The following is a 57,671-nucleotide window of genomic DNA, read 5'->3' on the forward strand; positions in this document are numbered from 1 at the left end:
GCCAGTGGGAGAGGGCCAGGGTGGCGGAGTAGCCGGACAGGACGATCACGTGGAACAGGTAGAGCCAGAGGAGTACTGCCACCCCCGCGCCGATCTCGTCGAAGCCGCCGAACGGCACCCCCAGGTCCAGCGGGAGCGAGGCGAAGAGGACGAAGCCGTGCATGAAGCCGGAGAGGTTCGCCGCCGTGAACGACCCGATCCCGAGGGTGGAGAGCCAGTCGGGTGAGGCCGGCCCGACGACCCGGAACACCCACACCAGCACCGGTGTGAGCACCAGCCAGACTCCCAGGAACGACAGCACCACGCCGAGCGCGCCGAGCCAACCGCCCTGGCGTACGAGGCGGGTGGTGAGCGGGAGCGCCAGCAGGATCGACAGCAGCAGCGCGGGGGCCGGCGCGAGCAGTGGCAGCAGCAGGAGGCGGCCCCGCCAACCGACCAGGTGCTCGTCGGAGCGGGGCGCGGCCACCGAGACGAACGCCCGGCGCAGGCCCTCGCCGTACAGGGAGGCGGGCAACAGGGAGGCCAGCGCGAGCAGCGGGGTCAACTCCACCCCGGCGTTGACGAGCGCGTCCACCGCCCGGGGCGCGCCGATCGCGGTGGGCAGGGCCTCCACGGCGTACGAGGTGAGCCGGCGTACCCGGTCGGCCCCGGCCACCAGCGAGGTGAGCCAGATCGCCAGCAGGGCGACCGGCACCACGGCGATCGCCCCGTAGAAGGTGATCGCGGCGGCGTGCAGCGACAGGTCCCGTCCGCGCACCGGACGGAACGCGGCACTGGTGATCCGTTTCGTGCGCTGCCATCCGTTGCCCATCGGGTCCTCCTTCCCCGTCGTCGGGGGCGTCACTCCTTAAGATCGCCGGTCATGACTGTTCTCACCACCGAACGCCTGATCCTGCGTGACTGGACCGACGATCCGGCCGATCTGGCCCGGATCTACGACATCTACTCCCGCCCGGAGATCACCCGCTGGTTGGCGGTGTCACCGGGCCTGCCGATGACCGACCCGGCCCAGGCCGTCGAGCGGCTGCGCATCTGGCAGGACCGGCACGCGGCCGACGGAGGTCGGTACGGCACCTGGGCGGTCGAGGTACGTGGGACCGGCACGGTGGTGGGCACGGCGCTGCTCAAGCCGATACCGGGGCGGGACGAGGCGGTGCTGACCGACGACATCGAGACGGGCTGGCACCTGCACCCGGACTCGTGGGGTCACGGGTACGCCACCGAGGCCGCTCGTGCGCTCCTGGCCCGGGAGTTCGCCGCCGGCACCCGGGAGATCCACGCGCTCGTGTCGCCGGGCAACGAGCCGTCGATGGCGGTCGCTCGGCGGCTGGGCATGGCGCACGTCGGTCAGCGCACCGACTGGTACGGCGGAGAGCTGTTGGAGACGTTCGTCCTGACGGCACCAGATGACTGATCGTTCCCGTACGACCTGACGCAAGATCCGTGCAGCTTCGGGGAAGGTATGGCCTCCAGTCGTCGGGAGGTCGCACCTTCCCCGAAATCGTGGGCAGACCGGCAGTGACGGCGGCCGTCAGGCCAGGCAAGTCCGTCAATAATCACGGGCGTCGAAGTGTTGACGCTCCCGTAGCGCGTCAGTAATCTTTGGGCCAAAGTAGCGCAAGATTTCGACAAAGACGTGCACGGTTCTGCGCACAGCCTCGGAAGATTCAACGGGCCTCCTCGGGGGCCCGTTGATGGTCGTACCCGTCTGGTGTTTCCAGCACGAGCGGCGCCCCCGCGCCGCCCGTGCCATCCCGTCTCTCTCGACACCGGCCCACCCGCGTCGGCCGGCGCTGCACCGCCGCACCCCCACCCCGTGGTCACGCCACCGCGGCAACCGTCCCCCCGACGACAGGACAGTCATGAGACGAACGAATCTGTTCAGGATGGTGGCGGCCACGGCCGCCGCCGCGCTGATCGCCACGGCCGGGGCGACCGCCGTCGCGACCCCGGCCGCCGCCCGCCCCGCCGACACCGCGGCCGCAGCGGCCAGCGGCTTCGCCCCGGCGGCCACCAACCTCGCGCAGGGCCGTCCCACCCAGGAGAGCGGCCACGCCGACGTCTACGACTCGTCGAAGGTCGTCGACGGCAACGCGGGCAGCTACTGGGAGAGCGTCAACAACGCGTTCCCGCAGTGGGTGCAGGTCGATCTCGGCTCGTCGCAGAGCGTCAACCAGGTGGTGCTGAAACTGCCGACCTCCGGTTGGGGGACCCGGACACAGACGCTGAGCGTGCGAGGCAGCGCCGACGGCTCGTCCTTCACCGACCTGGTGGGGTCGCAGACGTACACCTTCAACCCGGCGAGCGGCAGCACCGTCACCATCAACGTCAGCCCGGTCTCCACCCGCTACGTCCGGATCGTCATCACCGCCAACAGCGGCTGGCCCGCCGGGCAGCTCTCCGAGCTGGAGGTGTACGGCAGCGGCGGCACCACCCCGGACACCACAGCGCCGAGCGTTCCGGGGACGTTGTCGCAGAGCACGTCGGGCAGCACGATCACGCTGAACTGGGGTGCCTCCACCGACTCCGGTGGCAGCGGGCTCGCCGGCTACAACGTCTACCGGGGCGGCAGCCTGATCGCGACGCTGGGCACCGTCCTGACCTATCAGGACACGCAACCGGCCACCGCGACCGTGTCCTACTACGTGCGGGCGCGCGACGGCGCCGGCAACCTGTCCGACAACAGCAACACCGTCACCCGGACCGGCAGCAATCCGCCCGCCTGCACCAACGTGGCGCAGGGCAAGAGCATGACGGCGAGCGGCTCCACCTTCACCTTCACCCCGGACAAGGCGAACGACGGGCAGCTCAGCACCTACTGGGAGGGTGCGGCGAGTTACCCGCAGAACCTGACAGTGGCGCTGGGCGCGAACCACGCCATCTCCGGTGTCACCGTGAAGCTCAACCCCGACCCGGCCTGGGGCACCCGTACCCAGACCATCCAGGTCCTCGGTCGCGACCAGGCGGCGTCGTCGTACACCAGCCTGGTGTCGGCGGCGGCCTACCAGTTCGTCCAGGGCACCAACGTGGTGACCATCCCGGTCACCGCCACCACCGCCGACGTGCAGTTGCGGTTCACCGGCAACACCGGTGCCCCGTCCGGCCAGGTCGCCGAACTTGAGGTGTGCGGCACCCCGGCGCCCAACCCGGACCTGGTGGTCAGCTCGGTGACCTGGTCGCCGGCGTCGCCCAGCGAGGTCTCGCCGGTCACGCTCTCGGCCGTGGTGCAGAACATCGGGTCTGCGTCCGCCGGCGCGACCAGTGTGAACTTCAGCCTGGCCGGCGCCGTCGTCGGCAGCGCCTCGGTGGGCACCCTCGCCGCGGGCGCCTCGACCACCGTGACGTTCAACGCCGGTACCCGGCCGATGGGCAGCTACGCCGTCTCGGCGGTGGTCGACCCGGCGAACACGATCGTCGAGCAGAACAACGGCAACAACAGCCTCACCGCCGCGTCGCCGCTGGTCGTGGCGCAGGCCCCGGGCCCCGACCTCCAGGTGCTCAGCATCGCCTCCAACCCGCCGAACCCGGCCGTCGGGGCGTCCGTCAGCTTCACCGTGGCGGTCCGCAACCGGGGCACCACAGCGACCGGCGCGACCACCGTCACCCGGCTGGTGGTGGGCGGCACCACGCTCAACACCACCACCGCCTCGATCGCCGCCGGCGCGACGGCCACCGTGGCCGTCACCGGCAGCTGGACCGCCACCAGCGGCGGCGCCACCATCACCGCCACCGCCGACGCCACGAACGTGGTCACCGAGACCAACGAGACGAACAACTCGTTCAGCCAGTCGATAGTGGTCGGGCGCGGGGCCGCCGTCCCGTACGTCTCGTACGAGGCGGAGGCCGGTCGTTACCAGGGCGCGCTGCTGGAGGCCGACCCGCTGCGGACGTTCGGGCACACCAACTTCGCCAGCGAGTCCTCGGGCCGCAAGTCGGTGCGGCTCACCGGCACCGGCCAGTTCGTCGAGTTCACCTCGGCGAACCAGGCCAACTCCATCGTGGTGCGCAACTCCATCCCGGACGCCCCCGGTGGCGGCGGTATCGAGGCGACCATCAGCCTCTACGTCAACGACGTCTTCTCCCGGAAGCTGACCCTGTCGTCGAAGCACAGCTGGCTCTACGGCAACACCGACGGGCCGGAGGCGCTCACCAACACCCCGCAGGCCGACGCCCGACGGCTCTTCGACGAGTCGAGCGCGCTGCTGGCGCAGTCGTACCCGGCCGGCACCCGGTTCAAGTTGCAGCGCGACTCGGGTGACACCGCCGCCTTCTACGTCATCGACATGATCGACCTGGAGCAGGTGGCACCGGCGGCGAGCCAGCCGGCCGGCTGCACCTCGATCACGCAGTACGGCGCGGTCCCGAACGACGGGCTCGACGACACCGCCGCCATCCAGCGGGCGGTGACCGACGACCAGAACGGCGTCATCAGCTGCGTCTGGATCCCCGCCGGGCAGTGGCGGCAGGAGCAGAAGATCCTGACCGACGACCCACTGAACCGGGGTACGCACAACCAGGTCGGCATCAGCAACGTCACCATCCGGGGCGCCGGCATGTGGCACTCGCAGCTCTACACGCTCACCGAGCCGCAGAACGCCGGTGGCATCAACCACCCGCACGAGGGCAACTTCGGCTTCGACATCGACAAGAACACCCAGATCTCCGACATCGCCATCTTCGGCTCCGGCCGGATCCGCGGCGGCGACGGCAACGCCGAGGGCGGCGTGGGTCTGAACGGTCGCTTCGGCACCGGCACGAAGATCAGCAACGTCTGGATCGAGCACGCCAACGTGGGTGTCTGGGTCGGCCGCGACTACGACAACATCCCCGACCTGTGGGGGCCGGCCGACGGGCTGGAGTTCACCGGCATGCGGATCCGCAACACGTACGCCGACGGCATCAACTTCAGCAACGGCACGCGCAACTCGCGGGTGTTCAACTCGTCGTTCCGCACCACCGGCGACGACGCCCTGGCCGTCTGGGCCAACCCGTACGTCAAGGACCGCAACGTCGACATCGCCCACGACAACCACTTCGTCAACAACACCATCCAGTTGCCCTGGCGGGCCAACGGCATCGCCATCTACGGCGGCTACGACAACTCGATCGAGAACAACCTGATCTACGACACCGCCAACTACCCGGGCATCATGCTGGCGACCGACCACGACCCGCTGCCGTTCTCCGGGACGACGTTGATCGCCAACAACGGGCTCTACCGCACCGGCGGGGCCTTCTGGAACGAGGACCAGGAGTTCGGTGCGATCACCCTGTTCCCCGCCACCCGGGACATCGTCGGGGTCACCATCCGCGACACCGACATCATCGATTCGACGTACGACGGCATCCAGTTCAAGAACGGCGGCGGCAACATGCCGAACGTCGCCATCACCAACGTGCGGATCGACAAGTCGAACAACGGTGCCGGCATCCTCGCGATGGGCGGCGCGCGCGGAAACGCCAACCTCACCAACGTGACGATCACCAACTCGGCCGACGGCAACATCGTCATCCAGCCGGGCTCCCAGTTCGTCATCAACGGCGGCTAGTCCGCCGGCTTGATCAACACGGTTTCAGTGAAGTCGGGGTGTCCTGCTGCTGCGGACACCCCGACTTCCGTAAAGCCGAGTCGATCATTGCAAGGCGTCGCAGCGCAGGGTCCGTCGTGGGCGTCGCGGCGCTGGCAGCGCCCGGCGCCGTCGAGCCTGGCGTCACAGAACACTCGGGTACGCAGAAACTGTGCGTCCTCCTCGCTGAGCGTGGTCTCGCCGAAGTCGACGACGGCGAGGTGACCGAGCGAGTCGCGTAGCGCCACGGCCAGGGCGGTGACCTCGTTGAGGCTGGTCAGCGTGGTCGGCAGGTGGATGATCCACCGCGGCGCGGCCCGTTCCGCTGGTGATGGTGGGTGGCTGCCCTGGTTCGTTAGTAGTGCGGGCCCGGCCGCTCGGCCTGCTGGCGGTGGGCGGTTGCCCGTCGCGGAATGCGCTCGTAGTGCGGGCCCGGACACCTGCGGTGGTAGGTGATCCTCCGTCGGGTAGCTCATCGCAGGGCCACCGTTCCTCCGCTGAGTAGCGTCTGGATCTGTCCGTCGGTCAGTCCGCGCTTTGCCAGGACGCGACGGCCCCAGCGGTGCAGCCGGCACGGGCTGTACGTCGGTCTGGAAGCCGCCGCCACCTGCATCCGTCACTACGAGGCGAATCTCGTTCCCGGCCTGTTGCAGACGGTCGAGTACATGACCGAGCTGATCCTCACCGATCAACCACAGATGGGTGAGCAGCAGCGACAGGCGAAGGTCGACGTGCGGCTTCGCCGCCAACGCCTGCTCGCTCGGGCGATACCGCGCGCGCCGCGCCTCGACGTCATCCTGAGCGAGGCGGTGCTGCGCCGGCCGCTGCGTGATCGGGCGGCGATGGCCCGACAACTGGAGTCGCTGCTGGTCTCATCGCGGCAGCACAACATCGGCATCCGGGTGCTGCCGCTCGACGCCGGCCTGGTCCGCTGGGCGCAGGCCGGCACCTTCACCATGCTCGACTTTCCGTCCGAGGTGCGCGAGCCGGAGCCGACGACGATCTACATGGACGGGCCGTGCGGCGCGGTCTACCTTGACAAGACCCACGAGATCGAGATCTACGAAGACGCGTGGCGCTCCCTCGGTGAGCGGGCGCTCAGCGCCGACGAGTCCCGAGAGCTGATCGCGGCCCTAGCGAAGGAGATGACCGATGGTGCGTGACGGAGTCTGGCGCAAGTCGATCCGGTCCGGCAGTGAGGGCAACTGCGTCGAGGTGGCGGGCTTCGCCGAGACGGTCGGCGTACGCGACAGCAAGGACCGGCGCGGACCCGTGCTGACCTTCACCACCTCGGCCTGGACGGCCTTCGTGGCGTTCACGACGGTGAGCCGGCCCGTGCGATGATCAAGGCTGGCTCGCTGGCGAGAGGCTGACAAATCCGGATGGGTGTCATCACGACAGGGCTCTGCCTCGCCGTACCCGCTCTGGTCGTGCTCTGGCTGTGGGGCCGACCTCTGCTCGCCGGCCGGTGGAAGACTCCGGGCTGGTTCGCCGCGACGGCCGGGCTGTCGATCGTCGCCACCGCCCTCACCTGGTTCGTCGGGGCGTTCGCGGGTTCCTCCATGAGCTCGGAGGAGTCCTGCCGACAGGCCGGCGTCACCTACGACAGTGCCTACCGCGCAATCCACTGGCGTGAGTCGTCGCGATGGTTCCCTCTCCACGATCGATGCAACGCCACCTATGACCTGGTGCCCGCCTGGATCAACCCGGCCCTGGTGCTGCTGTCCCTGCTGGCCGTCCTCTGCCTCGGAGCAGCGGTCTGGCTGGCCGTCGTGCGGCAATCCGAACCACGAGCAGTGGCGATGTCGCGCGTAATGTTCGATCGAGATGGCGTAGGGGCGGCGAATCCCTGTGACTAGCGAACCGGCGCGCCACGAGACCCTCCCTGTTGTGTTGAATGGGAAGTTCCGGCCGTGGCGATACAGTGTCAGCCATTCTGAGTTGGAGATCAGAGGCAGTGCTGGCGGGGGTGCGGTAACGCGGGTGCTCTTCTTCGGCGTTCTCGGGATGAAGCTGAAGTCCGTCTACTCTTCCTTGACCCTCAGTTCGGCGAGCGAGATCGAGCGGCGCAGAATCCTGCGCTTTTCGGGCGTCGATGAGCGCGCAGGCAGGGTTCGCACAATCCTTCTGTCGGCCGATCCTGAAGAGGGCTTCGTTGCCTGCCTCTCATTTGTCGTCAGGACGCATCACGGGGGTGAACCTGCCGATCCGTGGGGGATCCCGAACAGCACCTGACACGTGCCGGAGGCGGACCCGGTGTGCGATGACGCGCTTCTGGGGCTGCGGTGGCTAGGCTGACCTGAGCAGGATGGTCCGCTGAGGGGGTGAGCCCGGATGGCCCAGGCCGCGTACGCGCCAGAGCCGGCGCCGCAGCACACCGAGCCGTCGTTCGACGTGCTGCGGTGGCACGACGAGCCGTGGACCGCGCAGCTCGCCCTCGACCTGTTGCCGGAGACCAACGGCCCCAAGGTTGAGGTCCTGAGCGGAAGCGTGATCGTGACACCACATGCAGGGTATGACCATCAGGACGCGGAGCTGGGTCTCGCCTATCTCCTGAAGCAGGCGGCCCGTCGGGCGAAGCTGTGGCTCTACCTTGAAACGAACATCGTCTCGGGCCAGGATCTCTTCATTCCGGACATCGTCATTCTCGACGCTCCCGGTGGCGGTCGAACGACGATGGACATCGGGCATGCCGTGCTTCTCGGGGAGATCGTCTCGCCCGGAAACCGGCGCAAGGACATCATCGACCGTCCGCGCGAGTACGCTGCCGCCGGCGTGCCCTTCTTCCTCCGGGTCGACCTGCGTAATCGGGTGCCCACCATCGCGTTGTACGAGCTGACCGAAGGGGAGTACCGGCCGCTGGCTGCCGCTGCGGCCGGGACACGCTTCGTGATGCGAGAGCCGTTCGAGTTTTCCATCGACCCGGACGACCTGCTCGGCGAGGAGGCGGCGCCGGACCCGGCCACCACCGAGTCGGCTGACAACCAGGCTTGATCGACACGGGTTTCAGGAAATCGGGGTGTCCGGTTGCCGGGGTTGCCCCGACTTCCTGAAACCCGAGTCGATCAAGGGCGGGAACGGCCATGGGCGGGGAACGGCCATAGGTGGGGAACGGCGGGCTGGTGCCGGGGGTTGGCTGGCGACGGCCCGCGGACGGTGAGGGCTGAGGCTCCCAGCGGGCGTGCAGCCCGGGTGGGGAACAATGGCCGGGTGACTTCCCCCCGCGACCTCGTTCTGCTCGGGTCCACCGGCTCGATCGGCACCCAGGCCATCGACATCGTCCGGCGCAACCCGGACCGGTTCCGGGTGGTCGCCGTCGGTGCCGGCGGCGGCAACGTCGAACTGCTCGCCACACAGGCCCTCGAACTGGGCGTCGAGGCGGTCGGGGTGGCCAAGGCGTCCGCCGCCCAGGACCTGCAACTCGCGTTCTACGCCGAGGCGAGCCGGCGCGGCTGGGCCACCGGTGACTTCAAGCTTCCCAAGATCGTGGCCGGCCCGGACGCGATGACCGAGCTGGCCCAGTGGCCGTGCGACATCGTGCTCAACGGGGTGGTCGGCTCGCTGGGCCTCGCTCCTACGCTGGCCGCGCTGCGCGGTGGTCGTACCCTCGCGCTCGCCAACAAGGAGTCGTTGGTGGCCGGCGGCCCGTTGGTCAAGGCCGCGGTGACGCGGCCGGGGCAGATCGTGCCGGTCGACTCGGAGCACTCGGCGCTGGCCCAGTGCCTGCGCTCCGGGTCGCGGGGTGAGGTGCGGCGGCTGATCGTCACGGCCAGCGGCGGCCCGTTCCGGGGTCGGCGGCGCGCCGAGTTGACGCAGGTCACACCCGAGCAGGCGCTCGCGCACCCGACCTGGAACATGGGGCCGGTCGTCACGATCAACTCCGCCACCATGGTCAACAAGGCGCTGGAGGTGATCGAGGCGCACGAGCTGTTCGACGTGCCCTACGCCGACATCACCGTGATGGTGCACCCGCAGTCGGTGATCCACTCGATGGTCGAGTTCGTCGACGGCTCGACGATCGCCCAGGCCAGCCCACCGGACATGCGGCTGCCGATCGCGCTCGGCATCGGCTGGCCGGACCGGGTTCCCGAGGCCGCCACCGCCGTCGACTGGACGACCGCGCACACCTGGGAGTTCGCGCCGCTCGACGCCGAGGCGTTCCCGGCCGTCGCCCTGGCCAAGGCCGCCGGGGAGGCCGGGCGCTGCCGCCCGGCGATCTACAACGCGGCGAACGAGGAGTGCGTGGCCGCGTTCGTGGCGGGCCGGCTGCCGTTCCTCGGCATCGTCGACACCCTCGAACGCGTGTTGGAGGAGGCTCCGGACTTCGACGAACCAGGTACCGTCGAGGACGTGCTCGCGGCCGAGTCGTGGGCACGCGCGCACGCGCAGGAGATCATCGCGGGTTCGGTGGAAGGAGCTTGATGTCGTACCTGCTCGGGGTGGTCCTCTTCGCCCTGGCCATCCTCATCTCGGTGAGCCTGCACGAGGCCGGTCACCTGCTGACCGCCAAGGCGTTCGGGATGAAGGTCACCAAGTACTTCGTCGGTTTCGGCCCCACCATCTGGTCGTTCCGTCGGGGTGAGACGGAGTACGGCCTCAAGGGCATCCCGCTCGGCGGCTTCTGCAAGATCGTCGGGATGACGCCGCAGGACGACGACGTCGAGCCGGGCGACGAGTCGCGGGTGATGTGGCGCTACCCGGTCTGGAAACGGACGATCGTGATGGCCGCCGGGTCGATCACGCACTTCGCGCTCGCCCTGGTCACCATCTGGATCCTCGCCGTCTCCGCCGGCCTGCCCAACCCCGACTTCCCGACCACCGACGCGCAGGCCCGCCAGGAGCCCGCCGTCATCCAGCTCAGCGAGTGCGTGGTCCCGGAGAACGCGGTGCGGGCGTGCACCCCCGCCGACGCGGCCAGCCCGGCCGCCCAGGGGCAGTTGAAGAACGGTGACCGGATCACAGCGGTCAACGGCACCCCGATCGGCAACTACGGCGATCTGCTCACCACGCTGCGCAGCCTCAAGCCGGGCGACACCGCGCAGATCGCGTACGTCCGCGACGGGCAGCCCGCCACCACCAGCACGGTGCTCGCGCAGACCCAGCGCCCGCCGCTGGACGACCCCAACGGCACCGCCGCGCCGGTGGCCGCGCTCGGCGTCGGGCTCGTTCCCAGCACGCCCACCCGCGTGACGTACGGCCCGGTCGGCGCCTTCGGCGCCACCGCCGACTTCACCGGTGACCTGGCCGTCGGCACCGCCCAGGCGCTCCAGCGCCTCCCGCAGAAGGTCCCCGCCCTGTGGACCGCCCTCACCGGCGGCGAACGGGACGTCGACACCCCGATCAGCGTGGTCGGCGCCAGCCGGCTCGGCGGCGAGGCCGTGGAGAACAACGCCTGGCTGGTCTTCTTCATGCTCTTCGTGTCGCTGAACTTCTTCATCGGCGTGTTCAACCTGCTGCCGCTGCTCCCGGTGGACGGCGGCCACATCGCCATCGCCTGGTTCGAACGGGCCCGCTCCTGGGTCTACGCGCGGATCGGTCGGGCCGACCCCGGCCGGGTGGACTACCTCAAACTGATGCCCTTCACGTACGTGGTGATCCTGATCGGTGGCGCGTTCACGCTGCTGACCATCGCCGCGGACGTCGTCAACCCGATCACGCTCTTCTCAAGGTGAGTGCCTGAAGTGACAGCTATCAGTCTCGGTATGCCCGCCGTGCCGCCTCCACCGCTCGCTCCCCGTCGGGCCAGCCGCCAGATCATGGTCGGTTCGGTTCCGGTCGGTGGTGGTGCGCCGGTGTCGGTGCAGTCGATGACCACGACCCTCACCTCCGACGTCAACGCGACCCTTCAGCAGATCGCCGAGCTGACCGCGTCCGGCTGCCAGATCGTCCGGGTGGCGGTGCCGTCCCAGGACGACGTGGAGGCGCTGCCCGCGATCGCCAAGAAGTCGCAGATCCCGGTGATCGCCGACATCCACTTCCAGCCCAAGTACGTGTTCGCCGCGATCGACGCCGGCTGCGCGGCCGTCCGGGTGAACCCGGGCAACATCCGCCAGTTCGACGACAAGGTCAAGGAGATCGCCCGGGCCGCCGGGGACGCGGGGGTGCCGATCCGGATCGGCGTCAACGCCGGGTCGCTGGACAAGCGCCTGCTGAGCAAGTACGGCAAGGCCACCGCCGAGGCGCTCGTCGAGTCGGCGCTGTGGGAGTGCTCGCTCTTCGAGGAGCACGGCTTTCGCGACATCAAGATCTCGGTGAAGCACAACGACCCGGTCGTGATGATCCGGGCGTACCGGCAGCTCGCCGAGCAGTGCGACTACCCGCTGCACCTCGGTGTCACCGAGGCCGGGCCGGCGTTCCAGGGCACCATCAAGTCGGCGGTCGCCTTCGGCGCGCTGCTGGCCGAGGGGATCGGCGACACGATCCGGGTGTCGCTGTCCGCCCCGCCGGTGGAGGAGATCAAGGTCGGCAACCAGATCCTGGAGTCCCTCGGCCTGCGCGAGCGCGGCCTGGAGATCGTCTCGTGCCCGTCCTGCGGGCGGGCCCAGGTGGACGTCTACAAGCTCGCCGAGGAGGTCACCGCCGGTCTGGAAGGGCTGCCGGTGCCGCTGCGGGTCGCCGTCATGGGCTGCGTGGTCAACGGTCCGGGTGAGGCCCGGGAAGCCGACCTCGGCGTCGCCTCCGGCAACGGCAAGGGTCAGATCTTCGTCAAGGGGCAGGTCGTCAAGACGGTGCCTGAGGCGCAGATCGTCGAGACGCTGATCGAGGAGGCGCTGCGGATCGCCGACGAGATGGGCGCCGAACTCCCCGAGGAGCTGCGCGGGCTGGTCACCGGCCCGACCGTCACCGTGCACTGATTTTCCATCTGGAAGAAGCGGCCGTTCCCCATCGGGGGAACGGCCGCTTCGCGTCAGTGCTGCTGTGGTGTCCGTGCGTTGTGGCGCTCGTGCTCGTGGTGGTGTTCGTGTCTCGTGGTGCGTTCGTGCGTTGTGGCGCTCGGGTGTCGTGGCGCGGTGCTGGCGTCACTCGGATTCGGCGAGGATCGCGTACAGCTTGCGCCGGGTCTCGTCGAGCACCTGAGCGGCCCGCTCGCGCTGGTCGTCGGTGCCGTGCATCATCACCTGGCGCAGGGCGTTCATCGCCTGTGCGCCGGAGTCGCGGATGTCGTGCCAACTGCTCACCGTGCCCTGGGCGACGTCCGCCCACGGCGGGGTCTGCGCGGCCTCGGTGGCCTCGGCCTGACCGGCCTCGCTGACGGTGAACCGCTTCCGCCCACCACCGGACTCTTCGGCGCTGGCGACGATGACGCCCTCGTCCTCCAGCAGTTGGAGGGTGGGGTAGATCGAGCCCGGGCTCGGCCGCCACGCACCGCCGGTGCGGGAGTCGATCTCCTGGATCATCTCGTAGCCGTGCATCGGCCGCTCGGTGAGCAGTGCCAGGACGGAGGCGCGGACGTTGGGGCGTCGGCCCCGACCCCGTCCACGGCCCCGGCCGCCCCAGGGGCCGCCGCCGGGTCCGTGCTCGTGGCCATGACCGTGCGGACCGGGCGGGACCGGCGGGAAGCCGAAACCCCGCAGCCGGGCTTCGTGCATCGGGTGGTGCTGTCGGTGGAACCTCATCGGGCTCTTCCCTTCGTAGGACTATCGCTGATGCATCAACGATATATCGGCAATGCATCGTCGACAACCAGTGGTTCCCAAACCGTACGTACGTCTTGCTAAAGTCTCGGTCATGCGCCTGCTACCCCCGCCGGGTCCGTCCCGAGTCCTCACCCTCGGCACCCTGGTCAAGACCGTCGGGCGGGGCCTCTGGCTCGTCGCCAGCGCGCTCTTCCTCACTCGGTCGGTCGGCCTCTCGGCGACCCAGGTGGGCATCGGGCTGACCATCTCGGCTCTGGTCGGTGTGCTGGCCAGCACACCGAGCGGCTACCTGGCCGACCGCGTCGGCCCACGTGGGGTGCAGGTCGGTGCGCTGTTCGCCGCCGGCACCCTCACCATCGGCCTGATCGCCGTCCGGTCGCTGCCCACGCTCGTGCTGGTGGGAGCCGCCACCGCGCTCGCCGACGCGATCGAGCGCGGCGCTCGCGGCGCGCTGATCGCCGGAGCGATCCCGGCCGGCGAGCGGGTCCGCACCCGCGCCTACCTGCGAGCCACCACCAACGTCGGGATCTCCGTCGGTGCCGTCCTCGGCGGCTTCGCCATCGCCGCCGACACCCGCACCGCTTACGTGGCGCTGATCCTGGCCTCGGCGGCGACGTCACTGGCCGCAGCGGTGATCTTCCTCCGACTGCCGACCGTCGCCCCGGTCGCCGCCCCGGCGCACGGCCCTCGGCTGGTCGCCCTACGCGATCGCCCGTTCCTCGCCTTCACACTGGTCGACGGGCTGATGTCGATGCACTTCAGCCTGCTCACCATCGCCCTGCCGCTGTGGATCGCCGGCCACACCCGGGCCCCCGCCTGGATGATCTCCGCGTTGACGCTTGTCAACACCGTGCTGGTGGTGCTCCTTCAGGTCCGCGCCGCGCGTACGGCGGCGACAGTGCCCGGAGCCGCCCGCGCCGCCCGTCGCTCCGGCGTCGCCATCGCCCTGGCCTGCGTACTCTTCGCCGCCAGCGGCGCGCTGCCCACGGCCGGCGCGGTGAGCCTGCTCGGCCTCGGGGCGGTCGCCCACGTCACCGGTGAGCTGTGGCACTCCGCCGCCGGCTGGGGCATCTCCTTTGGGCTCGCACCGGCGGACGCCCAGGGGCAGTACCAGGGGGCGTACGGCATGGGCTACGAACTGGGCAAGATGCTCGCGCCGGTGGTGGTGACCTCCCTTGCGCTCGGCTGGGGCGTACCCGGCTGGCTTGTGCTCGGTGCCCTGTTCCTCCTGCTCGGAGCCCTGGTGCCCCCGGTCGTCCGATGGGCCGGGCGGACGCCGCCCCGTGAAGCCGGTGCCGGCCTCGTCACTCGACCGGCGGAGCGGGGGGTCAATCTGGCAGGCTGATAGTCGTGCTGACGGTGCCGGTACGCCAACTGGGGGAATCGGAGCGGCGCGCGGTCGAGCGACTGCTCGACCATGACCCGTTCGCGGGCGCGCAGGTCGCCGAGCGGATCGCCGCGCGCGGGCTCTCCTGGTGGCGGGCCGAAGGCAGAATCCTGGGGTACGGAGCCCGCCGCAACCTCGAATCACTCTGCTGGCTCGGCGGCAACCTGACCCCGGTGCTGGCCAGCGACGCCGCGGTGGGTGCCTTCGCCGACCTGCTCGTTGGCGAGGAGCGGCTCTGCTCCTCCATCGTCGGCCGGGCCGACGCCGTCCTCGGGCTGTGGGACCGCCTCTCCGACACCTGGGGGCCAGCGCGAGACGTCCGCCCCAATCAGCCGCTGCTGGTCACCGACACGCTGCCACCCGTACCGGCCGACCCGGAGGTACGCCAGGTCCGCTCCGGCGAGGTCGACCGGCTCTTCCCGGCGGCGGTGGCCATGTACACCGAAGAGGTCGGCGTCTCGCCACTGGCCGAGGACGGCGGACGCAGCTACCGGCGGCGGGTCAACGACCTGGTCCGGACCGGTCGCGCGTACGCCCGCATCGTCGACGGCAAAGTCGTGTTCAAGGCAGAACTCGCCGTTGTCACCAAGCGGACGGCGCAGATCCAGGGCGTCTGGGTGGCACCGGAGTGGCGGGGCCGGGGGATCGCCACCGCCGCCATGGCCGCGGTGGTCCGCGACGCGCTGCTGCGGGTCGCCCCCACCGTCAGCCTGTACGTCAACGACTTCAACCTCCCGGCCCGCCGCGTCTACGAGCGTTGCGGCTTCCAGCCGATCGGCACCCTGGCCACCGTCCTCTTCTGACCGCTGCGGGTTGGCTGCGGTGGGGTATCCATCGCGGGCGATGCCTTTCCCGTAGATCTTGGACAGTTTCCATCCGGGGCGGCCGAACCGAAAGTGTCCAAGATCTGTAAACGAACGCCGCCCGATGAGGCCATCCGAGCCGCCCGGTGACCCCCTGCATGGCCCACCCCCCCACCATCACGGCCGGCGTCCCGGCGTCCCGGCGTCCCGGCGTCCGGTGGTCCGGCGTTCCGGTGGTCCGGTGTCCGGCAACCCCGTGTTGGTGAGCTGGGTGCTCCGGCTCAGCAACGCCGACACGCCGACACGCCGTCCGGGTCCCGGTGGTCTGGTGTCTGGCGTCAGTTGGTCAATGGTTCGGGTGCCGGGCGGTCGATGGCAACGCGAAGGCCGCTGGCCGGCACCCCGGGTTGCGGGTGCCGGCCAGCGGTCGGTGTTCTTGGGTCTTACCGTGCGGTGCTGATGGTGGTGCGGTGGTGCGGTGGTGCTGGTGGTCAGCTGTTCCAGTGCTGGGCGACGAGGTCGGTGGCCTGCTGCTCCCACTGGGCGTAGGCGTCCGGGTAGGCCGAGACCTGCACGGTCTGCGCGGCGTCGGTCAGGGGCATGTCCTGCCACCCGTCGACCTGCTTGAGGCCCTTCAGGAACGCAGTCGTCGAGTACTCGGGGTCGGTGATCTGCTCCGGCGTGCCCCAACCCGAGCTCGGGCGCTGCTGGAACAGGCCCAGCGAGTCATGGTCGTTCATATCGCCGAGGTGGCCGAGGTTCTCCAGCTTGGACTCCTGCAGGCTCGTCGCGATGGAGATGACCGCGGCGCGCTCGGGCAGGCCGGCCTTCTTCGTGGCGGCGATGATCGCCTTGACGTTGGCGGTCTGCTCGTTGTTCAGGGTGATCCGGGACTGGTCGCCCTGCGGCTTCGCCGTCTGCACGGCCACGGCGGTGGGCTTGGCGTCCACGGCCGGGTTGGCGTGGGCGGCGATCGGGCCGGCGAACACACCACCGGCGAACGCGAGACCAGCAACGGACAGCATGCTCTTACGGATGATCGTGTTCATGGGGGTAGCTCCTTCGGGGGTAGGAACACCCGCACCGCCAAGGGGGAACGGCGGCAAGGGGTGTGAGCACCTCGTCCGGCGCTGCACTTGCAGGGGAAAGTTTGGGGGGTGACGCCTAGGGCGTCGGTCGGCGACTTCACGGGCGGGGGCTCGTGGCGCCGGGGTCCAGGTGTAACGACCGGGGGGCCGGGGTCATTCCCCGGTGGCCCAGTCCGTCGGCACTCACCCGGAGGCGGTGCCTGCGGTCGTTTCGTGGGGATCACAACGACCCGGGGGCCGGGGTCATTCCGGGCTGGCCCAACCTGTCGACACCCTCATCGCGGCGGTGCCTGCGGTCGGTCGTGGGGGTCATAACGACCGGGTGGCGGCGGGCATTCCAACCTGCGCGACCAATCCAAACCTGCGCGACCGACCGTCGCGGCCAGGGGCGCGGGCCGGTGGTGCTGCGATCGTCAGGGTGTGTAACGACCCCGGCCCGGCCACGATTCCCGCCTGCGGGTGCGCCCGGCCACTACCCACAAACACCCCACAACCCGACACACCACCCACACAACCACGAACCCACGGCACCAAACCGGCACCGCACACCCATGATCCACTCGGGTTTCAGGAAGTCGGGGCATCCCGGACGGCCGGACACCCCGACTTCCTGAAACCCGAGTCGATCAAGAACCACCCCGTCGGGCATTCGGCCGGGCGTACGGGTCGTCCGGGCCGTGCCGCGCGGTAGGTGCGGACCCGGGACAGGTGGTCGACGGGACCCGGGACAGGTGGTCGACGGGATTCGGGACAGGTGGTCGACGCCCGGGACAGGTGGTCGGCGGGATTCGGGACAGGTGGTCGACGGCGGCCGGGGCCGACGGGTCGACGGTGGACGAGGGCTGACGGGTCGACGACGGCGGATGGGGGCCTGGGTCGGTCCGCCGCTGCTCCTGGCTGAAACCGGCGGATGCCCTGCTCAGGACCGGAAAATCGGTTGAGTTGACGGGTTGGCGCCGGCAGGCTGAGGTCTCCGCCACCCACGTCCCGGAGGACTTCCATGCGCCTGCTCCGTGATCTGTGGGGCACCTCGACCCGCCGTATGACGATAGTGGCCGTTCTGATCGTGGTGGGCGCCGCTGGGCAGGCGGGCGCGTCGGCGCTGGCCGGCGCGGTGCTGGTGCATCGTTCGGCTGGCTTCTTCGCAGTGCTGGCCGCGGCTCTGGTCGCTGTGGTCCTCAGCGACCTCGCGGTGAGCCTGTTGATGGCCGGCCTGACCGCCGACTGGTCCGCCGACGTGCGTCGCCGGCTCTGTCGCGTCGCGCTCGGGCAGGACCTGCCCACCCTGGAGACCACCCCGGTGGGTGAGCTGCTGGACCGCATCGACGGGGATGTCTATCAGGTGGCGTCGGCGGTTCGTAACCAGGGCACCCGGCTGGCCCAGGGCCTCTGCGTCGGTCTGTTGTCGATGGTGGTCGCGCTTGTCGTGTGGTGGCCGGCCGGGATCGCGATGCTGCTGCTCACGGTGGTGCTCGCAGTCGGACTGCGTCGGCCCACGGCACGGATCGGCCCGGCCCGGATGGCCGAGGAGGAGGCGTGGTCCGACCTGGCCGCCGTGATGGAGGAGGCGGTGCACGGCCAGGACGACGTACGCACCAGTTTGGCGCGGCCGTACGTGCTGCGGTTGTACGCCCGGCGGGCCGCCGCCGTGCTGTCGCGGGGCGGTGTGGTCTGGGTGTTGTCCGCCCGGGTGGCGACGGTGGCCACCGCGACGATCCGGGCTGGCATCGGCGCGGTGGTGCTCGGCGGTGCGTGGGCGTTGGCCACCGACCGGATCGACGCCGCCCGGCTCACCGCCATCTGGCTGCTCGCCCTGGCGTTCGGGGCCACCGCGGAGCATGTCAGCCGGATGGTGCCGGAGATCCAGGAGGCTCTCGGCGCGTGGGCGCGGGTGCAGTTGCTCTACAAGGCCCGGCAGGAACCGGTCGGCGGGGCCAGCCCGAGCGAGGGCGACCTGCGCATTCGGGACCTGACGTTCGGGTACGGGGAGAGTGACCGGGGGGCCGCGCTACGCGGGCTCAGCCTCACCTTCGCCCGTGGCCGGTCGTACGCGCTGATCGGACGGACCGGTTCGGGCAAGTCGACGCTGGCGAAGGTGCTCACCCGGGCGGTCGACGTGCCGCCGGGCACTGTCTTCCTCGGCGGCACCGACCTGTGTGACCTCGACGTCGAGCAGCTGCGCCGCTGGGTGGCGCTGGTGCCGCAGCGCACCGAGATCCTGGCCGGCACGCTCGCCGAGAACGTCGCGCTCTTCGACCCGGAGTTGCTCGACGCGGCGGCTCGGGCGCTCGACGAGTTGGGCCTGGCCGGTTGGATCGCCGAGCTGCCGGACGGGTTGGCGACCCGGCTGGGCGAGGGCGGGCACGTGCTCTCCGCCGGTCAGGAGCAGTTGGTGGCGTTCGCCCGGATCCTGGTGCGGGAGCCGCACGTGGTGATCCTCGACGAGGCCACCGCGCGCCTGGACCCGGTCACCGAGGCGCGGGTGCAGCGCGCCACCGAACGGCTGCTGCGCGACCGGATCGGCATCGTCATCGCGCACCGGCTCTCCTCGGTACGCCGCTGTGACGAGGTGGTCGTCCTGGCCGACGGCGCGGTGGTCGAGGCCGGTCCGCTGGAGACGTCGACCCGTTTCGCCGAACTGTTGGCGACCAGCCACGCCGCGGCGTACGCCACGGTGACGCCGTCGGGTCGCACCGGCGCCGGCACCGACCTGCTGGTCGGCCCCGGACCGGCCAACGCCTGGCCGAGCGAGCCGGTCGCGCCGGTGCCCGCTCGGGTCGAGCCGGTCGCGCCGACCGAGCCGGTCGCGCCCACCCGGGCCGATCCGCCGCCACTGCCGCCCGTGCCGCCGGCCCGGACGCTGCGGGAGATCTTCCGGCTGTGCACCAACGATCCCCGGTACGGTGCGGCGGCGATCGTGCTGTTCCTCGGCCTGAGCCTGCTCGGGCTGGACGGCCCGGTGCTGCCCTGGCTCTGGGCGGACCTGGTCGACGGGACGGGCAGCCCGTACCTGCCGGCGGTGGGGATCGTCGCCGGGCTGTTGATCACCCTGCCGCTGCCGTTCTACACCCATGTCTGGTTCCCGCAGTGGTGGGTGCGGCAGATGCTGCGCATCGGTCTTCGCCTGGTGCACGGCCAGACCGGGCCGCGTCGGGTCAGCTCACACACCCCGGCCGAGGTGGTGGCGCAGGGTGGGGACACCGAGCGGGTGGTCCAGCTCGCCGACAACGTGCTGGACCAGACCGTCGCGCTGGTGCTCGTGGTCGCCATGACGGCCGTCACCGGCAGTGTCGTACCCGGGCTGTTCTTCCTCGGCACGATGGTCGTCTCCGGGCTGGCCGCGACGTTGTTCGGGCCGAAACTGGAGCGCGCGGCCCGGGCGACGGTGGCGGCGCGGGCCGCGTTCGCCACCGCGCTGGTCTCCGCGCTCTCCGCGGCGCGGACGGTGAAGCTCGCCGGCGCGACCACTGCGGTGCTGCGTCACCTGGCGGGCCTGGACGTGCTGCGCAGCGACCGGCAGCGGCGGGAGATCGCGGTGCAGGTGTGGGCGCGTTCCACCCCGTCGATGGCCAGTGGGCTGCTGCCGATCGGCGCCTGGGCGTTGTACCTGAACGGTTCGCTCTCCGCCGGGGCGGTGCTGGTGGCCGTCTCCACGCTGGGCGCGGCCCGCTGGTTCGCCTGGACCACGGCGTCGTTGATCTCGCAGCTGCCCTCGGCGCGGGTCTGGACCCGGCGAACCGCGGCGATGACCGGGGTGAGCGCGTACTCGGCGGGGGTGCCGGAGGTCGACCTGACCGCCGGGACGGCGCCCGCGCCGACCATGCCGCCCCGCCACCCGCTGCGCCGGCTGGAGTTGCGCGGCTTCGGGGTGGTGCACTCCGACGGTACGGTGGCCGTCCGCGACGTGGACCTGACCGTGCAGCGGGGCCAGTTGGTCCTGGTCGTCGGGCCGGTGGGGTCGGGCAAGTCGTCGTTGCTGCGCGGGCTGGCCGGGATCGTGCACCACACCGGCGAGCTGGCCTGGAACGGTGACCCGGTCACCGAGCCGGAGCTGTTCCTGCGTCCCAACCAGGTCGGCTACGTCGCCCAGCTGCCCCGGGTGCTGTCCGGCACGGTGGCCGACAACATCGCCCTCGGGCACCAGGTGGACGCGGCCGGGGCGGTCAGCACCGCCCAGCTCGACCATGACCTGGCCGCCGCCGGTGGGGGGCTGGGCCTGCTCATCGGCCACAAGGGCACCCGGCTCTCCGGCGGGCAGTTGCAGCGGTTGGCGCTGGCCCGGGCGCTGGCCCCGCGTACCGAACTGCTGGTCGCCGACGATGTGTCGTCGGCGCTGGACGTCACCACCGAGCTGGCGCTGTGGGAGGCGTTGCGCGGCCATGGCGTGACGGTTGTCGGCTCGACGGCGAAGCGGGCCGCGTTGGTCCGGGCCGACCACGTGGTGGTGCTGCTCGGCGGCACGGTGGCGGCCCAGGGCACCTGGCAGGACCTGGAAGGCGACTGGTCGCACCTGGCCGGTTGACCGACGGCCGGGCGGCCGCCCACACGGCGGCCGCCCGGTCGGTCGGGGTTCAGGCGGCGCGGGCGTACTGGGCGGGCCCGGAGTAGGCGACGCCGAGCTTCGCGGCGGCCCGGCGCGGCCAGTACGGGTCGCGCAGCAACTCCCGGCCCAGCAGCACCAGGTCGGCCTCGCCGCCGGCGACGATCTGCTCGGCGTGCTCAGGCTCCACGATGAGGCCCACCGCGCCGGTCGGTACGCCGGCCTCGCGGCGGATCTGGGCGGCCAGCGGCACCTGGTAGCCGGGGCCGAGCGGGACGCGCTGGTCCACGCTGACCCCGCCGGAGGACGCGTCGACCAGGTCGACGCCGACGCCGGCCAGCTCACCGGCGAGCACCACGCTGTCGTCGATCGTCCAGCCGCCCTCGACCCAGTCGGTGGCGGAGATCCGGGTCAGCACCGGCACGTCCTCGCCGACCGCGGCGCGCACCGCGCGGGCCACCTCCAGGGTCAGTCGCATCCGGGCGGCCCGGTCGCCGCCGTAGGAGTCGGTGCGGTGGTTGGTCAACGGCGAGAGGAACTCGTTGAGCAGGTAGCCGTGCGCGGCGTGGATCTCCACGGCGGCGAAGCCGGCGTCCACTGCGCGAACGGCTCCGGCCGCGAACGCCTCGACCACACCGGCGATGCCGGCCTCGTCCAGGCTGGTCGGCGTCCGGTAGCCGGCGGTGAACGGCTCCGAACCGGGGGCGACGGGCGTCCAGCCGCCCTCGGCGTCCGGCACGCCGCCGCGCTCCGGCGCCCACGGCCGGTAGGTGGAGGCCTTGAAGCCGGCGTGGGCGAGCTGTACGGCCGGCACCGCGCCGTGGGCGGCGACGAACGCGGTCACCGGCCGCCAGGCGTCGACGTGCGCACCTGACCAGAGGCCGGTGTCCTGCGGGCTGATCCGGCCCTCGGGAAGCACGGCGGTCGCCTCGGTCAGGATCAGGCCGGCGCCGCCGACAGCGCGACTGCCGAGGTGGATCAGGTGCCAGTCGGTGGGCAGACCGTCGGGGCCGGCGGAGTACTGGCACATGGGTGCCATGGCGATCCGGTTGGGCAGTGTGACAGCGCGCAGGGCCAGGGGAGTGAACAGGGAACTCATGGGGTCATCCTCTCCGACACGACGACGGGCCCCCGGGGAGAGGGGCCCGTCGTCGTCTGGGTGAACCGATCAGGCAGGAACGGGGCTGAGCTCGGGTCGGGTGTCGGCTGCCGACTCCGGCTCGGTCAGATCCCGCCGGCCGGCGGACTCGTACGCGGCGCGGTCGAGGGTGCCCTCGCGGGCGGCGACCACCGTCGGCACCAGTGCCTGCCCCGCGACGTTGGTGGCGGTGCGGATCATGTCCAGGATCGGGTCGATGGCCAGCAGCAGGCCGGCGCCGGCCAGCGGCAGGCCCAGCGTGCTGAGGGTGAGGGTGAGCATCACGATCGCGCCGGTCAGGCCGGCGGTGGCCGCCGAGCCGACCACCGAGACGAAGGCGATCAGCAGGTAGTCGGTCAGGCCGAGCTGGACGCCGAACACCTGGGCCACGAAGATCGCGGCGAGGGCCGGGTAGATGGCGGCGCAGCCGTCCATCTTCGTGGTGGCGCCGAAGGGCACCGCGAACGAGGCGTACTCGCGGGGCACACCGAGCCGCTCGACGGAGCGCTGGGTGACCGGCATGGTGCCGACCGAGGAGCGGGACACGAAGGCCAGCTCGATCGCCGGCCAGGCACCGGCGAAGAAGCGCAGCGGGTTGAGCCGGCCGGCGAGGATCAGGACCAGCGGGTAGACCACGAACAGCACGATGGCGCAGCCGACGTAGACGGCGGTGGTGAACTTCGCGAGGGGCGCCAGCAGGTCCCAACCGTACGAGGCGACGGCGTTGCCGATCAGGCCGAGGGTGCCGATCGGGGCGAGCCGGATGACCCACCAGAGCGCCTTCTGGACGATCTCCAGCAGGGAGCGGTTCAGCGCCACGAACGGTTCGGCGGCCTCGCCGACCAGCAGGGCGGCGGCACCGATGACGACGGCCAGGAAGACGATCTGCAGGACGTTGCCCTCGACGAACGCGCCGACCGGGTTGGTGGGCACGATGCCGGTGAGGAAGTCGGTCCACGAACCGGTCTTCTTCGGCGCCGTGGCGCCACCCAGGTCGAGGGTCACCCCCCTGCCGGGGTTGGTGAGCAGGCCGAGGCCGATGCCGATGCTCACCGCGATCAGCGCGGTGATGCCGAACCACATCAGGGTCTTGAGGGCGAGCCGGGCGGCGTTGGCGACGCCACGCAGGCTGACCACGCTGACCACGATGGCGGTGAAGACCAGCGGCGGCACGGCCAGCTTGAGCAGCTGGACGAAGAGGTTGCCGACGGTGTGCAGGGTGCTGGTCAGCCAGCTCAGGTCGTTGGTGCGGGCCAGGAAGCCCAGCGCGACGCCGAGGACGAGGCCGAGCAGGATCTGCACGGAGAAGGGAATTTTGCGCAGGCTGAAGGGCATGAAGATCTATCCAATTGTCCGGTCCGATCGGGGCAGGCGTAGAAACGCGGCTAGCCCGGACAGATGCCACTGGCCTGCAGTCGGAGATCGACATACAGGCGGACAGTAAGGCCCCAGACATTGGTCATCGCCCGCCGACGATACGCCGATTCCCGCCTATTGGAAGGACCGGTCGGGGTGAGGCTCCTTACAGAGGGCCAGCGCGGTGGCGGTGCACAGGCCCCACAGCACCGCGAGGGCGAGGATCAGCCGTTCCAGTACCCCCACCAGTGTGCCCCGGCCGATGACGAGCATCGCCAACCCCACCGCGGCGCAGAGCGGCAGGGCCAGCGCGGCGGCCCCGCCCGCCAGCCGGCGCACCACGCTGCCGACCGACCCGGAGACGGCAAGCGTGATCATGGCGAAGACCACCGCGGCGGTCGCCGCGATGCTCGCGCCGCCGTGCACCAGGTCCGCCGTCGTCGCCCGTTCGAACGGTGGCAGCGGGCACCCGCCGGAGCAGGTCACCGCCCCGGACACGGCGGTGAACACGGCGCCGGTGGCGAGCAGCGCCGGGGCCGCCGCCCACACCCCCGGTGGCAGCGCCGCGCCGATCAGCAGCAACGCGGCGGCAAGGGCCAGGATCCCGATCCGGTACGTCGCGGCGTGGGTGCTGCCGGCGATGCCCGCCTCGCTGACGTACCCCGTGAGCCCTGGACCGGGACCGGCGACCACGGCGAGCGTCACCGCCACCGCGCCGGCCAGGGTGCAGCCGGCCGCGGCGGACCCGGCGGCCCGGCGGGCGATGTCCCCGCCCGCCGCCGGCGCGCTCGGGGCGGCGGACCGACCCGGCTCAGCCACGCCCGTGCGGCGTGCGCCAGCCGGACTCGTCCGGCCCGAGTGGCACGATCCCGCTGGGATTGATCTCCCGGTGCGTGCCGTAGTAGTGCCGCTTGATGTGGTCGAAGTCCACCGTCTCGCCGAAACCCGGCGTCTGGAACAGGTCCCGGGCGTACGCCCAGAGCACCGGCATCTCGGTCAGCTTGTCGCGGTTGCACTTGAAATGCCCGTGGTACGCCGCGTCGAAGCGGACCAGCGTGGTGAACAGCCGCACGTCCGCCTCGGTGATCGCGTCGCCCATCAGGTAACGCTGCCCGGCCAGCCGTTCGGAGAGCGCGTCCAACCGGGCGAAGAGCGCCCGGAACGCCTCGTCGTACGCCTCCTGCGAGGTGGCGAACCCGCACCGGTAGACGCCGTTGTTGACGTCGGCGTGGATCTCGGCCATCAGCGCGTCCATCTCGGGACGCAGGTCGACCGGGTACAGATCCGGTGCGTCGGGCCGGTGCAGCCGCCGCCACTCGGTGGAGAAGTCGAGTGTGAGCTGCGGGTAGTCGTTGGTGACCACCCGGCCGGTCAGGGTGTCCACCAGCGCCGGCACCGTCACCCGGCCGGTGTAGTCGGGGTCGGTGGCCAGGTACGCCTCGGAGAGGAAGCTCACCCCGAGGACCGGGTCGAAACCGTCCGGGTCGAGGGCGAACGCCCAGCCCCGCTCGTCCCGGATCGGGTCGACGGTGCCCAACGAGATCGCGTCGTCCAGCCCGAGCAGGCCGCGCACGATCCTCGCCCGGTGTGCCCAGGGGCAGGCACGGCACCAGATCAGCCGGTAGCGGCCGGCCTCCAGTGGCCAACGGTCCTGCTCGTCCGGGCCGCCGCCCGGTGGGGACGTCGAGTCGGCGGTGACCCGACCGGTGAACCGGTTCGGCTGGCGGACGAACGCGCCACCGCCGCTGGTCTCTGCGCTGAACTGGGCCCGGGCCATGCCGTCAACCTATCCGCTGCCGGCGCGGATATCCTGGCGGCCGGCAGCCCCCGCGACCCGGTGGGCGTGCCCCACCCCCGCCGTCTGCACCCCCTAAGGACTCGCGATGACCGTGGCATACCTGGTGGCCGGTGTCCGCACCCCGATCGGCCGGTACGCGGGCGCGCTGGCCGGCGTCCGCCCCGACGACCTGGCCGCGCACGTGATCCGTGAGCTGGTCGCCCGCCACCCCTCGGTCGACTGGGCGCGGGTCGACGACGTCGTGCTCGGCTGCGCCAACCAGGCCGGCGAGGACAACCGCAACGTGGCCCGGATGGCGGCGCTGCTGGCCGGCCTGCCCGAGGAGGTGCCGGGCGGCACCGTCAACCGGCTCTGCGGCTCGGGGCTGGACGCGCTCGCCACCGCCGCCCGATCCATCGTCGCCGGGGACGCGGAGTTGGTGATCGCCGGCGGGGTGGAGAGCATGAGCCGGGCGCCGTTCGTCATGCCGAAGGCGACCTCGGCGTACTCCCGCTCGGCCGAGGTGTACGACACCACGCTGGGCTGGCGGTTGGTCAACCCGTTGATGCGTGACGGCTGGGGGGTCGACTCGATGCCGGAGACGGCGGAGAACGTGGCCGCCGAGTACGGCGTCAGCCGGGCCGAGCAGGACGCCTTCGCGTACCGCTCGCAGCAGCGCGCGGCCAAGGCGCAGGCCGACGGCCGCTTCGCCGAGGAGATCGTGGCGGTGTCCGTGCCGGCCGGTCGTCGGGAGACCCGGCTGGTCGAGGTCGACGAGCACCCCCGGGAGACCACGCTCGCGAAGTTGGCCGCGCTGCCCACCCCCTTCCGCGACGGTGGCACGGTCACCGCCGGCAACTCCTCGGGTGTCAACGACGGCGCTGTCGCGCTGCTGGTGGCCAGCGAGGCGGCGGTTTCCCGGTACGGCCTGACCCCGCTGGCCCGGATCGTCGGCGCCGCGGTGGCCGGTGTGCCGCCGCGGATCATGGGGATCGGCCCGGTGCCGGCCACCCGCAAGCTGCTCGATCGCGTCGGCGTCGGGTTGGACGCCGTGGACGTGGTGGAGCTGAACGAGGCGTTCGCCGCGCAGTCCGTCGCCGTGCTGCGTGAACTGGGGCTGCCGGTGGACGCCGACCACGTCAACCCGAACGGTGGGGCCATCGCGCTGGGGCACCCGCTCGGTGCCAGCGGGGCCCGGCTGGCGCTGACCGCCGCCCTGGAGCTGCGCCGTCGCGGCGGCCGACGGGCGTTGGCCACCATGTGCATCGGCGTTGGTCAAGGCATCTCGCTGTTGCTGGAGTCAGCCGCCTAGAGTGGTCCACACCACACGACCCGCGGGTCGGCCGGCGCTCGCGCGTGCCCGTGGCACGCCCGTCCGCCGGTGCCGTCCCGCGCCGCGGCGATGAACTGGGGAGCACACTGATGCCGGACGGACTGCCGACCGAGATCGATCTGACCAGGCCGAGCGCGGCCCGGGTGTATGACTACTTTCTGGGTGGGGCGCACAACTTCGAGATCGATCGGCAGCTGGCCGAACAGATCGCCAGCATGACCCCGAATCTCGCCGCCACCATGCGGTCCGGTCGGGAGTTCCTCCGCCGGGCCGTCCGGGTGCTGCTCGACGCCGGCATCGACCAGTTTCTCGACATCGGCTCCGGGATCCCCACCGTGGGCAACGTGCACGAGGTGGCGCAGGGAGTGAACCCCAAGGCCCGCGTGGTGTACGTCGACATCGACCCGGTGGCCGTGGCGCACAGCCGGGAGCTGCTCGCCGGCAACGAGCTGACCGGGGTGATCCACGCCGACCTGCGGGAGCCGGAGCGGATCCTCGCCGAGACCCGCCAGCTCGGGCTGATCGACTTCAGCCGACCGGTGGGCATCCTGCTGGCCGGGGTGGTGCACTTCATCCCGGACACCGACCGTCCCGAGGCGATCCTGGCCACCCTGCGGGAGGCCGCCGCGCCGGGCAGCTTCCTGGTCATCTCGCACTCCACATTCGAGGACCAGCCGCAGGAGATGCTGGACGCCCAGCGGCTCTCCGCCCGTACCGCCACCGAGATCACCCTGCGCTCCCGGGCACAGGTCACCGGTTTCTTGGGCGACTGGACCGTCCTGGAACCAGGTGTCGTGCACATGCCGCTCTGGCGTCCCGACTCACCGTCCGACGTGGACGAGAACCCGGAGCGGTTCGGCGCCTTCGGCGGCGTCGCCCGGTACGACCAGCCCGCCGGCTGACCCCGTGGCCGCCGTCCCGGACCCCGCCGGGGTCGATGCCGGCCGGGACCCCGCCGGGGTCGATGCCGGCCGGGACCCCGCCGGGGTCGATGCCGGCCGGGCCGATGCCGTGGGGTACGCCGTCGACTGGGCCCGCGCGGTACGCCGTCTCGGTTTCGTGCCACTGAGCCTGGCCGAGACCGAGCGGCTGCTGCTGGCGCACACGGTCCGGCTGGCCCAGGCGATACGGGCGGAGCCGTTCAGCGTCGGCCCCGCCGAGGAGGTCGGGCGGGCCCTGGTGGAGGCGCACCTCACCGAGCCGCAGGCGCTGGAGTGGACGCTGCACGCGCTCGGTGCGACCTTCGGGCGGCGGGTTCTCAGCGACGGTGACCGGCCGGCCGACCTCGCCGACCGGATCGCCGCGATGCAGGGCGGCCTGGCCGCCGGGTTCGCCCGCGCGCTGCGCGACCGCACCTTCAGCCAGCAGGAGCGCATCGCCCGGTCGGCCTGGCAGGCGCGTGACGAGGTGGAGCAGGCGCTGCGCGCGAGTGAGGCGCGGTTCCGGGCGGTGTTCACCGGAGCCGCGATCGGGATCGGCATCGCCGGCGTGGACGGCCGGATCATCGACGTCAATCAGGCGTTCGCCGACATGCTCGGCTACTCGATCGAGGAGTTGCGCAAGATCAACGTGGCGGCGCTGTTCCACGCCGACGACGCCGCCGGGATGTGGGAGCTCTACCAGGAGCTGATCGAGGGCAAGCACGACGCGGTCCGGGTGGAGAAGCGCTACTACCGCAAGGACGGCAGCGTGGTCTGGACGGATCTGGCCGTCTCGCTGATCCGACACGAGGGACGGCCACGATTCACCGTTGCGATGATCGAGGACATCACCGAGCGGTACCAACTCCAGCAGCGCCTGCGTTTCCAGGCGCTGCACGACCCGCTGACCGGGCTGCCCAACCGGACGTTGTTCTTCGAGACGTTGGGACGGGTGCTGGACACCGCGGGTGTCGGGCAGCGGGTCGGGGTGTGCTTCCTCGACCTGGACGGCTTCAAGGCGATCAACGACAGTCTCGGCCACGACCTCGGTGACCGGCTGCTGGTGATGATCGCTCGCAGGCTGGCCGCGTGCGTGGCCGACCACGGCCACCTGGTCGCCCGGATGGGGGGCGACGAGTTCGTGATCCTCGTCGCGGGCGGCGACGACGCCGACGACCCGGTCGCCGTCGCCGAGGCCGCGCTGGCCGCCGTCGCGGCCCCGGTCCACGTCGGTGAGCACCAGTTGGCCGTCTCGGCCAGTGTGGGCATCGTGCAGTGCCCCGCCTCGGAAACCACCGCGTCGGAGCTGATGAAGGCCGCGGACACCACGCTCTACTGGGCCAAGGCGGCGGGCCGGGGCCGGTGGGCGGTCTACGACCCCGAGCGCGGCGCCCGGGACATCGCCCGGTCGGCGCTGGTCGCCGGTTTGCCCGCCGCACTCGACCGGGGCGAGTTCGTGTTGCACTACCAGCCGATCGTGTCGCTGCTGGAGGGCACCATGCTGGCGGTGGAGGCGCTGGTCCGTTGGGAGCACCCGGAGTTGGGCCTGATCGGGCCGGACCGGTTCATCGGGCTGGCCGAGGAGACCGGCCTGATCGTCCGGCTCGGCGAGTGGGTGCTGCGGCGGGCCTGCGCGGACGCCGAGCGGTGGTGGCGGGAGTTCCCGGACGCCCGGCTGGTGGTCAGCGTCAACCTCGCCGCGCGGCAGGCCGACGAACCGGCCATCGTGGACACCGTGGCCGACGCGTTGCGGACCAGTGGTCTTCCCGCGGAGCTGCTCCAGCTGGAGCTGACCGAGAGCGCCGTGATGGGCAGCGCCGGTGAACCGCTGCGCAGCCTGCACCGGCTCGCCGCGCTCGGCGTCCGGCTGGCAGTGGACGACTTCGGCACCGGTTACTCCAACCTGGCGTACCTGCGCCGGTTGCCGATCCACTGCCTGAAGCTCGCCGGCCCGTTCGTCGAGGGTATCCGCGCGGACCGGACCGACGAGGCCGCCGACCACCGCGACGAACGGATCGTCGACGCGTTGGTCCGGCTGGCGCACGCCCTGGAGCTGTGGGTCACGGCCGAGGCGGTGGAAACCGGCGTGCAGGCGGAACGGCTGCGGGCGCTGCGCTGCGACACCGGGCAGGGCCGCTTCTTCGGTGCCCCGGCCCCGGCCGACGCGATCACCGCCCGGCTGCGCGGCGACGGAGCACTGCCGTGAGCGGGAGACCGGTGCGTTCTGGGCGGCGACGCAGCACTGCCGTGCGCGGGGGACCGTTGCGGTCCGGGCGGCGGCGACGGAGGGTGGCGACGTGGACCTGACGGACTCGCAGACGGTGGTGACCGTGGTGGCCGGGCTGGCCATCCTGGCCGGGTTGGCCGGCGTGGTGGTGCCCGGTCTGCCGGCGCTGCCGCTGTGCTGGGGTGGCGTGCTGGTCTGGGCCGTGTTCGGCGGTGCCGGCCTGGCCGGCTGGGCGGTGTTCGCCGCCGTCACCCTGGTCGCCGCGAGCGGCGCCGTGATCAAGTACGCGTGGCCCGGCCGGAACCTGAAGCGTACCGGTGTGCCGACGTCCACGCTGCTCGCCGGCGGGGTGCTCGGCATCATCGGGTTCTTCGTGGTGCCGTTCGTCGGGTTGGTGCTCGGCTTCGTGGCGGGGGTGTGGGCAGCGGAGCGGCTGCGGCTGGGCAGCAACCAGCTCGCCTGGCCGTCCACCGTGCAGGCCCTCAAGGCCGCCGGCCTGTCGATCCTCGTGGAGTTCCTGGCCGGCATGATCATTGCGGCCCTCTGGGTAGCCGGCCTCCTCCTGACCTGACCCCCCACCGCCCGGCGTGATCAAGAGGTTTGCGTCAGGAATCGGGCCCCGTTTGACGCAAACCTCTTGATCACGCGGGGAAAGGGGGCGCGGGGCACTTTTGGGTACGGGCGGCGTGCCCGTGCGTGAGAGAGAGGCGTGCCCCGCGCCACCGGTGTCGGGCGGTCCGAGCGCCCGGGGTGGGGCCCTGATCGGGCCTGGTCACTGGTCCAGGATGCGGGCCGGGGTGGCCGGACGGCAACGCAATTAGCCCGCCGGCGGTGAGATTCCCACCGCCTACGTATTGACCACCTTGATCGGCCGGGTCGACACTTTGCCCACTCGCACGCGGAACCACCTCAGGGAGGTGTGCAGTGGCCACGACGCCCGTGCCGACCGCCGAGCAACCGATGGACGACGACGCCCGACGGCTCGCTGAACTCGGCTACAAACAGGAACTACGCCGCAAGTGGAGTGGCTTCTCCAACTTCGCCATCTCCTTCTCGATCATCTCGATCCTGGCCGGTTGCTTCACCACCTTCGGTCAGGCGTGGAACAACGGCGGGCCGGTCGCCGTCTCCTGGGGCTGGCCGCTGATCTCACTGTTCATCCTGATCATCGGCTTCTGCATGGCGGAGCTGGTGTCGGCGTACCCGACAGCGGGCGGGATCTACTGGTGGGCGGCCACCATGGGTCGCCCCGTGCACGGCTGGTTCACCGGCTGGTTGAACCTGATCGGTCTGGTGGCGGTCACCGCCTCGGTCGACTACGGCTGCGCGACGTTCCTCAACCTCACCCTGTCGGCGCTCTTCGACGGCTGGGCCGGGACGCTGCGGCAGGCGTTCATGCTCTTCGTGATCATCCTGGTGCTGCACGGGTTGATCAACATCTTCGGGCACCGGATCATCGACGTACTCCAGAACGTCTCGGTCTGGTGGCACGTGGCCGGCGCGGCCGTCGTGGTGGCCATCCTGGTCTTCGTTCCCGACAACCACCAGAGCTTCCAGTTCGTGTTCACCGAGCGGTTCAACAACTCCGGCTTCGGCGACGGCGACATCGGTGGGCTGACGTTCTGGTTCTACGTGCTGCCGCTGGGTTTCCTGCTCACCCAGTACACGATCACCGGCTTCGACGCCTGCGCGCACGTCTCCGAGGAGACCCGGGGCGCGTCGCAGGCCGCGGCCCGTGGCCTCTGGCAGTCGATCTTCTACTCGGCGGTCGGTGGCTGGATCCTGCTGCTGGCGTTCCTCTTCGCGGCCACCGACGTCGAGGCGGTCAACGCTGCCGGCGGCTTCTCCGGCGCCATCTTCGAGTCCGCGCTGACCCCGGTCTTCTTCAAGATCGTCATCATCATCTCCACCATCGGCCAGTTCTTCTGCGGCATGAGCTGTGTGACCTCGATGAGCCGCATGGCGTACGCGTTCAGTAGGGACCGGGCGGTGCCCGGATGGCGGCTCTGGTCGACCGTCGACCGCAACGGCACCCCGGTCAACGCCATCATCGGCGCCACGGTGGCCGGTCTGGTGCTGACCCTGCCGGCGCTCTACGAGAGCTCCGCCGGCATCCCGATCGCCTTCTACGCGGTGGTCTCCGTCGCGGTGCTCGGGCTCTACCTGTCGTTCCTCATCCCGATCGCGCTGCGGCTGCGGATGGGCGACCGGTTCGTGCCCGGCCCGTGGACGCTCGGCCGCAGGTACAAACTGCTCGGCTGGATCGCGGTGATCGAGATCGCGATCATCGCCGTGTACTTCGTGCTGCCGATCGTGCCCGCCGGCGTACCCGGTAACGACGGGTTCACCTGGTCGGCGGTGAACTACGCGCCGTTGGCCGTGGGCGGGGTGCTGCTGGTCGTCGCCGTCTGGTGGTACGCCTCGGCCCGCAAGTGGTTCACCGGCCCGGTCCGTACCGTCGAGCAACCCACGCCAGCGGTCGACCCGACGCCGGCCGACGGCCCGGCCTGATCAGCGCCCGGCGGGACGGGCGGTGCGGCCGTCCCGCCGGGTTTGCCGCCCGTGCCGCCGGGGGCATTGACGGTGATCCGGTTTGCCAGTAGACCTTGGTGATGGAGGCCCGCGAATGAGGAAAGCACCGCTCACGCTGGAACAACTGCGGGTCGCCGTCGCCGAGGGTGAGATCGACACCGTGGTGCTGGCCCTCGTCGACATGCAGGGTCGTCTCCAGGGCAAACGGTTCCACGCGCCGTTCTTCCTCGACCAGGTGGTCGCGAACGGCAGCGAGGGGTGCAACTACCTGCTCGCCGTCGACGTGGACATGAACACCGTCGACGGGTACGCGATGTCGAGCTGGGAGCGCGGCTACGGCGACTTCGCGATGGTGCCCGACTTCGCCACCCTGCGCCGCATGCCCTGGCAGCCCGGGTCCGCCCTGCTGCTGGCCGACCTGACCTGGCTGGACGGCTCGGGAGACGTGGTCGCCTCGCCCCGGCAGATCCTGCGCCGGCAACTGGACCGGCTGGCCGAGCACGGGCTGACCGCGTACGCCGGCACCGAGCTGGAGTTCGTGCTGTTCCGCGACTCGTACGAGGACGCCTGGCGGCGCGGCTACCGCGACCTCACCCCAGCCAATCAGTACAACGTGGACTACTCGCTGCTCGGCACCGCCCGGGTGGAGCCGCTGCTGCGCCGCATCCGCACCGAGATGGCCGGCGCCGGGCTCACCCCGGAGAGCGCCAAGGGCGAGTGCAACCTCGGCCAGCACGAGATCGCCTTCCGGTACGACGAGGCGGTGGCCTGCGCCGACCACCACGTCATCTACAAGAACGGGGCCAAGGAGATCGCCGCCCAGGAGGGCATGGCGATCACCTTCATGGCCAAGCCGAACGAGCGGGAGGGCAACTCCTGCCACATCCACTTCTCGCTGCGGGACTCGTCGGGCTCGTCGGCGATGCTCGGCGACGGGCCGGCGCACCTGAGCGAGACCGGGCAGCGGGTGCTCGCCGGGTTGTTGGCCACCATGCGGGAGTTCAGCCTGCTCTTCGCCCCGAACATCAACTCCTACAAGCGGTACCAGCCGGGCTCGTTCGCCCCGACGGCGCTGCGCTGGGGCGTCGACAACCGCACCTGCGCGCTGCGGGTGGTCGGGCACGGGCAGGGCATGCGGGTGGAGAACCGGGTGCCCGGCGCCGACGTCAACCCGTACCTGGCGATCGCCGGGCTGGTCGCCGGCGCGTTGCACGGCATCGACGGTGGGTTGGAGTTGGGGCAGGAGTGCACCGGCAACGCGTACGACGACCCGGAGGCCGAGCGCGTCCCCACCACGTTGCGCGACGCCCTGGCCCTGTGGGAGGGCTCGACGGTGGCCCGCGAGGCGTTCGGCGACGAGGTGGTCGCCCACTACGCCAACCAGGCGAGGGTCGAGCTGGCGGCCTTCGACGCGGCGGTGACGGACTGGGAGCTGACCCGTGGCTTCGAACGCCTCTGACCGCGCCGTCCGGGCCTCCGCTGGGTCTCGGGGCCGCCACTGGAGTCGATCATGAAGTTGTGGTGGGCGGTAGGTCGGTTGAGGCGTGCTTTGTCCGGCACCACAACTTCATGATCGACGAGGGAAGGGGTGGGTGGGGGCGTGACAGTTGTTGTTGACCCGGCCTCCGGGCAGGGGTTCCGGGAGGTTCCTGGGGCCTCGGTGGGGGACGTCGACGCCGCTGTCGCGCGGGCGGCGGCCGCGTTCGAGGCGTGGCGGGAGGTCGGGCCGGGGGACCGGGCGCGGTTGCTGCGGCGGTTCGCCGCCGTTGTCGACGCGCACGTGGACGAGCTGGCCGGGCTGGAGGTGCGCAACTCCGGGCACACCATCGGCAACGCCCGCTGGGAGGCCGGCAACGTCCGGGACGTGCTCGACTACTACGCCGGTGCCCCGGAGCGGCTGACCGGCCGGCAGATCCCCGTGCCCGGTGGGCTGGACGTCACCTTCCACGAGCCACTCGGTGTGGTCGGCGTGATCGTGCCCTGGAACTTCCCGATGCCGATCGCCGCCTGGGGGTTCGCCCCGGCGCTCGCCGCCGGCAACACGGTGGTGCTCAAACCCGCCGAGTTGACCCCGCTCACCGCGCTGCGCCTGGCCGAGCTGGCCCGTGAGGCGGGCCTGCCCGACGACGTCTTCACAGTGATCCCGGGAGCCGGTGACGTGGTGGGGGAACGGTTCGTCAGCCACCCGGCGGTCCGCAAGATCTGCTTCACCGGCTCCACCGAGGTCGGCACCCGGATCATGGCCGGCTGCGCCGCCCAGGTGAAGCGACTCACCCTGGAGCTGGGCGGCAAGAGCGCCAACATCGTGTTCGCCGACGCCGACCTGGAACGCGCTGCCGCTACCGCGCCGGGCGCGGTCTTCGACAACGCCGGCCAGGACTGCTGCGCACGGTCGCGGATCCTGGTCCAACGTCCGGTGTACGACCGGTTCCTGGAACTGCTCGAACCAGCGGTACGCGCGGTACGCGTCGAGGACCCGTCCCGCGACACCGCCGAGATGGGGCCGCTGATCTCCGCCGCCCAGCGGGACCGGGTCGCCGGTTACCTCACCGGTGCGACAGTCGCCTTCACCGGCTCCTGCCCCGACGGCAGCGGTTTCTGGCACGCGCCCACGGTACTGCTGGCCGACTCGCCAGCCGACCGGCACTGGCGGGAGGAGATCTTCGGCCCGGTGGTCTCGGTGCTGCCGTTCGACGACGAGGCGGACGCGATCCGGCTCGCCAACGACACCGAGTACGGCCTCTCCGGCTCGATCTGGACCCGGGACGTCGGTCGGGCCCTGCGCCTGGCCCGTGCCGTCGACTCGGGCAACCTCAGCGTCAACTCGCACTCCTCGGTGCGCTACTGGACCCCGTTCGGCGGGATGAAGCGCTCCGGGCTCGGCCGTGAGCTGGGCCCGGACGCGCTGCACTCCTTCACCGACGTCAAGAACGTCTTCATCGCGACAGAGGAGTGAGGCCAGTGCAGGGTCGGTTGCAGGACCGGGTGGCAGTGGTCACCGGAGCGGGCAGCGGCATCGGGTTGGCCACCGTGCGGCGGTTCGCCGCCGAGGGGGCCCGGGTGGTCTGCGTGGACATCGACGCGGAGGCCGGCGCGAAGGCCGCGCAGGAGTGCGGCGGCGAGTTCGTGGCCACCGACGTGGCCGACGAGTCGGCGGTACGCGACCTGTTCGACGGGGTGGCCGACCGGCACGGCCGGGTGGACATCGCGTTCAACAACGCCGGCATCTCACCGCCGGACGACGACTCCATCCTGGACACCGGCCTGGACGCCTGGGAGCGGGTGCTGCGGGTCAACACCACGAGCGTCTACCTGTGCTGCAAGTACGCCATTCCGCACATGCGGCGGCAGGGCAAGGGCTCGATCATCAACACCGCGTCGTTCGTGGCGTTGATGGGCGCGGCGACGTCGCAGATCGCGTACACCGCCAGCAAGGGCGGGGTGCTGGCGATGACCCGGGAGCTGGGGGTTCAGTTCGCCCGGGAGGGCATCCGGGTGAACGCGCTCTGCCCCGGCCCGGTCGCCACCCCGTTGCTGCTGGAGCTCTTCGCCGCCGACCCGGAACGGGCCGCCCGCCGGCTGGTGCACGTGCCGATGGGCCGCTTCGGGCAACCGGAGGAGATCGCCGCCGCGGTGGCGTTCCTGGCCAGTGACGACGCCTCGTTCATGACCGCCGCGCAGTTCGTGGTCGACGGTGGCATCACCGGTGCCTACGTGACCCCCCTGTGAGGAGCGCGAGGAGTGAGCCGGGTGTGCGAGTCCCGCAGCCGCGAACGGTGCCAACTCAGCGAAGGCCGCTGATCGGGGTCAGCGCGTACGTCGAGCCGGCCGACTGGGCTGTCTGGCGGGGTGTGCGGGCGGTGCTGGTGCCGGAGGCGTACACCCGGGCGGTGACGGCCGCCGGTGGCCGGGCGGTGGTGCTGCCGCCCGACGACGTGGACGCGGACGTGGTGGGTGTGCTGGACGGGTTGTTGCTGGCCGGTGGCGCGGACGTCGGTCCGGGGCGGTACGGCCAGCCGACCGACCCGCGCACCGAGGATCGGCCGGACCGGGACGCCGGCGAGCTGACGGTGTTGGCCGCCGCGCTCGCCGCCGGGCTGCCGGTGCTGGGCGTGTGCCGGGGGATGCAGTTGCTCGCGGTCGCGTACGGTGGCGCCCTGCACCAGCACCTGCCCGACGTGGTGGGTCACGAGGCGCACCGTCCGGCGCCCGGCGTGTACGGGGCGCACCCGGTGCGGTTCGCGCCGGGGAGCCTGGCCGCGTCGGTGCTGGCGGGGGTCGACCGGGTCAACTCGTACCACCACCAGGCGGTGGCCGACCCGGGCCGGCTCACGGTGACCGGGTGGGCGGGGGACGGGGTGGTCGAGGCGGTGGAGGATCCGGAGCGGCCGTTCGTGCTCGGGGTGCAGTGGCATCCGGAGAACGAGCGGGATCCCCGTCCGATCACGGCGTTGGTGCGGGCGGCTGACCAGCGGGTGTGACTGAGATCGCCCCCGCCGGTCGATGGCCCGGATGGGAGGATCGACGGATGGGCAAGGTCTACCCGGAGATCGACGGTCGTCTGCGTGAGTTCATCGCGGCCCAGCCGCTCTTCTTCGTGGCCACCGCGCCGTCCGGTGCCGAGGGGCACGTCAACGTGTCGCCGAAGGGCATGCGGGGCACGTTCGTGATCCTCGGGCCGCACCGGGTGGCCTACCTCGACTATCACGGCAGCGGCGCGGAGACCATCGCCCACCTGCGGGACAACGGCCGGATCACGCTGATGTTCTGTGCCTTCGACGGCCCGCCGAAGATCGTCCGGTTGCACGGTCGGGGCAGCAGCGTCGCGGTGACCGAGGACGGGTTCGCCGATCGGCTCGCCGAGTTTCCGGCACCGCCGGACGTGCACGCCGTCCGGGCTGTCATCAGTGTCGAGGTCGAGCGGGTCAGTGACTCCTGCGGCTACGCGGTGCCACTGATGGACTTCCGGGCCGAACGTGATCTGTTGCTCACCTCACACTCCCGCCGCAGCGCCGACGACCTGGTCGTCTACCGGGCCACCAGGAACGCGGCGAGCATCGACGGCCTGCCGGTCTTCTGACCCGTCGGCGCACCGGGATCACCGCCGTTCGACGCCGTGGTCGTCAGTACTGTCCGGTGCCCGACGGTTCAGGCGTAGCTAACCAGCGTCCGGCGCTCGTGATGCGTTACGTTGCCGGTTCGCTTGGGTACAAGTCGGAGCACGGCGGGTGAAGATCAACGGTCGAGGGGTACGGCCGGAGCGGGAGGCTGCATGAGCTCGGCCCAGGGGGGCGCGGACATCGGGCATCCCGGCGTGTCCGGTCACGAGACTTCCCCGATGCTGGCTGCCGCCTTCTCGGCCGGTGGCGAGATGGGCGACCGGTTGGCCCGCTTCGACTGGTCCTCCGGCCCGCTGGGTGAGCCCGGTCAGTGGCCCCCGGCGCTCACCACCGCGGTCGGGATGATGCTCGCCTCCAGTTCCCCGATCGTGATGTTCTGGGGCGACGAGCAGTTGGCCTTCTACAACGACGCGTACCGGCCGACCATCGGCGCCAAGCATCCGGACGTGATCGGCCAGCCGGCCCGCGCGTACTGGTCGGAGACGTGGGCGGTGCTCGGTCCGCTGCTCGACGGGGTACGGCGCACCGGGCGCTCCTACCGGGGCGAGGACCATCCCTTCCTGCTGGACCGGCACGGCTTCGTCGAGCAGACGTACTTCAACGTCTCGTACGACCCGATCCGGGGCGACGACGGTTCGGTCAGTGGCGTCTACTGCATCGTCAGCGAGACCACCGGGCGGGTGCTCGGTGAGCGCCGGCTGCGGGCGCTCTCCGAGCTGGGTGCCGAGCTGAGCGACATCGGCAGCGGCGTGGAGCTGGGCCGGACCGCCGCCGGTGTGCTCGGCCGGTACCGGGCCGACGTGCCGTTCGCCCTGATCTATCTGGTTGACGAGAACGATCAGGCCATCCTGGCCGGCAGCACCGGCACCACCCCACCCACCGCTGATGTCACCCAGCTGCTGACCCGGTTGATCGCCGATGGTTCGCCCGCCACCGTCGAGGTGGCCGGTCTGCTCGACGCGTCGCCGGTCGACGCCGCCGACCGGGCCCTCGTGCTGCCGCTCACGGCGACCAACCAGACGGTCGGCGCGCTGATCGTCGGCGTGGCCCGCCAGCTGCCGCTCAGCGACGACTACCGCAACTTCCTCGACCTGGTCGCCGCCCAGATCTCCAAGGCGCTCGGCACCCAGCGGGCGTACGAGGAGGAGCGGGCCCGGGCCGCCGAGCTGGCCGCGCTGGACCGGGCGAAGACCAACTTCTTCGCCAACGTCAGCCATGAGTTCCGCACCCCACTGACCCTGGTGCTCGGCCCGCTGGAGGACATGCTGGCCGACCCGGAGCTGCCCGCCGCCGAGACCGACCGGCTCACCATGATGCACCGCAACGCGCTGCGCCTGCTCAAGCTGGTCAACACCGTGCTGGACTTCTCCCGGCTGGAGTCGGGCCGGCTCGCCGCCCGCTACCAGCCCACCGATCTCGCCGGTTACACTGCCCGGCTGGCCAGCACCTTCCGCTCCGCCACCGACCGGGCCGGGTTGCGGCTGGTGGTGGACTGTCCGCCGCTGCCCACCGCGGTCTTCGTCGACCGGGACATGTGGGAGAAGATCGTCCTCAACCTGGTGTCGAACGCCGTCAAGTTCACCTTCGACGGCGAGATCCGCGTGCGGATCCGGGCCGTGCAGGGCGCGGCCCGGTTGGAGGTGACCGACACTGGCATCGGCATCGTGCCGGAGGAGCTGCCGCACGTCTTCGAACGGTTCCACCGGGTGCCGGGGGTGCGGGCACGCACCCACGAAGGCACCGGCATCGGCCTCGCGCTGGTCCGCGAGCTGGTCGAGATGCACGGCGGTGAGGTCGGACTGACCAGTCAGGTCGACGTGGGCAGCACCTTCACGGTGACCGTTCCGTTCGGCTCGGCGCACCTGCCGGCGGAACGGGTGGTGGCGTTCGACCCCCTGCCCCTCGGTGAGCCCGAGCAGGCCCGACTCTTCGTGGCGGAGACCGCGCTGTGGGCCGGTGTCGCGCCGGCACCCGAGGTCGACCGCCGGCCGGCGACGGCCCCGCCGGCCGGCCGGATCCTGGTCGTCGACGACAACGCCGACCTGCAGGAGCACGTCAGCCGGCTGCTCTCCCCGACCTGGGAGGTGGTCACCGCCAACGACGGGCTCGACGCCCTGCCGATGGCCCGCGAGGGCGGGTTCGACCTGGTGCTCACCGACGTGATGATGCCCCGGCTGGACGGGTTCGGGCTGGTGAGCGCGTTGCGCGCGGACCCGCGTACCCGGCATGTGCCGATCGTGCTGCTCTCTGCCCGCGCCGGCTCCGCGGAGGCCGTCGCCGGCCTCGCCGTCGGCGCCGACGACTACCTCACCAAGCCGTTCTCCGCCCAGGAGCTGATCGCCCGGGTGCGGGCCAACGTGGAACTGGGCCAGTTGCGCGGGCAGATCATCCGCCGGCTCCGGGCGTTGGCCGACGCGGCGGTGGCGGTGAACACCGCCCGATCCACCGCCGACGTGCTCCAGGTCGCCGCCCGGCACGCGTTGAGCCTCGCCGAGGCGGCCCGGGTCGTGGTCAGCGCGGCCGAGGCCCGCTTCGAGGCGGACGGCGGTGGCACCACCGCCGCCGACCCGTCCTTCGTGGCCGAGCTGACCGGCACCGCCGGTAGGAAGCTCGGTGAGCTGCAGGTCTGGCGGGCGCACGGCGACGAGGCGCAGGCCGACGACGCGGCGCTGACCCAGCTGGCCCGGCTCGTCGGCGTGCGACTGGAGAACGCCCAGCTCTACGAAGCCGAACACCGCATCGCCACCACCCTGCAGCACAGCCTGCTGCCCCGGTCGCTGCCGCAGTTGCCCGGCGCGGTGGTGGCCAGCCGCTACCTGCCCGGCAGCGCCGACGTCGAGGTCGGCGGCGACTGGTACGACGCTGTCGCGTTGAACGGCGACGAACTGGTGCTGGTCATCGGGGACGTGGTCGGCAAGGGCGTCCCGGCCGCCGCGGCGATGGGCCAGCTGCGCAACGCGCTGCGGGCGTACGTGCTGGAGGGCTTCGATCCGGGTGAGTCGCTGACCCGGCTCAACCGGCTGGTCGGCTCCACCGAGGGCCGATCCTTCGCGACGGTGGTCTGCCTGATGTTCAACCCCCGCACCGGTCGGCTGCGGTACGCGAGCGCCGGTCACCCGTCCCCACTGCTGATCACCGGAGGCGACGTGGCGTTCCTGCACGACCGGGCGCTCGGTCCACCGGTCGGCGCCCTCCCCGGTGCCACCTACGAGTCGGCCGAGGCCGAGTTGCCGGCCGGCAGTCGGCTGCTGCTCTACACCGACGGGCTGATCGAGGACCGTCAGCTCGGCATCGACGCCTCCCTGGCCCAGCTCCGCGTCGACGCGGCCGCCCCGAGTGAGCACGTGGTGGACCTGATCGACGCGGTGGTCGAGCGGGTCACCGGGCGGCCGCGCCGCGACGACGTCGCCGTCCTCGCCCTGGAGGCGGCGGAGCTGAACCGCTTCGCGCTGCGGCTGCCGGCGGACCCGACCCGGCTCAGCGTGCTGCGCAAGCGGCTGGAGGACTTCCTGGTCGCGCACTCCGTCGGCGAGACCGACCTGTTCGACCTGACCGTCGCCGTGTCCGAGGCCGCCGCCAACGCCATCGAGCACCCGATCCACCCCGCCGAGGCCATGATCAGTGTGGAGGTGGCCATCGAGGGTCGGACGGTGACGGCCACGGTGCGCGACAGCGGGCAATGGCGGGAGTCGACCGGCTCCGGCTTCCGGGGCCGCGGTCTGGCCCTGATCCGAGCGCTCGGCGACCTGTCGGTGCGGCGTACCGATGAGGGCACCGAGGTGACGCTGCGCCGGCAGCTGCAGGACTGACCGCGCGCCCGGCGGCGGCCGGGCACCCTGGGCCGGAGGGGGACTGCGACGCCGGCCCTAGGCCGGGTCGAGCCAGCTCTGCTCGCCGAGGCCGGAGATCTCCAGCACGCGACGGACCTGCCGGGACGGACGAACGGTGAGCGTGCCCGGAACCTGCTGGGCGAGCCGGACCAGGGCGTGGATGGCGGCCGAGTCGAAGAAGGTGACAGCGCTCAGGTCGAGAGTGATCTTCCCGGCGGGCTCGCGCAGGGCGGTCTGGAGCATCGTGTCCGCGGTCGCCATGTCGACTTCACCGGCCACCACCACGTAGAGGTGGCCGTCGTCGAGTTCGGCGCTGGCGGAGAAGACAGGCGGTGCTCCCCCTTGATCCACGCAGACACCTTGACACAGCCGTCCAGACAGGGCAACAACCTCCACCGGGCGGCCGTGGCGCGGCTCACCGGCGGTCCCGGCGATAGGCTTGCGCCATGACCGTCCGCCCGCCGCTGACACCAGGCACGCTCTCCCCGATGCGACCGGTGCCGTCCCAGATCGCCCGACCGGAGTACGTGGGCAAGACGAGCCCGCGACAGTGGCGTGGCTCGCACGTGCAGACGCCGGAGACCATCGAGAAGATGCGGGTCGCCAGCCGGCTCGCCGCCCAGGCCACCCAGCTCGCCGGCGAGCACTGCAAGCCCGGCGTGACCACCGACGAGATCGACAAGGCGGTGCACGAGTTCCTCTGCGACCACGGCGCGTACCCGTCGACGCTCGGCTACAAGGGCTTCCCGAAGTCCTGCTGCACCAGCCTGAACGAGGTCATCTGCCACGGCATCCCGGACTCCACGGTCCTGACCGACGGCGACATCATCAACGTCGACGTGACCGCGTACATCGGTGGGGTGCACGGTGACACCGATGCCACCTTCTTGGTCGGCGAGGTCAGCGAAGAGGCCCGGCTGCTGGTCGAGCGGACCCACGAGGCGATGATGCGCGGCATCCGCGCGGTCGCCCCGGGCCGCCAGATCAACGTCGTGGGCCGGGTCATCGAGTCGTACGCCAAGCGGTTCGGCTACGGCGTGGTCCGCGACTTCACCGGCCACGGCATCGGCGAGGCATTCCACAGCGGCCTCTACGTGCCGCACTACGACAGCCCGCGCCCCACGGACATCATGGAGCCGGGCATGACGTTCACCATCGAGCCGATGATCACCCTGGGCACCTACCAGTACGACATGTGGGACGACGGGTGGACCGTGGTCACCAAGGACCGGAAGTGGACGGCACAGTTCGAGCACACCATCGTGGTGACCGACGACGGCCACGAGATCCTGACGCTTCCATGAGTGACACCCCTGCGGCGCTGCGTGAGGCGCACCACGCGGACGTCTCCGGCGGCTGGCTGCGCCCGGCCGTCTTCGGCGCGATGGACGGCCTGGTCACCAACATCGCCCTGATCGCCGGCGTCGGCGGCGGTGGGGTGTCGCCCCGCAGCATCGTGCTCACCGGCACTGCCGGCCTGGTGGCCGGCGCGATCTCGATGGGGCTCGGCGAGTACACCAGCGTGCGCTCCGCCAACGAGCAGGTCGCCGCCGAGGTGGCGAAGGAGCGCCGGGAGCTGGAACGGCACCCCGAGGCGGAGGCCCGGGAGCTGGCCGACGCGTGGGTGGCCCGGGGTCTGCCCCGCGACCTCGCCACCCAGGTCGCCGAGGCGGTGCGGCGCGACCCGGAGGAGGCGCTGCGGGTGCACGTCCGCGAGGAGTTGGGCGTCGACCCCGACGACCAGCCCAGCCCGTGGGCCGCGGCGATCTCGTCGTTCCTGTTCTTCTCGATCGGCGCGCTGGTTCCGCTGTTGCCGTACCTGCTCGGCGCCACCGAACTCTGGCTGACCCTCGCCGTCGGCGGGCTGGGGTTGTTCGCCGCCGGTGCCGTGGTGGCCCGCTTCACCAACCGTCCGTGGTGGACCAGTGGGCTGCGCCAGCTGCTTCTGGGCGCTGCGGCGGCCGGCGCCACCTACGTGATCGGCGCGCTGATCGGTGTGTCGGGCGGGCTGTGAAGCGCGTCAGGTGCTGAGCAGCTCGTCGATGGTGCCGTCGACGGCGCGACCACGGGCGGCCAGCTCCTCGGCCTGCCGGGCCAGCACCACACCCACCTCGGTCATGTCCGCGCCGGCCAGACCGGTGCGGCGTACCGCGTCCCCCGGGTCACGGAAGTAGGTGCGACTCAGCAGGCCGGTCACCGTGGCCGCCGCCAACCGGGCCTCACCGAGCATCAGCAGGGCCTGGTCGGTCTCGTACCACTCGGCGAGCCGGGCCGCCCGGGAGTGTGCCGCGCTGCCCCGGTACCACGCCTGCCGGGCCGCGGCGCTGAACTCCGCCGGCCGGGCCCGGGCCAGCCGGCCCAGATGTTCGTCGCGCAGCGTCCGCAACCAACCCGTCGGATCGTGCAACGCCTGCGTGGTGACGTACCGGTCGGCGGTCAGCGGCCAGAGCGGGGTGAGCACCCGGGCCTGGGCCAGGTAGTCGTCGGCGGCGGCCACGGTCAGGTCGACGAGCACCCCGTCCACCCGCCGGGTCGCGGGCGGCGGACCGGTCCCGGGTCGGTAGGTGACCACCAGCATGCCCGCCTCGCGGTCCCCACCGCCGTCGTCGTCACCGTGCGCCAGTGGCCCGTGCACCGCGATCGCGAGCACGTCGGCCGGGAACCGCCGTTGGACGGCCTCGGCGACCCGCTCCGCGACCGTCCACCGTCGGTCGTCGAGACCCCGGTCGACACTGGCCTGTTCACTCACGGGTCCGCCTTTCGCTACCGAACGTCAGCCTAGCCAGCCGACGGCGGACCGTCGGGCGCGCCGCGCCCGGTGGGGGCCAGCCGGAAGATGTGGATCTCCCGGTCACCGGCCCGCTGCACGTACGTCCGGTACGCGGGCCACTCGGTAACCAGCAGCTGCCACAACCGGTCCCGTTCGGCGCCGGTCGCCCGCTCGGCCCGCACCGCCACCCGCCGGCCCTTCACGTCCACCTCGGCGGTGGGATCGGCGAGCAGGTTCATCGCCCAACCGGGGTGGTGCGTCTGCCCCCAGTTGGAGCCGATCACGACGTACGCGTCGCCGTCGGGCACGTAGACGAGCGGATTGCTGCGCGGCTTGCCGGAGCGGCGGCCGGTCGTGGTGATCACCAGGGACGGGATCAGGCCGAGCGCCACCACCCGGCCCCGGGTGAGGCGACCGACCATCCGATCGGCGGGGACCAGCAGCCGTGCGGCCGCGCCGAACCAACGATGATGACCGAGCCGACGGGTGACTCTTCCCAGCACTGACACGCCGATCAGTCTGCCGGCTGCCCGGCCCCGACGGCACCCCTGAGCGGTCCCCTTTCGGTCGCCGGTGGATCAGTCAGTCCAGCCGCCGTTCGATCGGCAGCCGGGTCCTGGTGAACAGGCCTGCCCCGAGCATCGCCACCACCGGCACCAGCACCAGGACCCCGAGCGTGGGCCACGGCACCAGAAAGGGGTACGGGTCGGGCACCGGCCAGTCGCCGGCGTACTGCCGGTTCACCGACACCAGCACGATCGCGGCGGTGCCGAGGCCGGCGACGATGCCGAGCACCGAACCGAGTCCGGCGATGACGCCGGCCTGGCAGATCGCCAGCAGTCGACGTACCGCCGGGGCCGCGCCGACGGCCGCGAGGGTGGTCAGCTCGGCGCGCCCCTCGGCGGCGGCGAGCGCGGTGGCGATCCCGGCGGCCCCCACAGTGATCAGCCCGGCCGCCGCCGCGAGCAGCAGCAGCAGCGGTGAGATGTCGCGCGGCGCGCCGCCGTACTCCACGGTCAGCGAGAACGTCCCGAAGGAACGCAGCGCGGCGGCGAACCGTGCCTGCTGTTCCTCGTCCGGAGGGGTCGTGGTGCCGACCACCCAGCCGGTCGGGGACCAGCCCAGGTCGAGTTGTCGGGCCGCGGAGGTGGACAACAGCAGGCGGGCGGAGCCCGCCGCCTCGGGCAGCGCGTACCCCGGCAGGTCGCGGACGATGGCCGGAGCGTCCGGTGTGGCTTCGGCGTTGAAGACGCGGACGGTCACCAGGCCGTCGTGCAGGTAGCGCGGGTCGGTCACCACCACCCCACCGGAGCGCAGCACCGCCGTGGCGGCGGCGGTGGTCGCCGGATCCGCGCCGGTGAGAAGTGGCAGCGCGAAGCCGTCGTCCACGCCGGGCTGGACGTAGCCGCCGTAGTAGTCCGCCTCGCGGATCTGGCAGCGTGGGTCGGCCCGCGCCTGCTGGCGGTGCGCGGCGGGCAGACGGTCACCGGGCTGCCACGGACAGGCCTGGCTCGACGGGAGGACGGGCGCCACGTCGCAGTATCGGGCGCCCGTCGGGTCGCAGTTGGGCGCGTACACGGTGGCGACCGCGTCGACCCCCAACTGCTCCCGGGCCGCGTCGGCGACCTGCGCCAGGGTGGGCTGGCCGTCCGGCCGGTTCGCGTACACCAGCATGTGACCGGTCGGCAGCGCCGGCCGGTAGGCGCGCGAGTCGCGGGCGCCGTCGCTGGCCAGGTAACCGCCGAGCGCGACGCTGCTGGCGACGGCGGCCATCACGGCGCAGATGGCCGGTGCCGCGGCGGCCCGGTTGCGGCTGGCGTCGCGCAGCGCGATCCGTGGTGCCAGCGGCAGCACCCGGCCGAGGCGGGCCAGTACGCCGAGCAGCGTGGGAGCGCAGCAGACCAGCCCCAACTCACCGAGGATCAGCCCGGTGAGGATCACCGCCGGGGAGGTCCGGGTGGCGCCGAACGCCGCCAGGCCCGCGCCACCGGCCACCAGTGTCAGCCCGAGCGCCAACCACGAGCCCTGGGACTTCGCCGGGGTGCGTCGCCCGGCGAGCCCGGCGCTGACGTCCTGCCGGGCGGCGGTCCAGGCCGGTGCCAGCGCGGCGAGCACCCCGGCCAGCACCGCGACCCCGGCGAGGAGCGCCAGCGCTGTCGGCCAGCAGCGGTAGCCGCCGAAGCGGGCGCTGAAGACGTACTGCTCCATCAGCGGGCGACCGGCGAACGCCGCGCCGACGCCGACCACCAGGCCGACGGCGGCCCCCAGCACGCCCAGCACCACACCGTCGGCCAGGACGATTCGGCGGAGCTGGGCCGCGTCCCCACCGGCCACCGCCACCAGCGCCAGATCCCGCCGCCGACGGCGGACGCCGACGGCGAAGGCCGGCCCGACCAGCAGGATGACCTCCAGCAGCCCGAGGCCGGCGATGAGGACCCCGGTGCTCAGATCGTTGGCGCTGCTCTGCCGGATCGACCCGAGCCACGTCCGGTCCGTCGCGGTCGGTGAGTCGACCAGGTGCCGGGCGGTGACCACCACCCCCCGGTCGTTGAGTCGGGACACCAGCTCGTCGTCCACTGTGCCCGGCAGGTCGGCCAGCCAGACGCTGTCCGTCTCCGGGCCGGTTGCCGGCACGGCTCCCGGGTGCAGCGCCACCACCGGCCCGAGGTCGTCGGGGAACTCGACCACCCCCACCACCGTGTACGCCCTGCTCCCGTCGGCGGTCGCCACGGCATGGCCGAGACGCAGGTCGAAGTGGCGCAGCGTCACCGGACTGACAGCCACCTCACCGGGCTGTTGCGGCGCCCGGCCGGCCCGGAACCGCACCAGCCCGCGGGCCAACGGGTCGGTGAGGTCCAGCACCCGACCGTTCACCACCTCGTCGCGGTGCGGGCCGCGCAGGGTCAGCGGGACGCGCGGACGCACCTCGGTCACCCGGCTGCCCGGTCCCAGCAGCGCGGTCATCTGGGCCGCCGTCACCTTCGACGGGGGTCTGCCGTCGGTGGTGTACCAGCCCTCACCCCACTCGTCCTGCCCCACCGGGGCGTCGGCGATCCACTGCAGTTGGGCGTCGGCCACCCCGAGCCGGCGGTCGACGCGTTCCCGTGGGGTCAGCTCGGCCATGTCGTAGCTCGCCGCCAGGAAGGCCAGCGCCGCCACCGGCATGGCGATCATCGCGAGCACCAGGATGGTCCGCCGCCGGGACCGACGTGACTCCCGCCGGGCGATCCGTAGCGCCGCCCGCCAGGAGCCGGTCAGCTCGGCGAAGCGCCGCCGGCCGACCGGGGCGGGCGGCGCGGCCGGCCGCGCGGTAGCGGTGTCGGCCCGTCCGGGGACCCGTGCCGGACGGCGGACGGTCACCGTTCGCTGCCGGACAGCAGCTGTTCGACACTGCCCAACGGTGCCGTCGTGTCGACCAGGACGCCGTCGCGGAGGAACACCACCCGGTCGGCCCAGCCGGCGTGCCGCGCCTCGTGGGTGACCAGCACGCCGGCGGCACCCGCGTCGATCCGGCGGCGCAGCAGGTGCAGCACCGCCTCACCGGTCTCGGAATCCAACGCCCCGGTGGGTTCGTCGGCGAGCACCAGCCGGCGTTCGCCCACCAGCGCGCGGGCGATCGCCACCCGCTGCTGCTGCCCGCCGGAGAGCTGGTCCGGGAACCGGTCACCCAACGCGGGCAGGCCCACCTCGGTGAGCGCGGCCATGGCCAGGGCGCGGGCCCGCCGTCCGCTGGCCCCGTCGAGTTCCAACGGGAGCGCCACGTTCTCCACCGCGCTCAGACTGCCCAGCAGGTTGAGCTGCTGGAAGATGTAGCCGATCCGGCGGCGGCGCAGCTGGGCCAGCCCGCGGCGGTCCAGCGCCCCCAGCGGTTGCCCCTCGACCCGGACCTCGCCGCCGGTCGGGCGGTCCAACCCGCCGGCGAGCGCCAGCAGGGTCGATTTTCCGGAGCCGGACGGCCCCATCACGGCGACCAGTTCGCCGGGCCGGACGACCAGGCTGACGCCGCGCAGCGCGTGCACCGCCGCCGGCCCGGTGCCGTGGGTGCGGTGGACGGCGCGGAGCTCCAGCACCGCGTCGTCCGCCCCGCTCACCGTCCTGCCCCGCTCACCGTCGTGCCTCCTCGCCGGCCCATCGAGCAGCGTCCCGCGCGTCGGCGTCCCCAGGCGGGGGAGTGGGAGGCGCCGGGCCGCTGGGCTGGTGCCGGACCAGACTGGTCTCGCAGTGGTCCAGCCAGCGCACCTCGGCCTCGGCCTGAAAGACCATCGAGTCCAGTACGAGGCGCCAGGGGAGGTCCTCCGGCCGGTTGCTGCCGTACTTCAACCGGGTCAACTCCTGCAGGGCCCGCATCGTCGCGCTGCGCTGGGCCTGCACCACCGAACGGACGTCGACCCCGGGCGTGGTCAGCGCCAACGCCAGCTTGATCGCCAGCTCGTCGCGGGGGCGGTCGGTGCGGCTGATCGGGGTGGCGAACCACAGCGCCAGGTCCGCCCGGCCGGCGTCGGTGATCTCGTACGGGCGCTGCCCGGCCTCGCTCTCCGGCAACGGGCGCACCAGACCGTCCCGCTCCAGCCGGGACAGCGTGGTGTAGACCTGCCCGATGTTCAGCGGCCAGGTCGAGCCGGTCGACTCCTCGAACGCGGCGCGCAGCTGGTAGCCGTACATCTGGCCGCGTTCGAGCAGGGCGAGCAACCCGTGACGGATGGACATGGCAACGGAGTATGCATACCTGGTATGCGTACTGCAACCGGAGCAGACCGGTTCAGGTCGGTCGTCCGGGAAACGGGACAGTCAGCGGGGTCGTCCCGGCGGTCTTCCGCCACCGGGTGGCCCGCACGGCGTACTCGACCAGGGCGGCCAACGCCTGGTCCCGGTCGGCGCCGGTGGTGGACGCCAGGGCGGCCCGCCAGTGCGCGGCGGTGCGCTCCTCCACCTCGGCGGCGAGCCGCAGGGCGCTGGCCCGGTCGGTGACGGGGAACGGCAGCGCGTAACCGGCGCGGTCCGGCGGGACGACGCCACCGGCCGTGGTGAGCTGCACCACCAGCGCGTCGCGTCGGCGGCGGTGCGCCGCCTCCGCCTGGCGTGCCGCGTCCCGCGCCGCTCCGCCGAGCCGGACGCCGATCCGTCCGTAGGCGTAGATGGCCGCGTACTCGGCGGACAGCGCGGAGGCGAGCGCCTCCCCGGCGGACGGCTGCCTCACTTCAGTGCCTCCTGGTGGGTGGCCCGGGCGGCGACGATCGACCCGAGCAGTGCGGCCCGTTCCGCCTGCGCCGCGGCGCAGGCCGCGGTGGCGGACTGCTGGGCGGTCTTCTCCAGCGCCCGCAGGGCGGCCCGCGCGCCGTTCGGGTCGGCCGCCGGGGCGGTGCTCGGGGCGGCGGCCGCCGACGGCAGCGTCACGCCGATCACCCGGGCCAGCTCGGTGGCGTGCGCGGTGTGCGTCTCGGCGATCGGGTTGAGCCGGTCGGCCAGCTCGGGATGCGCTGTCGCGCTCGCCCGGTACGCGGCGGCCAGCGCGAGTGACTCGTCCACCATCGGCCGCAGCGGGTCGGGCGGTGGCGTCGGCTCATCGTCACGGTCGAAAAGATCACAGCCGGTCAGCGGCGTCACGGTGCCACCGAGCACCAGCAGTACCCCGGCGCTCAGGAGCTTTCGCCGGGAATGTCCGGATGTTTGGTCGCGCTGTGTCGTTCTGCCGATCCCCACCGGCCAAGTCAACACCATGCGTGCCCGTCCGGGGGTCACCGGCGTCGGTGCGCCGCCCGGTCCGCCGCCGGGCAGGCGCGTTACGCTCTGCGCAACCACCGGCGTGTCCACTCCGGTGGCGTGCCGGCATGGCGGGACTTCCGGTCCCCGTCGACCAGGGAGAGGTGCGGAGATGACGCAGCGTGGCCGTGCCACCAGGCCGACGGGTCGACCCCGCGACGCCGCGGGCCCCCGTGGCGGTGACCTCGCCGCGCGGCGGACCCGACTGCGGGCCGTGATCGAACCGGTGGTCAACGACGCCGGCTACGACCTGGAGGACCTGTCGGTCTCCCGGGCCGGCCGCCGCCACGTGGTGCGGGTGCTGGTGGACACCGACGGCGGGATCGACCTGGACGCCATCGCGGACGTCTCCCGCGCGGTCTCGGCCGCGCTGGACGCCGCCGAGGAGACCGGTGGCGACATCGTCTCCGGTGAGTACCAGCTGGAAGTCAGCTCGCCCGGCGTGGACCGGCCGCTCACCCTGCCCCGGCACTGGCGGCGCAACGTGGGCCGACTGGTCAAGGTCACCGTCCGGGGCGCGGCCACGCTGCCCGGCCAGCGTGGCGAACAGCCCGCCGGTGACCGTCAGCTGACCGGCCGGGTGGTCGCTGCCGACGACGAGGGCGTGCACCTGGAGACCGACGACGGCCGCGCCGCCTGGTCGTACGCCCAGCTGGGCCCCGGCCGCGTGCAGGTCGAGTTCACCCGGCTCGCCGAGCTCGGTGAGCCGGACGACGAGTTCGACGACGCGGACGATTCCGACGAGATCGACGATTCAGACGACATCGACGACGAAGATGATGTGGAGGACGAGGAGAGGTGAACATCGACCTCGCGGCGCTGCGCGCACTCGAGCGCGAGCGGGAGATCCCGTTCGACACGATTCTCGCGGCGATCGAGACCGCGTTGCTGACCGCCTACCGGCACACCGACGGGGCCGAACCGCACGCCCGGGTGGAGATCGACCGCAAGTCGGGCGCCGCCCTGGTGTACGCGCAGGAGATGGACTCCGACGGCAGCCTGGTGCGCGAGTGGGACGACACTCCGCACGACTTCGGCCGGATCGCCGCCATGACCGCCAAGCAGGTGATCCTCCAGCGGTTGCGGGAGGCCACCGACGAGGTGCACTTCGGTGAGTACGTGGGCCGCGAGGGTGACCTGGTCACCGGCGTGGTCCAGGCGCACGAGACGCGTACCGAGAAGGGCATCGTCAGCGTCGACCTGGGCAAGCTGGAGGGCGTGCTGCCGCAGTCCGAGCAGGTGCCCGGCGAGCGGTACGCGCACGGCGAGCGGGTCCGCTGCGTCGTGGTGCACGTCGCCAAGGGCATGCGCGGGCCGCAGATCACCCTGTCCCGGTCGCACCCGGCGCTGGTGAAGAAGCTGTTCGCCCTGGAGGTCCCGGAGATCGCCGACGGCACCGTGGAGATCGGCGCGATCGCCCGGGAGGCGGGCCATCGCACGAAGATCGCCGTCCGCTCCACCACCCCTGGCGTGAACGCCAAGGGCGCCTGTATCGGCCCGATGGGTCAGCGGGTGCGGGCCGTGATGAGTGAGCTGCACGGCGAGAAGATCGACATTATCGACTGGTCGGACGACCCGGCCACCTTCGTCGGCAACGCCCTGTCCCCGGCCAAGGCGTTGCGGGTCGAGGTGGTCGACCTGGCCGGTCGGGCCGCCCGGGTGACTGTTCCCGACTTCCAGCTCTCGCTCGCGATCGGCCGGGAGGGGCAGAATGCCCGACTCGCGGCCCGATTGACCGGTTGGCGGATCGACATCCGCTCCGATGCGGAGCAGGCCCCGCCCGCCGCGCGTGGGGTAACTGATCACGTGCGGGAGCCGGGCGGCGCGATCTCGGGTAGCTAGGGGTAGACTTCCTCCAGTGGTACGACGCGCGCAGCCGGAGCGCACCTGTGTGGGTTGCCGGCAACGTGCGCCGGCCAGCGAATTGCTGCGGATCGTCGCGGTCAGGGACGAGGCTGGTCACAGCCTCCGGCCTGATCCGCTCCGCAGGCTGCCGGGTCGGGGAGCGAACATGCACCCGGATCCGGCCTGCTTCGCGCTGGCGGTGCGGCGCCGCGCCTTCGGGCGTGCGCTGCGCAGCACCGAGGTCCTTGACCACGGTGTGCTGGCAGAGCACGTCGATGCGCCAACCACTACGTCCGGTCAGCCCGACCGGGCGAGGGTCGCTAGCAGGGTAGGACGACCGACATGAGCACACGATGAAGTCCCTGAAATGACCAGGCTTCAAGTGCACGAGTGAGGTCGCTGCGGGTGCTGCCCGCACGACCTCGGAGTGAGGAGTGCAGTGGCAGGCAAGGCCCGCGTACACGAGCTTGCAAAAGAGCTCGGGGTCGAGAGTAAGACCGTTCTCGCCAAGTTGAAGGAAATGGGCGAGTTCGTGAAGTCCGCGTCCAGCACCGTCGAGGCGCCCGTCGCCCGGCGGCTGCGTAACGCATTCGTCGCGTCCGCCGGTGCTCCGGCACCGGCCGCCCCGTCGGCGCCCGCGTCGACGCCGGCTTCAGCCCCGACCCCGACGCCAACCCCGACCCCGGGCGCGCCCCGGGTCTCGGCCAAGCCGATGCCGCCTCGGCGGCCGGCCGCGCCGGCACCCGGTCCGAAGCCCAAGGGTCCGGTGCCCGGTGCGCCGCAGTCGGCGACCCCGGTCGCCAAGCCGGCGAGTGCCCACGACATCGAGGTGGCGGCCGCGGAGGCGCGTGCCGCCGCGCTGAAGGCTGAGCAGGAGGCCGCGGTCAAGGCCGCGCAGGCCGCCCGCCAGCAACAGCGGGAGAACCCGGTTCGCCGGGAGCCCCCGGCAGACGGTGGCAGCGGTAACCGTCCCGGCCCTCGGCCGGGTCCCGCGGCGATGCCGCCCCGTCCCGGTTCGCCGGCAGCTCGTCCGAGCGCGCCGGCCCCCGGTCCGGGTGCCCGGCCGGGCGGTCGCCCGCCGGCGCGCGGCGCCGGTAACAACCCGTTCGGCATCCAGGGTGGCCAGCAGCAGCGGCCCCCGGCCGCCGGTGCGGGTGGCCCTCGGCCCAACAGCCCGGCGGGCATGCCGCCGCGGCCGAGCCCGAACTCCATGCCGCCGCGGCCCAGCCCGGCGTCCATGCCGAGCCAGCGTCCGGCTGCCGGTCGTCCCGGTCCCGGTGGGGCTGGTCGTCCCGGCGGCGGCGCAGGCCGTCCCGGTGGCGGTGGCGGCGGTTTCCGTGGCGGTCCCGGCGGTGGCGCCGGTGGCGGTGGCGGTTACCGCGGCGGCCCTGGTGGCGGCGGCGGTGCCGGCGGTGGCGGTGGCTACCGTGGCGGTCCCGGTGGCGGTGGCGGTGCTCCCGGTGGCGGTTTCCGTCCGGGTGCTCCGGCCGGTGGCGGCGGTCGTCCGGGTGCCGGTGGTCGTGGCCGTGGCGGCGGCGCCGCGGGTGCCTTCGGGCGTCCGGGTGGCCGGCCGACGCGCGGTCGCAAGTCCAAGAAGCAGCGCAGACAGGAGTTCGACAACCTGTCGGCTCCGACCATGAGCTCGGGTGCTCCCCGGGGTCAGGGTCAGGTCGTCCGGCTCTCCCGTGGCGCCTCGCTGTCGGACTTCGCTGACAAGATCAACGCCAACCCGGGTTCGCTGGTCCAGGAGATGTTCAACCTGGGCGAGATGGTCACCGCGACCCAGTCCTGTTCTGACGACACCCTGCAGCTGCTGGGTGAGCACCTGGGCTTCGACATCCAGATCGTCAGCCCGGAGGACGAGGACCGCGAGCTGCTCGCGCAGTTCAACATCGACCTCGACGCGGAGGTGGCCGAGGAGCGTCTGGTCAGCCGTGCGCCGGTGGTGACCGTCATGGGTCACGTCGACCACGGTAAGACCAAGCTGCTCGACGCCATCCGCAAGGCGAACGTCGTGGCCGGTGAGGCGGGTGGCATCACCCAGCACATCGGTGCGTACCAGGTGCACGTTCCGCACGATGGTGTGGACCGTGCGGTGACCTTCATCGACACCCCGGGTCACGAGGCGTTCACCGCCATGCGTGCCCGTGGTGCCCAGGTGACGGACATCGTGATCCTGGTCGTCGCGGCCGACGACGGCGTGATGCCGCAGACCATCGAGGCGTTGAACCACGCCAAGGCGGCCGACGTGCCGATCGTGGTCGCGGTCAACAAGGTCGACAAGCCGGAGGCCAACCCGGACAAGGTCCGCCAGCAGCTGACCGAGTACGGACTGGTCGCCGAGGAGTACGGCGGCGAGACCATGTTCGTCAACGTGGCCGCCAAGCCCGGCATCGGCATCGAGGAGCTGCTCGAGGCCGTCCTGCTGACCGCCGACGCGTCGCTGGAGCTGACCGCTCCGATCGACGGGCCGGCGCAGGGTGTGGCCATCGAGGCGCACCTGGACAAGGGCCGCGGTGCGGTGGCGACGGTGCTGGTGCAGAAGGGCACCCTGCGGGCGGGCGACTCGATCGTCGCCGGTGGGGCGCACGGCCGGGTCCGGGCCATGCTCGACGAGAACGGCAACCAGCTCTCCGAGGCTGGGCCGGCGCGTCCGGTCATGGTGCTGGGTCTGACCGCGCCGCCCGGTGCGGGTGACACGTTCCTCGCCGCGGCGGACGACCGCACGGTGCGGCAGATCGCCGAGCAGCGACAGGCACGGCGGCGGGCGGCGGCATTCGCCAACTCCCGTGGTCGGGCCACCCTCGAGACGCTCATGGAGCAGCTCAAGGAGGGCGAGAAGACCTCGCTCAACCTCATCCTCAAGGGCGATGTCTCCGGTTCGGTGGAGGCCCTGGAGGACGCGCTGTTCAACCTCGACATCCCCGAGGAGGTCCAGCTCAAGGTCCTCGACCGGGGCGTCGGCGCGATCACCGAGAGCAACGTCATGCTCGCGAGCGCCTCGTCCGAGCCGGTCACGATCATCGGCTTCAACGTGCGGGCCTCGAACAAGGTCCGTGAGATGGCCGACCGCGAGGGCGTGGAGATCCGGTACTACACCGTCATCTACCAGGCCATCGAGGAGATCGAGGCAGCGCTCAAGGGCCTGCTCAAGCCGGAGTACGAGGAGGCCGAGCTGGGCACCGCGGAGATCCGCGACGTCTTCCGCTCGTCCAAGATCGGCAACATCTCCGGTTGCATCGTCCGGTCGGGCGTCATCCGGCGCAACGCGAAGGCTCGACTGCTTCGGGACGGGACGGTCGTGGCGGACAACCTCACGATCACCTCGCTCAAGCGGTTCAAGGACGACGCCACCGAGGTCCGCGAGGGCTTCGAGTGCGGTCTGACCCTGGGTGGTTACAACAACGTCCAGGTCGGCGACGTCATCGAGACCTTCGAGATGCGGGAGAAGGTTCGCGCCTGATCCGGCAGTGACACGCTGATCAAGGGGTTTACGCCGACCGGCGTAAACCCCTTGATCATGCGGGGCGGGTTGGCGGTATCGTCCGGGGCGATGTTCACCGGAACCGCGGTCTTCGACCTGCTGCTGCCGGGCGACTCCAGGTCGCTCAAAGCCAAGAGATCATATGTACGGCCGATCGTGGCGGCGCTGCGCCGCTTCGAGGTGTCGGCCGCCGAGGTGGGCGCGTTGGACCTGCATGGTCGAGCGCAGCTCGCGGTGGCCGTGGTGGCCGCCGAGACGGCGCACGTCCGTGAGGTGCTGGACTCCTGTGAGCGCCTGGTGGCCGCGCGCCCCGAGGTCGAGTTGCTGTCGGTCCGTCGCCGGCTCTACGGCGTGGACGACGACTGACCAGGGTGCCGGCTGTGCCGGGCGACCGGCGCGGCCGCGAAGGTAGTGTTCGAGATGTTGGCCGGTCGGCCGGCGGCCTCCGGGCCGCCGGGTCGACCGGGAGCAGGACGCCGTGGAGGTGGCGAGATGTCTGATCCGGCCAAGGTACGCCGGCACGCGGAACGGGTGCGTGAGCTGGTCGCGTCGGTGGTGCGGAGCCAGATCAAGGACCCGCGGCTCGGGATGATCACCATCACCGACGCCCGGATTACCGCTGACCTGCGCGACGCGACGGTCTTCTACACCGTGCTCGGTGACTCGGTGGCCCAGGCGGACACCGCCGCGGCGCTGGAGAGCGCCAAGGGGATGCTGCGCAGCACTGTCGGCAAGGCGCTCGGGCTGCGTCACTCGCCGACCCTCACCTTCGTCCTCGACGACGTGCAGGACCAGGTCAAGCACATCGACGACCTGCTCGCCGCGGCTCGCAACGCCGATGCCGAGGTGCAGCGGCTCGCCGCCCAGGCGAAGTACGCGGGCGAAGCCCAGCCGTACCGGGTGGACGACGACACGGACGAGGCCGACGAGACGGACGAAGCCGACGAGGCCACCGACGTCAAGGATTCCCCGCGGGGTGGGGAAACGCGGTGACCAGCACCGCCGACGCTCCGCTCGCCGGGGCAGCCGGGCTCGGCCCCGCCGAGGCGGACTGGGCCGCGGCCGAGGCGTTGCTGCGGGCTCTCCCGCCGACCGGCCGTACGCTGCTGATCTGCCACGTCAACCCGGACGGCGACGCGCTGGGCAGCATGCTCGGCTTCGGTCTGGGCCTGCGCCAGTTCGGCGTACGCGACGTGCAGGCCACCTTCCCCGGGCCGCCGGAGGTGCCGGAGCCGTTCCGTGGGCTGCCCGGTCTGGATCTGCTGGTCCCGGCGGACGCCGCCGACCCGGCGCCCGATCTGGTGATCTGCTTCGACGCGGCGGGCGTGTCGCGCCTCGGCGACCTGGCCGGGCGGTTGTCGACGGCGGGTGCGGCGCTGGTGCTCGACCACCACGCCTCGAACCCCGGTTTCGGCACGGTCAACCTGGTCGATCCGAGTGCGGCGGCCACGTCGGTCGTGGTCGAACAGCTGCTGGCCCGGCTCGGGGTGGTGGTCGACCCGGCCATCGCCGAGTGCCTCTACACGGCGCTGACCACCGACACCGGCTCGTTCCGGTTCGAGGCGACCACGCCGGCGGTGCATCAGATGGCTGCCCGGTTGCTGGCGACCGGCATCTCGCCCGGTGACATCTCCCGGCGGGTCTTCGACACCCGGCCCTTCGGCGCGGTCCGCCTCTTCGGCGAGGTGCTCGGTCGGGCCCGGCTGGAGCCGGCCGCCGCTGCCGGCCGAGGGCTGGTCTGGACCTTCGCCACGCTGGACGACCTGGCCCGGCACGACCAGCGGCCGTACGTGCTGGAGGCGTTGATCGACTCGGTGCGGTGCACCGCCGAGGCGGATGTGAGCTGCGTGGTGAAGCAGACCCGGCCCGCCGAGTGGGCGGTGTCGATGCGCAGCAAGGGCGCGGTGGACGTCAGTCGGGTCGCGGTCGCCCTGGGCGGTGGTGGGCACACGTTCGCGGCCGGGTTCACCGGTCGGGGCAGTGTCGAGCAGGTGGTCGAGTCGATCCGTGGTCAGCTGGAGGCGGCGCTGATCGACTGAGGCGCAAATTCGACCTTCGTCGATCGGTTCCGGAAGATCAGGGTCAGCTCCGGGGAGTGTCGGTCTTCCCGCCCTCCGTGTGACCGGGAAGAATTGCGGGATGGAGCAGCCGCACGACCTCACCGTGGAGGCCCCCCGCGCCTGGGACCGGCCCGCCGTCTCCGTTCCCGTTCTCGTCTGCCTGTCGCTCGTCGGTGGCCGGTTCGCGTCCTTCTCCACCGAGGCGAATCTGTTCACCCTCGGCACGGGTGGGGTGCTGATCTGGCTCGGTCTGAGCAACCGGGTGCCGCGCCGGCCCGCGCCGCGCCAGCTGGGCGCGGGGGCGGTCTGGTGGGCGGTGCCGGTGGTGGTCTTCGGGGTCTTCGAGGGCGTGACCTTCGTGCTGGCCGCCGGCGATGACTTCCCCACCTTCTCCCGGCTGGCCGACCCTCTTCTGGAAGATCATTTGACCCGGTCTGCAGCCTGGTTCGCCTGGTTGGCCGCCTTCTGGGGGCTGGTGCGGCGATGATGCGGGCGAT

Annotated in this window: 50 protein-coding genes and 1 pseudogene (2 of these 51 cut by a window edge); 35 read left to right on the forward strand and 16 right to left on the reverse strand. The window is 71.7% G+C overall.

The annotated features are described in order from the left end of the window. Positions 1–811, reverse strand: partial view of a YhjD/YihY/BrkB family envelope integrity protein gene (locus QCZ28_RS13310; RefSeq protein WP_279516940.1) — the 5' portion only. Its footprint begins 20 nt before the window's first position; only the first 811 of its 831 coding nucleotides appear in the window; it begins with the start codon at positions 809–811; its stop codon lies off the left edge, out of view. Between the two features lie 51 nt (positions 812–862). On the opposite strand from QCZ28_RS13310, the gene QCZ28_RS13315 reads away from it, so the two are divergent. Together QCZ28_RS13315 and QCZ28_RS13320 are read left to right on the forward strand one after the other, a co-directional pair. Beyond that, entirely contained in the window at positions 863–1,414 is a 552-nt protein-coding gene (locus QCZ28_RS13315) for a GNAT family N-acetyltransferase (protein WP_279516941.1), read from the forward strand. A gap of 448 nt (positions 1,415–1,862) precedes the next feature. Beyond that, complete coding sequence (locus QCZ28_RS13320) at positions 1,863–5,549, forward strand: CARDB domain-containing protein (RefSeq protein WP_279516942.1); 3,687 nt, start codon at positions 1,863–1,865, stop codon at positions 5,547–5,549. Here the strand turns inward: QCZ28_RS13320 and QCZ28_RS13325 are convergent. Then, positions 5,546–6,043 (reverse strand): hypothetical protein, encoded by a 498-nt coding sequence (locus QCZ28_RS13325; RefSeq protein ID WP_279517051.1) that lies wholly within the window; start codon positions 6,041–6,043, stop codon positions 5,546–5,548. The genes QCZ28_RS13320 and QCZ28_RS13325 overlap by 4 nt on opposite strands. A 102-nt stretch (positions 6,044–6,145) precedes the next feature. On the opposite strand from QCZ28_RS13325, the pseudogene QCZ28_RS13330 reads away from it, so the two are divergent. The 8 genes and pseudogenes from QCZ28_RS13330 to ispG all read left to right on the forward strand — a co-directional run. Further along, a pseudogene (locus QCZ28_RS13330) lies at positions 6,146–6,730 on the forward strand (DUF5753 domain-containing protein); the annotation flags it as partial. Next, positions 6,720–6,911 carry a DUF397 domain-containing protein gene (locus QCZ28_RS13335; RefSeq protein WP_279516943.1) on the forward strand — a complete coding sequence of 64 codons (192 nt, stop codon included), beginning with the start codon at positions 6,720–6,722 and terminating at the stop codon, positions 6,909–6,911. The pseudogene QCZ28_RS13330 and the gene QCZ28_RS13335, both read left to right, overlap by 11 nt. Positions 6,912–6,949: 38 nt before the next feature. Then, complete coding sequence (locus QCZ28_RS13340) at positions 6,950–7,426, forward strand: hypothetical protein (protein ID WP_279516944.1); 477 nt, start codon at positions 6,950–6,952, stop codon at positions 7,424–7,426. 124 nt (positions 7,427–7,550) lie between these two features. Further along, a complete protein-coding gene (locus QCZ28_RS13345) occupies positions 7,551–7,802 on the forward strand; it encodes a hypothetical protein (protein ID WP_279516945.1) in 252 nt (83 codons plus the stop codon). 99 nt (positions 7,803–7,901) lie between these two features. Continuing rightward, positions 7,902–8,561, forward strand: coding sequence for a Uma2 family endonuclease (locus QCZ28_RS13350; RefSeq protein ID WP_279516946.1), 660 nt, complete (start codon positions 7,902–7,904; stop codon positions 8,559–8,561). 216 nt (positions 8,562–8,777) lie between these two features. Continuing rightward, positions 8,778–9,989: a 1-deoxy-D-xylulose-5-phosphate reductoisomerase gene (gene dxr / locus QCZ28_RS13355; RefSeq protein ID WP_279516947.1), complete on the forward strand. Its 1,212-nt coding sequence runs from the start codon at positions 8,778–8,780 to the stop codon at positions 9,987–9,989. After that, positions 9,989–11,239: a site-2 protease family protein gene (locus QCZ28_RS13360; RefSeq protein WP_279516948.1), complete on the forward strand. Its 1,251-nt coding sequence runs from the start codon at positions 9,989–9,991 to the stop codon at positions 11,237–11,239. Before dxr ends, QCZ28_RS13360 begins: the two co-directional genes overlap by 1 nt. Positions 11,240–11,248: 9 nt before the next feature. Continuing rightward, complete coding sequence (ispG, locus tag QCZ28_RS13365; protein ID WP_130408231.1) at positions 11,249–12,421, forward strand: flavodoxin-dependent (E)-4-hydroxy-3-methylbut-2-enyl-diphosphate synthase; 1,173 nt, start codon at positions 11,249–11,251, stop codon at positions 12,419–12,421. A gap of 165 nt (positions 12,422–12,586) precedes the next feature. Here ispG and QCZ28_RS13370 read toward each other — a convergent pair whose 3' ends face one another. Further along, positions 12,587–13,183, reverse strand: coding sequence for a PadR family transcriptional regulator (locus QCZ28_RS13370; RefSeq protein WP_279516949.1), 597 nt, complete (start codon positions 13,181–13,183; stop codon positions 12,587–12,589). Between the two features lie 112 nt (positions 13,184–13,295). Here QCZ28_RS13370 and QCZ28_RS13375 point away from each other — a divergent pair, with 112 nt between their 5' ends. Together QCZ28_RS13375 and QCZ28_RS13380 are read left to right on the forward strand one after the other, a co-directional pair. Further along, positions 13,296–14,549 carry an MFS transporter gene (locus QCZ28_RS13375; protein WP_279516950.1) on the forward strand — a complete coding sequence of 418 codons (1,254 nt, stop codon included), beginning with the start codon at positions 13,296–13,298 and terminating at the stop codon, positions 14,547–14,549. 5 nt (positions 14,550–14,554) lie between these two features. Next, positions 14,555–15,394, forward strand: coding sequence for a DUF4081 domain-containing GNAT family N-acetyltransferase (locus QCZ28_RS13380; protein WP_279516951.1), 840 nt, complete (start codon positions 14,555–14,557; stop codon positions 15,392–15,394). Positions 15,395–15,885: 491 nt separating this feature from the next. On the opposite strand, the gene QCZ28_RS13385 is transcribed toward QCZ28_RS13380, so the two are convergent. Beyond that, positions 15,886–16,443 (reverse strand): hypothetical protein, encoded by a 558-nt coding sequence (locus QCZ28_RS13385; RefSeq protein ID WP_279516952.1) that lies wholly within the window; start codon positions 16,441–16,443, stop codon positions 15,886–15,888. A gap of 1,039 nt (positions 16,444–17,482) precedes the next feature. On the opposite strand from QCZ28_RS13385, the gene QCZ28_RS13390 reads away from it, so the two are divergent. Beyond that, entirely contained in the window at positions 17,483–21,004 is a 3,522-nt protein-coding gene (locus QCZ28_RS13390; RefSeq protein ID WP_279516953.1) for an ABC transporter ATP-binding protein/permease, read from the forward strand. Positions 21,005–21,053: 49 nt separating this feature from the next. On the opposite strand, the gene QCZ28_RS13395 is transcribed toward QCZ28_RS13390, so the two are convergent. The 4 genes from QCZ28_RS13395 to QCZ28_RS13410 form a co-directional block, all read right to left on the reverse strand. Beyond that, a complete protein-coding gene (locus QCZ28_RS13395; RefSeq protein WP_279516954.1) occupies positions 21,054–22,121 on the reverse strand; it encodes an NADH:flavin oxidoreductase/NADH oxidase in 1,068 nt (355 codons plus the stop codon). 69 nt (positions 22,122–22,190) lie between these two features. After that, complete coding sequence (locus QCZ28_RS13400) at positions 22,191–23,483, reverse strand: dicarboxylate/amino acid:cation symporter (protein WP_279517041.1); 1,293 nt, start codon at positions 23,481–23,483, stop codon at positions 22,191–22,193. A gap of 168 nt (positions 23,484–23,651) precedes the next feature. Continuing rightward, positions 23,652–24,335 carry a DUF998 domain-containing protein gene (locus QCZ28_RS13405; RefSeq protein WP_279516955.1) on the reverse strand — a complete coding sequence of 228 codons (684 nt, stop codon included), beginning with the start codon at positions 24,333–24,335 and terminating at the stop codon, positions 23,652–23,654. Continuing rightward, a complete protein-coding gene (locus QCZ28_RS13410) occupies positions 24,328–25,293 on the reverse strand; it encodes a glutathione S-transferase C-terminal domain-containing protein (RefSeq protein ID WP_279516956.1) in 966 nt (321 codons plus the stop codon). Before QCZ28_RS13410 ends, QCZ28_RS13405 begins: the two co-directional genes overlap by 8 nt. Positions 25,294–25,399: 106 nt before the next feature. On the opposite strand from QCZ28_RS13410, the gene pcaF reads away from it, so the two are divergent. From pcaF to QCZ28_RS13465, 11 genes are all read left to right on the forward strand, one after another. Continuing rightward, a complete protein-coding gene (gene pcaF, locus QCZ28_RS13415) occupies positions 25,400–26,605 on the forward strand; it encodes a 3-oxoadipyl-CoA thiolase (protein ID WP_210865783.1) in 1,206 nt (401 codons plus the stop codon). A 110-nt stretch (positions 26,606–26,715) separates the two neighbouring features. Continuing rightward, positions 26,716–27,528, forward strand: a complete 813-nt coding sequence (locus tag QCZ28_RS13420) for an SAM-dependent methyltransferase (protein ID WP_279516957.1) — start codon at positions 26,716–26,718, stop codon at positions 27,526–27,528. 109 nt (positions 27,529–27,637) lie between these two features. Then, a complete protein-coding gene (locus tag QCZ28_RS13425) occupies positions 27,638–29,752 on the forward strand; it encodes an EAL domain-containing protein (protein ID WP_279517042.1) in 2,115 nt (704 codons plus the stop codon). A gap of 91 nt (positions 29,753–29,843) precedes the next feature. Further along, positions 29,844–30,344 (forward strand): DUF456 domain-containing protein, encoded by a 501-nt coding sequence (locus QCZ28_RS13430; protein ID WP_279516958.1) that lies wholly within the window; start codon positions 29,844–29,846, stop codon positions 30,342–30,344. 353 nt (positions 30,345–30,697) lie between these two features. Next, positions 30,698–32,284 carry an amino acid permease gene (locus QCZ28_RS13435; protein ID WP_279516959.1) on the forward strand — a complete coding sequence of 529 codons (1,587 nt, stop codon included), beginning with the start codon at positions 30,698–30,700 and terminating at the stop codon, positions 32,282–32,284. A gap of 115 nt (positions 32,285–32,399) precedes the next feature. Beyond that, positions 32,400–33,764, forward strand: a complete 1,365-nt coding sequence (locus tag QCZ28_RS13440; protein WP_279516960.1) for a glutamine synthetase family protein — start codon at positions 32,400–32,402, stop codon at positions 33,762–33,764. Positions 33,765–33,905: 141 nt separating this feature from the next. Beyond that, entirely contained in the window at positions 33,906–35,261 is a 1,356-nt protein-coding gene (locus tag QCZ28_RS13445; protein ID WP_279516961.1) for an aldehyde dehydrogenase family protein, read from the forward strand. Positions 35,262–35,266: 5 nt separating this feature from the next. Next, a complete protein-coding gene (locus QCZ28_RS13450) occupies positions 35,267–36,034 on the forward strand; it encodes a 3-oxoacyl-ACP reductase (protein WP_279516962.1) in 768 nt (255 codons plus the stop codon). 47 nt (positions 36,035–36,081) lie between these two features. Further along, positions 36,082–36,786 (forward strand): gamma-glutamyl-gamma-aminobutyrate hydrolase family protein, encoded by a 705-nt coding sequence (locus tag QCZ28_RS13455; protein ID WP_279516963.1) that lies wholly within the window; start codon positions 36,082–36,084, stop codon positions 36,784–36,786. Positions 36,787–36,833: 47 nt separating this feature from the next. Then, a complete protein-coding gene (locus QCZ28_RS13460; protein ID WP_279516964.1) occupies positions 36,834–37,385 on the forward strand; it encodes a pyridoxamine 5'-phosphate oxidase family protein in 552 nt (183 codons plus the stop codon). A 192-nt stretch (positions 37,386–37,577) separates the two neighbouring features. Next, positions 37,578–41,234, forward strand: a complete 3,657-nt coding sequence (locus tag QCZ28_RS13465) for a SpoIIE family protein phosphatase (RefSeq protein WP_279516965.1) — start codon at positions 37,578–37,580, stop codon at positions 41,232–41,234. A 57-nt stretch (positions 41,235–41,291) separates the two neighbouring features. Here QCZ28_RS13465 and QCZ28_RS13470 read toward each other — a convergent pair whose 3' ends face one another. Continuing rightward, the gene (locus QCZ28_RS13470; protein ID WP_279516966.1) at positions 41,292–41,606 is read right to left on the reverse strand and encodes an STAS domain-containing protein; all 315 of its coding nucleotides are present in this window, start codon (positions 41,604–41,606) and stop codon (positions 41,292–41,294) included. A gap of 95 nt (positions 41,607–41,701) precedes the next feature. Between QCZ28_RS13470 and map the strand changes: the two genes are divergently transcribed. Both map and QCZ28_RS13480 read left to right on the forward strand, forming a co-directional pair. Then, a complete protein-coding gene (gene map, locus QCZ28_RS13475; RefSeq protein ID WP_279516967.1) occupies positions 41,702–42,559 on the forward strand; it encodes a type I methionyl aminopeptidase in 858 nt (285 codons plus the stop codon). After that, positions 42,556–43,269 (forward strand): VIT1/CCC1 transporter family protein, encoded by a 714-nt coding sequence (locus tag QCZ28_RS13480; protein WP_279516968.1) that lies wholly within the window; start codon positions 42,556–42,558, stop codon positions 43,267–43,269. Before map ends, QCZ28_RS13480 begins: the two co-directional genes overlap by 4 nt. Positions 43,270–43,275: 6 nt before the next feature. Here QCZ28_RS13480 and QCZ28_RS13485 read toward each other — a convergent pair whose 3' ends face one another. The 7 genes from QCZ28_RS13485 to QCZ28_RS13515 all read right to left on the reverse strand — a co-directional run bounded on the left by QCZ28_RS13485 (position 43,276) and on the right by QCZ28_RS13515 (position 49,743). Then, positions 43,276–44,004, reverse strand: coding sequence for a nucleotidyltransferase domain-containing protein (locus QCZ28_RS13485; RefSeq protein WP_279516969.1), 729 nt, complete (start codon positions 44,002–44,004; stop codon positions 43,276–43,278). Between the two features lie 29 nt (positions 44,005–44,033). Next, positions 44,034–44,534 (reverse strand): nitroreductase/quinone reductase family protein, encoded by a 501-nt coding sequence (locus QCZ28_RS13490; RefSeq protein WP_279516970.1) that lies wholly within the window; start codon positions 44,532–44,534, stop codon positions 44,034–44,036. A gap of 73 nt (positions 44,535–44,607) precedes the next feature. Next, the gene (locus tag QCZ28_RS13495; RefSeq protein WP_279516971.1) at positions 44,608–47,385 is read right to left on the reverse strand and encodes an FtsX-like permease family protein; all 2,778 of its coding nucleotides are present in this window, start codon (positions 47,383–47,385) and stop codon (positions 44,608–44,610) included. Beyond that, positions 47,382–48,095: an ABC transporter ATP-binding protein gene (locus tag QCZ28_RS13500; RefSeq protein ID WP_279517043.1), complete on the reverse strand. Its 714-nt coding sequence runs from the start codon at positions 48,093–48,095 to the stop codon at positions 47,382–47,384. The genes QCZ28_RS13495 and QCZ28_RS13500 overlap by 4 nt, the downstream gene beginning before the upstream one ends. Positions 48,096–48,129: 34 nt before the next feature. After that, the gene (locus QCZ28_RS13505; RefSeq protein WP_279516972.1) at positions 48,130–48,732 is read right to left on the reverse strand and encodes a PadR family transcriptional regulator; all 603 of its coding nucleotides are present in this window, start codon (positions 48,730–48,732) and stop codon (positions 48,130–48,132) included. 52 nt (positions 48,733–48,784) lie between these two features. Then, positions 48,785–49,222, reverse strand: coding sequence for a ferritin-like domain-containing protein (locus tag QCZ28_RS13510; protein ID WP_279516973.1), 438 nt, complete (start codon positions 49,220–49,222; stop codon positions 48,785–48,787). After that, the gene (locus tag QCZ28_RS13515) at positions 49,219–49,743 is read right to left on the reverse strand and encodes a hypothetical protein (RefSeq protein ID WP_279516974.1); all 525 of its coding nucleotides are present in this window, start codon (positions 49,741–49,743) and stop codon (positions 49,219–49,221) included. Before QCZ28_RS13515 ends, QCZ28_RS13510 begins: the two co-directional genes overlap by 4 nt. A gap of 154 nt (positions 49,744–49,897) precedes the next feature. Here QCZ28_RS13515 and rimP point away from each other — a divergent pair, with 154 nt between their 5' ends. The 9 genes from rimP to QCZ28_RS13560 all read left to right on the forward strand — a co-directional run. Continuing rightward, positions 49,898–50,587, forward strand: a complete 690-nt coding sequence (gene rimP / locus QCZ28_RS13520) for a ribosome maturation factor RimP (RefSeq protein ID WP_279516975.1) — start codon at positions 49,898–49,900, stop codon at positions 50,585–50,587. Beyond that, positions 50,584–51,627, forward strand: a complete 1,044-nt coding sequence (nusA, locus tag QCZ28_RS13525) for a transcription termination factor NusA (RefSeq protein ID WP_279516976.1) — start codon at positions 50,584–50,586, stop codon at positions 51,625–51,627. Before rimP ends, nusA begins: the two co-directional genes overlap by 4 nt. Positions 51,628–51,643: 16 nt before the next feature. Then, positions 51,644–51,976: a YlxR family protein gene (locus tag QCZ28_RS13530; RefSeq protein ID WP_081884157.1), complete on the forward strand. Its 333-nt coding sequence runs from the start codon at positions 51,644–51,646 to the stop codon at positions 51,974–51,976. Between the two features lie 93 nt (positions 51,977–52,069). After that, entirely contained in the window at positions 52,070–55,093 is a 3,024-nt protein-coding gene (gene infB / locus QCZ28_RS13535; RefSeq protein ID WP_279516977.1) for a translation initiation factor IF-2, read from the forward strand. A gap of 90 nt (positions 55,094–55,183) precedes the next feature. After that, positions 55,184–55,480, forward strand: coding sequence for a DUF503 domain-containing protein (locus QCZ28_RS13540; protein WP_124771432.1), 297 nt, complete (start codon positions 55,184–55,186; stop codon positions 55,478–55,480). Positions 55,481–55,606: 126 nt separating this feature from the next. Then, positions 55,607–56,107: a 30S ribosome-binding factor RbfA gene (gene rbfA / locus QCZ28_RS13545; protein WP_279516978.1), complete on the forward strand. Its 501-nt coding sequence runs from the start codon at positions 55,607–55,609 to the stop codon at positions 56,105–56,107. Further along, the gene (locus QCZ28_RS13550) at positions 56,104–57,153 is read left to right on the forward strand and encodes a bifunctional oligoribonuclease/PAP phosphatase NrnA (RefSeq protein WP_279516979.1); all 1,050 of its coding nucleotides are present in this window, start codon (positions 56,104–56,106) and stop codon (positions 57,151–57,153) included. Before rbfA ends, QCZ28_RS13550 begins: the two co-directional genes overlap by 4 nt. 100 nt (positions 57,154–57,253) lie before the next feature. Further along, on the forward strand, positions 57,254–57,661 hold the full coding sequence (locus QCZ28_RS13555) for a hypothetical protein (protein ID WP_279516980.1): 408 nt from the start codon (positions 57,254–57,256) through the stop codon (positions 57,659–57,661). Then, positions 57,661–57,671: the 5' end (the start) of a DUF6186 family protein gene (locus tag QCZ28_RS13560; protein WP_030337599.1), read on the forward strand. The gene runs 199 nt beyond the window's last position; only the first 11 of its 210 coding nucleotides appear in the window; its start codon is at positions 57,661–57,663; its stop codon lies off the right edge, out of view. The genes QCZ28_RS13555 and QCZ28_RS13560 overlap by 1 nt, the downstream gene beginning before the upstream one ends.

This window comes from Micromonospora sp. DH14, assembly GCF_029809455.1.
Taxonomy (GTDB): domain Bacteria; phylum Actinomycetota; class Actinomycetes; order Mycobacteriales; family Micromonosporaceae; genus Micromonospora; species Micromonospora parva.

Excerpts from the sequence above, each read along its gene's own strand:
- QCZ28_RS13385 (WP_279516952.1), bottom strand. The coding sequence starts at position 16,443 with ATGAACACGATCATCCGTAAGAGCATGCTGTCCGTTGCTGGTCTCGCG.
- QCZ28_RS13390 (WP_279516953.1), top strand. The coding sequence starts at position 17,483 with ATGCGCCTGCTCCGTGATCTGTGGGGCACCTCGACCCGCCGTATGACG.
- QCZ28_RS13480 (WP_279516968.1), top strand. The coding sequence starts at position 42,556 with ATGAGTGACACCCCTGCGGCGCTGCGTGAGGCGCACCACGCGGACGTC.
- QCZ28_RS13460 (WP_279516964.1), top strand. The coding sequence starts at position 36,834 with ATGGGCAAGGTCTACCCGGAGATCGACGGTCGTCTGCGTGAGTTCATC.
- QCZ28_RS13540 (WP_124771432.1), top strand. The coding sequence starts at position 55,184 with ATGTTCACCGGAACCGCGGTCTTCGACCTGCTGCTGCCGGGCGACTCC.
- QCZ28_RS13505 (WP_279516972.1), bottom strand. The coding sequence starts at position 48,732 with ATGTCCATCCGTCACGGGTTGCTCGCCCTGCTCGAACGCGGCCAGATG.
- QCZ28_RS13515 (WP_279516974.1), bottom strand. The coding sequence starts at position 49,743 with ATGGTGTTGACTTGGCCGGTGGGGATCGGCAGAACGACACAGCGCGAC.
- QCZ28_RS13465 (WP_279516965.1), top strand. The coding sequence starts at position 37,578 with ATGAGCTCGGCCCAGGGGGGCGCGGACATCGGGCATCCCGGCGTGTCC.
- QCZ28_RS13340 (WP_279516944.1), top strand. The coding sequence starts at position 6,950 with ATGGGTGTCATCACGACAGGGCTCTGCCTCGCCGTACCCGCTCTGGTC.
- QCZ28_RS13440 (WP_279516960.1), top strand. The coding sequence starts at position 32,400 with ATGAGGAAAGCACCGCTCACGCTGGAACAACTGCGGGTCGCCGTCGCC.
- QCZ28_RS13325 (WP_279517051.1), bottom strand. The coding sequence starts at position 6,043 with ATGAGCTACCCGACGGAGGATCACCTACCACCGCAGGTGTCCGGGCCC.
- QCZ28_RS13555 (WP_279516980.1), top strand. The coding sequence starts at position 57,254 with ATGGAGCAGCCGCACGACCTCACCGTGGAGGCCCCCCGCGCCTGGGAC.
- QCZ28_RS13320 (WP_279516942.1), top strand. The coding sequence starts at position 1,863 with ATGAGACGAACGAATCTGTTCAGGATGGTGGCGGCCACGGCCGCCGCC.
- map (WP_279516967.1), top strand. The coding sequence starts at position 41,702 with ATGACCGTCCGCCCGCCGCTGACACCAGGCACGCTCTCCCCGATGCGA.
- QCZ28_RS13350 (WP_279516946.1), top strand. The coding sequence starts at position 7,902 with ATGGCCCAGGCCGCGTACGCGCCAGAGCCGGCGCCGCAGCACACCGAG.
- rimP (WP_279516975.1), top strand. The coding sequence starts at position 49,898 with ATGACGCAGCGTGGCCGTGCCACCAGGCCGACGGGTCGACCCCGCGAC.
- QCZ28_RS13370 (WP_279516949.1), bottom strand. The coding sequence starts at position 13,183 with ATGAGGTTCCACCGACAGCACCACCCGATGCACGAAGCCCGGCTGCGG.
- QCZ28_RS13420 (WP_279516957.1), top strand. The coding sequence starts at position 26,716 with ATGCCGGACGGACTGCCGACCGAGATCGATCTGACCAGGCCGAGCGCG.
- QCZ28_RS13315 (WP_279516941.1), top strand. The coding sequence starts at position 863 with ATGACTGTTCTCACCACCGAACGCCTGATCCTGCGTGACTGGACCGAC.
- rbfA (WP_279516978.1), top strand. The coding sequence starts at position 55,607 with ATGTCTGATCCGGCCAAGGTACGCCGGCACGCGGAACGGGTGCGTGAG.
- QCZ28_RS13375 (WP_279516950.1), top strand. The coding sequence starts at position 13,296 with ATGCGCCTGCTACCCCCGCCGGGTCCGTCCCGAGTCCTCACCCTCGGC.
- QCZ28_RS13335 (WP_279516943.1), top strand. The coding sequence starts at position 6,720 with ATGGTGCGTGACGGAGTCTGGCGCAAGTCGATCCGGTCCGGCAGTGAG.
- QCZ28_RS13360 (WP_279516948.1), top strand. The coding sequence starts at position 9,989 with ATGTCGTACCTGCTCGGGGTGGTCCTCTTCGCCCTGGCCATCCTCATC.
- QCZ28_RS13410 (WP_279516956.1), bottom strand. The coding sequence starts at position 25,293 with ATGGCCCGGGCCCAGTTCAGCGCAGAGACCAGCGGCGGTGGCGCGTTC.
- QCZ28_RS13395 (WP_279516954.1), bottom strand. The coding sequence starts at position 22,121 with ATGAGTTCCCTGTTCACTCCCCTGGCCCTGCGCGCTGTCACACTGCCC.
- pcaF (WP_210865783.1), top strand. The coding sequence starts at position 25,400 with ATGACCGTGGCATACCTGGTGGCCGGTGTCCGCACCCCGATCGGCCGG.